The sequence below is a fragment of the Candidatus Nitrosocosmicus agrestis genome, assembly GCF_008389435.1.
Taxonomy (GTDB): domain Archaea; phylum Thermoproteota; class Nitrososphaeria; order Nitrososphaerales; family Nitrososphaeraceae; genus Nitrosocosmicus; species Nitrosocosmicus agrestis.
The window spans coordinates 1-57,671 of record NZ_VUYS01000008.1; the positions used below are offsets into that span (position 1 = coordinate 1).

Annotated in this window: 50 protein-coding genes and 1 pseudogene (1 of these 51 running past the window's edge); 23 read left to right on the forward strand and 28 right to left on the reverse strand. The window is 34.1% G+C overall.

The annotated features are described in order from the left end of the window. Positions 1 to 590: 590 nt before the first annotated feature. A complete protein-coding gene (locus F1Z66_RS06370) occupies positions 591 to 797 on the forward strand; it encodes a dodecin family protein (protein ID WP_149862778.1) in 207 nt (68 codons plus the stop codon). A 51-nt stretch (positions 798 to 848) separates the two neighbouring features. Here F1Z66_RS06370 and F1Z66_RS06375 read toward each other — a convergent pair whose 3' ends face one another. Continuing rightward, positions 849 to 1,223, reverse strand: a complete 375-nt coding sequence (locus tag F1Z66_RS06375) for a response regulator (RefSeq protein WP_149862779.1) — start codon at positions 1,221 to 1,223, stop codon at positions 849 to 851. Between the two features lie 233 nt (positions 1,224 to 1,456). Continuing rightward, a complete protein-coding gene (locus F1Z66_RS06380) occupies positions 1,457 to 2,503 on the reverse strand; it encodes a hypothetical protein (protein WP_159357691.1) in 1,047 nt (348 codons plus the stop codon). A gap of 202 nt (positions 2,504 to 2,705) precedes the next feature. On the opposite strand from F1Z66_RS06380, the gene F1Z66_RS06385 reads away from it, so the two are divergent. Further along, positions 2,706 to 4,121 (forward strand): sensor histidine kinase, encoded by a 1,416-nt coding sequence (locus tag F1Z66_RS06385; RefSeq protein ID WP_149862781.1) that lies wholly within the window; start codon positions 2,706 to 2,708, stop codon positions 4,119 to 4,121. Between the two features lie 84 nt (positions 4,122 to 4,205). Further along, positions 4,206 to 5,063 carry a ParA family protein gene (locus tag F1Z66_RS06390; protein ID WP_159357692.1) on the forward strand — a complete coding sequence of 286 codons (858 nt, stop codon included), beginning with the start codon at positions 4,206 to 4,208 and terminating at the stop codon, positions 5,061 to 5,063. On the opposite strand, the gene F1Z66_RS06395 is transcribed toward F1Z66_RS06390, so the two are convergent. Together F1Z66_RS06395 and F1Z66_RS15315 are read right to left on the reverse strand one after the other, a co-directional pair. Continuing rightward, positions 5,057 to 6,427 carry a hypothetical protein gene (locus F1Z66_RS06395; protein WP_149862783.1) on the reverse strand — a complete coding sequence of 457 codons (1,371 nt, stop codon included), beginning with the start codon at positions 6,425 to 6,427 and terminating at the stop codon, positions 5,057 to 5,059. The genes F1Z66_RS06390 and F1Z66_RS06395 overlap by 7 nt on opposite strands. Before the next feature lie 633 nt (positions 6,428 to 7,060). After that, positions 7,061 to 7,234, reverse strand: a complete 174-nt coding sequence (locus F1Z66_RS15315; protein ID WP_154670496.1) for a hypothetical protein — start codon at positions 7,232 to 7,234, stop codon at positions 7,061 to 7,063. 951 nt (positions 7,235 to 8,185) lie between these two features. Between F1Z66_RS15315 and F1Z66_RS06400 the strand changes: the two genes are divergently transcribed. From F1Z66_RS06400 to F1Z66_RS16225, 3 genes are all read left to right on the forward strand, one after another. Beyond that, positions 8,186 to 10,027, forward strand: coding sequence for a tetratricopeptide repeat protein (locus F1Z66_RS06400; RefSeq protein ID WP_438502940.1), 1,842 nt, complete (start codon positions 8,186 to 8,188; stop codon positions 10,025 to 10,027). A 207-nt stretch (positions 10,028 to 10,234) separates the two neighbouring features. Next, positions 10,235 to 10,633: a hypothetical protein gene (locus F1Z66_RS06405; protein ID WP_149862785.1), complete on the forward strand. Its 399-nt coding sequence runs from the start codon at positions 10,235 to 10,237 to the stop codon at positions 10,631 to 10,633. Positions 10,634 to 10,804: 171 nt separating this feature from the next. Further along, complete coding sequence (locus F1Z66_RS16225; protein WP_255437895.1) at positions 10,805 to 10,927, forward strand: hypothetical protein; 123 nt, start codon at positions 10,805 to 10,807, stop codon at positions 10,925 to 10,927. A gap of 208 nt (positions 10,928 to 11,135) precedes the next feature. Here the strand turns inward: F1Z66_RS16225 and F1Z66_RS06410 are convergent, their stop codons facing one another. Further along, positions 11,136 to 11,453 carry a hypothetical protein gene (locus tag F1Z66_RS06410; RefSeq protein WP_195907494.1) on the reverse strand — a complete coding sequence of 106 codons (318 nt, stop codon included), beginning with the start codon at positions 11,451 to 11,453 and terminating at the stop codon, positions 11,136 to 11,138. Positions 11,454 to 11,788: 335 nt separating this feature from the next. Further along, complete coding sequence (locus tag F1Z66_RS06415; protein WP_149862787.1) at positions 11,789 to 12,166, reverse strand: hypothetical protein; 378 nt, start codon at positions 12,164 to 12,166, stop codon at positions 11,789 to 11,791. 188 nt (positions 12,167 to 12,354) lie between these two features. On the opposite strand from F1Z66_RS06415, the gene F1Z66_RS06420 reads away from it, so the two are divergent. Further along, complete coding sequence (locus F1Z66_RS06420; RefSeq protein ID WP_149862788.1) at positions 12,355 to 13,806, forward strand: amidase; 1,452 nt, start codon at positions 12,355 to 12,357, stop codon at positions 13,804 to 13,806. A gap of 97 nt (positions 13,807 to 13,903) precedes the next feature. Further along, on the forward strand, positions 13,904 to 14,749 hold the full coding sequence (locus F1Z66_RS06425) for a creatininase family protein (RefSeq protein WP_149862789.1): 846 nt from the start codon (positions 13,904 to 13,906) through the stop codon (positions 14,747 to 14,749). A 98-nt stretch (positions 14,750 to 14,847) separates the two neighbouring features. On the opposite strand, the gene wrbA is transcribed toward F1Z66_RS06425, so the two are convergent. Beyond that, positions 14,848 to 15,480: an NAD(P)H:quinone oxidoreductase gene (gene wrbA, locus F1Z66_RS06430; RefSeq protein WP_149862790.1), complete on the reverse strand. Its 633-nt coding sequence runs from the start codon at positions 15,478 to 15,480 to the stop codon at positions 14,848 to 14,850. Between the two features lie 139 nt (positions 15,481 to 15,619). Between wrbA and F1Z66_RS06435 the strand changes: the two genes are divergently transcribed. From F1Z66_RS06435 to F1Z66_RS06455, 5 genes are all read left to right on the forward strand, one after another. Continuing rightward, positions 15,620 to 15,937, forward strand: coding sequence for a hypothetical protein (locus F1Z66_RS06435; protein ID WP_149862791.1), 318 nt, complete (start codon positions 15,620 to 15,622; stop codon positions 15,935 to 15,937). Between the two features lie 396 nt (positions 15,938 to 16,333). Continuing rightward, positions 16,334 to 16,978 (forward strand): trimeric intracellular cation channel family protein, encoded by a 645-nt coding sequence (locus tag F1Z66_RS06440; RefSeq protein WP_149862792.1) that lies wholly within the window; start codon positions 16,334 to 16,336, stop codon positions 16,976 to 16,978. Positions 16,979 to 17,199: 221 nt separating this feature from the next. Then, positions 17,200 to 18,696, forward strand: a complete 1,497-nt coding sequence (locus tag F1Z66_RS06445) for an NAD-dependent succinate-semialdehyde dehydrogenase (protein WP_201448504.1) — start codon at positions 17,200 to 17,202, stop codon at positions 18,694 to 18,696. 223 nt (positions 18,697 to 18,919) lie between these two features. Further along, entirely contained in the window at positions 18,920 to 19,924 is a 1,005-nt protein-coding gene (locus F1Z66_RS06450; RefSeq protein ID WP_159357339.1) for an LLM class flavin-dependent oxidoreductase, read from the forward strand. A gap of 244 nt (positions 19,925 to 20,168) precedes the next feature. Continuing rightward, a complete protein-coding gene (locus F1Z66_RS06455) occupies positions 20,169 to 21,152 on the forward strand; it encodes a hypothetical protein (RefSeq protein WP_149862794.1) in 984 nt (327 codons plus the stop codon). Positions 21,153 to 21,383: 231 nt separating this feature from the next. Here F1Z66_RS06455 and F1Z66_RS06460 read toward each other — a convergent pair whose 3' ends face one another. Both F1Z66_RS06460 and F1Z66_RS06465 read right to left on the reverse strand, forming a co-directional pair. Then, the gene (locus tag F1Z66_RS06460) at positions 21,384 to 22,703 is read right to left on the reverse strand and encodes a hypothetical protein (protein WP_149862795.1); all 1,320 of its coding nucleotides are present in this window, start codon (positions 22,701 to 22,703) and stop codon (positions 21,384 to 21,386) included. Between the two features lie 382 nt (positions 22,704 to 23,085). Continuing rightward, positions 23,086 to 24,897: a hypothetical protein gene (locus F1Z66_RS06465; protein WP_149862796.1), complete on the reverse strand. Its 1,812-nt coding sequence runs from the start codon at positions 24,895 to 24,897 to the stop codon at positions 23,086 to 23,088. 441 nt (positions 24,898 to 25,338) lie between these two features. Between F1Z66_RS06465 and msrA the strand changes: the two genes are divergently transcribed. The 3 genes from msrA (at position 25,339) to F1Z66_RS06480 (ending at position 27,739) form a co-directional block, all read left to right on the forward strand. Further along, positions 25,339 to 25,926 carry a peptide-methionine (S)-S-oxide reductase MsrA gene (gene msrA, locus F1Z66_RS06470; protein WP_149862797.1) on the forward strand — a complete coding sequence of 196 codons (588 nt, stop codon included), beginning with the start codon at positions 25,339 to 25,341 and terminating at the stop codon, positions 25,924 to 25,926. Positions 25,927 to 26,417: 491 nt separating this feature from the next. Further along, positions 26,418 to 27,179 (forward strand): SIR2 family NAD-dependent protein deacylase, encoded by a 762-nt coding sequence (locus F1Z66_RS06475; RefSeq protein WP_201448502.1) that lies wholly within the window; start codon positions 26,418 to 26,420, stop codon positions 27,177 to 27,179. 119 nt (positions 27,180 to 27,298) lie between these two features. After that, the gene (locus tag F1Z66_RS06480) at positions 27,299 to 27,739 is read left to right on the forward strand and encodes an ASCH domain-containing protein (protein WP_159357337.1); all 441 of its coding nucleotides are present in this window, start codon (positions 27,299 to 27,301) and stop codon (positions 27,737 to 27,739) included. A gap of 39 nt (positions 27,740 to 27,778) precedes the next feature. On the opposite strand, the gene F1Z66_RS06485 is transcribed toward F1Z66_RS06480, so the two are convergent. After that, positions 27,779 to 30,103, reverse strand: coding sequence for an aconitate hydratase (locus F1Z66_RS06485; RefSeq protein WP_149862799.1), 2,325 nt, complete (start codon positions 30,101 to 30,103; stop codon positions 27,779 to 27,781). A 223-nt stretch (positions 30,104 to 30,326) separates the two neighbouring features. Here F1Z66_RS06485 and F1Z66_RS06490 point away from each other — a divergent pair, with 223 nt between their 5' ends. Continuing rightward, positions 30,327 to 30,866: a universal stress protein gene (locus F1Z66_RS06490; RefSeq protein ID WP_149862800.1), complete on the forward strand. Its 540-nt coding sequence runs from the start codon at positions 30,327 to 30,329 to the stop codon at positions 30,864 to 30,866. 90 nt (positions 30,867 to 30,956) lie between these two features. On the opposite strand, the gene topA is transcribed toward F1Z66_RS06490, so the two are convergent. From topA to F1Z66_RS06505, 3 genes are all read right to left on the reverse strand, one after another. After that, a complete protein-coding gene (gene topA, locus F1Z66_RS06495; RefSeq protein WP_159357342.1) occupies positions 30,957 to 33,416 on the reverse strand; it encodes a DNA topoisomerase I in 2,460 nt (819 codons plus the stop codon). A gap of 346 nt (positions 33,417 to 33,762) precedes the next feature. After that, positions 33,763 to 34,344, reverse strand: a complete 582-nt coding sequence (locus F1Z66_RS06500; RefSeq protein ID WP_149862802.1) for a hypothetical protein — start codon at positions 34,342 to 34,344, stop codon at positions 33,763 to 33,765. Between the two features lie 2,244 nt (positions 34,345 to 36,588). Then, on the reverse strand, positions 36,589 to 37,269 hold the full coding sequence (locus F1Z66_RS06505) for a hypothetical protein (protein ID WP_149862803.1): 681 nt from the start codon (positions 37,267 to 37,269) through the stop codon (positions 36,589 to 36,591). A gap of 131 nt (positions 37,270 to 37,400) precedes the next feature. On the opposite strand from F1Z66_RS06505, the gene F1Z66_RS06510 reads away from it, so the two are divergent. Both F1Z66_RS06510 and F1Z66_RS06515 read left to right on the forward strand, forming a co-directional pair. Next, the gene (locus F1Z66_RS06510) at positions 37,401 to 38,693 is read left to right on the forward strand and encodes an MFS transporter (RefSeq protein ID WP_149862804.1); all 1,293 of its coding nucleotides are present in this window, start codon (positions 37,401 to 37,403) and stop codon (positions 38,691 to 38,693) included. A gap of 70 nt (positions 38,694 to 38,763) precedes the next feature. After that, positions 38,764 to 39,339: a hypothetical protein gene (locus F1Z66_RS06515; RefSeq protein WP_149862805.1), complete on the forward strand. Its 576-nt coding sequence runs from the start codon at positions 38,764 to 38,766 to the stop codon at positions 39,337 to 39,339. 46 nt (positions 39,340 to 39,385) lie between these two features. On the opposite strand, the gene F1Z66_RS06520 is transcribed toward F1Z66_RS06515, so the two are convergent. The 8 genes from F1Z66_RS06520 to F1Z66_RS06545 all read right to left on the reverse strand — a co-directional run bounded on the left by F1Z66_RS06520 (position 39,386) and on the right by F1Z66_RS06545 (position 44,418). Further along, the gene (locus tag F1Z66_RS06520) at positions 39,386 to 40,759 is read right to left on the reverse strand and encodes a hypothetical protein (protein ID WP_149862806.1); all 1,374 of its coding nucleotides are present in this window, start codon (positions 40,757 to 40,759) and stop codon (positions 39,386 to 39,388) included. Positions 40,760 to 41,270: 511 nt separating this feature from the next. Beyond that, the gene (locus F1Z66_RS06525) at positions 41,271 to 41,675 is read right to left on the reverse strand and encodes a hypothetical protein (RefSeq protein ID WP_149862807.1); all 405 of its coding nucleotides are present in this window, start codon (positions 41,673 to 41,675) and stop codon (positions 41,271 to 41,273) included. Positions 41,676 to 42,293: 618 nt separating this feature from the next. Further along, a complete protein-coding gene (locus F1Z66_RS15320; RefSeq protein ID WP_154670497.1) occupies positions 42,294 to 42,434 on the reverse strand; it encodes a hypothetical protein in 141 nt (46 codons plus the stop codon). A 138-nt stretch (positions 42,435 to 42,572) separates the two neighbouring features. After that, positions 42,573 to 42,758 carry a hypothetical protein gene (locus F1Z66_RS06530; RefSeq protein WP_149862808.1) on the reverse strand — a complete coding sequence of 62 codons (186 nt, stop codon included), beginning with the start codon at positions 42,756 to 42,758 and terminating at the stop codon, positions 42,573 to 42,575. A 24-nt stretch (positions 42,759 to 42,782) separates the two neighbouring features. Next, the gene (locus tag F1Z66_RS06535) at positions 42,783 to 43,208 is read right to left on the reverse strand and encodes a DNA/RNA non-specific endonuclease (protein ID WP_159357336.1); all 426 of its coding nucleotides are present in this window, start codon (positions 43,206 to 43,208) and stop codon (positions 42,783 to 42,785) included. Then, complete coding sequence (locus F1Z66_RS06540) at positions 43,115 to 43,513, reverse strand: hypothetical protein (RefSeq protein ID WP_149862810.1); 399 nt, start codon at positions 43,511 to 43,513, stop codon at positions 43,115 to 43,117. Before F1Z66_RS06540 ends, F1Z66_RS06535 begins: the two co-directional genes overlap by 94 nt. A 163-nt stretch (positions 43,514 to 43,676) precedes the next feature. Continuing rightward, positions 43,677 to 43,853: a hypothetical protein gene (locus tag F1Z66_RS15325; RefSeq protein ID WP_154670498.1), complete on the reverse strand. Its 177-nt coding sequence runs from the start codon at positions 43,851 to 43,853 to the stop codon at positions 43,677 to 43,679. Positions 43,854 to 44,265: 412 nt separating this feature from the next. Further along, the gene (locus tag F1Z66_RS06545) at positions 44,266 to 44,418 is read right to left on the reverse strand and encodes a hypothetical protein (protein ID WP_159357335.1); all 153 of its coding nucleotides are present in this window, start codon (positions 44,416 to 44,418) and stop codon (positions 44,266 to 44,268) included. Positions 44,419 to 44,518: 100 nt separating this feature from the next. Here F1Z66_RS06545 and F1Z66_RS15815 point away from each other — a divergent pair, with 100 nt between their 5' ends. Beyond that, positions 44,519 to 44,677 (forward strand): hypothetical protein, encoded by a 159-nt coding sequence (locus F1Z66_RS15815; RefSeq protein ID WP_159357334.1) that lies wholly within the window; start codon positions 44,519 to 44,521, stop codon positions 44,675 to 44,677. 367 nt (positions 44,678 to 45,044) lie between these two features. On the opposite strand, the gene F1Z66_RS06555 is transcribed toward F1Z66_RS15815, so the two are convergent. Further along, complete coding sequence (locus tag F1Z66_RS06555; RefSeq protein ID WP_149862813.1) at positions 45,045 to 45,266, reverse strand: hypothetical protein; 222 nt, start codon at positions 45,264 to 45,266, stop codon at positions 45,045 to 45,047. Positions 45,267 to 45,812: 546 nt separating this feature from the next. On the opposite strand from F1Z66_RS06555, the gene F1Z66_RS06560 reads away from it, so the two are divergent. Then, on the forward strand, positions 45,813 to 46,019 hold the full coding sequence (locus tag F1Z66_RS06560) for a hypothetical protein (protein WP_149862814.1): 207 nt from the start codon (positions 45,813 to 45,815) through the stop codon (positions 46,017 to 46,019). Between the two features lie 153 nt (positions 46,020 to 46,172). Here the strand turns inward: F1Z66_RS06560 and F1Z66_RS06565 are convergent, their stop codons facing one another. The 5 genes and pseudogenes from F1Z66_RS06565 to F1Z66_RS06585 form a co-directional block, all read right to left on the reverse strand. Then, positions 46,173 to 48,956 (reverse strand): M1 family metallopeptidase, encoded by a 2,784-nt coding sequence (locus tag F1Z66_RS06565; protein WP_149862815.1) that lies wholly within the window; start codon positions 48,954 to 48,956, stop codon positions 46,173 to 46,175. A gap of 572 nt (positions 48,957 to 49,528) precedes the next feature. Continuing rightward, positions 49,529 to 50,371, reverse strand: a complete 843-nt coding sequence (locus F1Z66_RS06570; protein ID WP_149862816.1) for a hypothetical protein — start codon at positions 50,369 to 50,371, stop codon at positions 49,529 to 49,531. A 653-nt stretch (positions 50,372 to 51,024) separates the two neighbouring features. Beyond that, positions 51,025 to 52,722 carry a ZIP family metal transporter gene (locus F1Z66_RS06575; protein ID WP_201448500.1) on the reverse strand — a complete coding sequence of 566 codons (1,698 nt, stop codon included), beginning with the start codon at positions 52,720 to 52,722 and terminating at the stop codon, positions 51,025 to 51,027. A 364-nt stretch (positions 52,723 to 53,086) separates the two neighbouring features. After that, positions 53,087 to 54,061, reverse strand: a pseudogene (locus tag F1Z66_RS06580) (multicopper oxidase domain-containing protein); the annotation flags it as partial. Between the two features lie 304 nt (positions 54,062 to 54,365). Next, positions 54,366 to 55,298, reverse strand: coding sequence for a hypothetical protein (locus F1Z66_RS06585; protein WP_149862817.1), 933 nt, complete (start codon positions 55,296 to 55,298; stop codon positions 54,366 to 54,368). A 235-nt stretch (positions 55,299 to 55,533) separates the two neighbouring features. Between F1Z66_RS06585 and F1Z66_RS06590 the strand changes: the two genes are divergently transcribed. Next, the gene (locus F1Z66_RS06590) at positions 55,534 to 56,208 is read left to right on the forward strand and encodes a helix-turn-helix transcriptional regulator (protein WP_149862818.1); all 675 of its coding nucleotides are present in this window, start codon (positions 55,534 to 55,536) and stop codon (positions 56,206 to 56,208) included. Between the two features lie 98 nt (positions 56,209 to 56,306). Continuing rightward, the gene (locus F1Z66_RS06595) at positions 56,307 to 56,948 is read left to right on the forward strand and encodes an NADPH-dependent FMN reductase (protein WP_149862819.1); all 642 of its coding nucleotides are present in this window, start codon (positions 56,307 to 56,309) and stop codon (positions 56,946 to 56,948) included. A gap of 161 nt (positions 56,949 to 57,109) precedes the next feature. On the opposite strand, the gene F1Z66_RS06600 is transcribed toward F1Z66_RS06595, so the two are convergent. Next, positions 57,110 to 57,671, reverse strand: the 3' portion of a protein-coding gene (locus tag F1Z66_RS06600) for a bile acid:sodium symporter family protein (RefSeq protein WP_149862820.1). It continues 404 nt past the right edge of the window; 562 of the gene's 966 nt are visible here — the last part of the coding sequence; its start codon lies off the right edge, out of view; its stop codon occupies positions 57,110 to 57,112.

Below are 57,671 nucleotides of genomic sequence, written 5' to 3' on the forward strand. Positions count from 1 at the left end.
CAAACCGTCAAAATATAGATTAACAGCAAATACGATATCTTCCATAGAAGTTCTATGTCTTATTTGGTAAATCATGAATAGTAAGTGCAAATCAAAGCTATGGATTTTTCGTTAACTTTACAGAGCCCTCATGACCTTATAAAGGTCGGAAATCTGCTTAGGAAAGTAGAAAGGTATAAAATCATAGAGCAATGGCAGTTTTAATAAGTCCTTCAATAAATATAAACCAAGCAATGAAAAAATCAATCCTAACTTTCTAATTTGTTAATCATTTTTTATCATGCCATACCTCTTGTAAATAAATCAATCTTACAAAATTTTTTATCTTGATCGTTTAATGTATTTAGGATGAAAGTGGCACTGTAAAATCTATGATGATATAATCTAATTTAATCTAATTTAATCTAATCTTAATTCACTCCAAAGCTCCTTTTTTGTGACTATTAAGTAGTAATAGGGCAGTGTACTGTATAAAGAGAGAATAAGGAATAATGGACTGTTATCTATTTTTAATCTCTTGTAAGCTGTAGATTAAAACAATAAACAAATTCTTGTATCACATTTTTATATAATTAATAACATGATAAGGTATGGTTTATAAATATATTGAAATAGTGGGAACTTCTTCGCAAGGAATCGATGATGCCGTAAATAATGCCTTCAAAGAAGCATCAAAAACCGTAAAAAATATTCAATGGGGTGAATTGGGTAGAGTCACATTTAGATTGGATGATAATCAGAAAATTGAATATCAAGCAGAGATTAAAATTGGGTTCAAAGTAGAAGGTACGGATTAGAATAACAACTCCTATTTCTTCTGCTGAAATAATTAGTTTAAATGCCTCTATCTATTTTGTTTGTTTCAACCTATCTTCCACTATTTCTAAAAAGCTATCCTTATTTATTGGCTTTCTAATTATGCAATTAAAGCTCAAATCTGAATATGATTTAATTATTGATTGATAGTACTCTTCAAATGCCGTTGCAAGACAAATTCTTATCTTGCTATCCATTTTCCTAATCCTGCTTGCGAGTTCAAATCCATTAATCCTTGGCATTCTAATATCCGTAATTAGCAGATCATAAATTCCAGGTTCAAATTCTTCAAGTAGGGATCCAGGATCATTGAAAATATTAACTTGGTGTCCTTGATCTTCCAAACATATTTTGAAAAACAGAGCCGTACCAACATCATCATCAATTACTACAATATTACTGCCCATTATAGGATGATTTATTATTGTGATACCAATTAAAATATTTTTACATCATTGTTATTGTTCTGCGAATTATTTTTTAATTAAGAAGATATTTAAATAAAACTTGAATAGTTAACCGTGCTTAATTTCTTCTTTTTATATACTGTTCAATTCATGGAAATGCTGATTTGAACAGCTTAATCAATTAAATAATGTTGCTCTTCTGTTACTAATGCTACCACAGCGGTACCTTGACCTTATGGATTTTGAGTGTCTTTCAAATATTTTTTAATAAGCCTTAATAGAGTTTCAGTAATAGAAAGTTTGAGATGTTGCTCAAGCCAATTCCAATCACCAATTGGATTTACTTCGAGGAAATAAACTACACCAGAACTATTGACTATGAAGTCTAAACTTGATATACTCAATCCTAATACTCGATTCATTTTTAGACACATTCTTCTGAACTTCTTGTCTATCTCTAAATGTTGAAATCTCAGATCCTTTTCTTGAATCTTGTGTAAATCTGAATATTCGTTTTTGTCTTTATTAGTTGTGATCTTTACCGGGAATAGTTTATTGCCAACGATTGTTATTCTAATCTCTTCCTGATTTGGTATTTGTTCTTGGAAAATAAGGGGTGCAAACTTTAGTTGATCAAATTTAGATACCATATCTGGGTTAACATTGGTAGTTAGAAATCTATGTGAAACCTGCTTGGATATGATTTCGTGATGGTGGAGGACTTTAACAATGGTGTTGTTAGCATGGGATTCTAAAAATGTCTGCCCAGATTCAGAAACATTTGTAATCGATGTTTCAGGGACATTGAAACCTAATTGCTTTGCTATCAGGAGTTGGTTAAGTCTGTTTTCAGCCTCAAATGTATTAATTGGGTGATTGATCCATGTACATTTGAGAATTGTTTGCAAGTAATTAAAAAGTTGATACCACTGCTGCTGAAAATAAAGTTGGTAAACGCCTGTGTAATATTCCAAAAACTTCAAGTCAAAATACCTGAATAAGACTAGTTTGATATTTTTGCAGTCAAAAACCCTTTTTCCTAGTTTGAATATAAATTTGTTAGTCTCTCCGATACTAAATTCTACTCCAAATTTTAATGGTATATCTTCTTCTGTAATTTTTACATATTCGATACCATTCTTAAGCAATTGAATTCCTAATAAATCTGATTCGATGTCCATTTTCTTGGTTAAAATTAAAACATCTGGAGAAGAAATTTTGTTACTATCGTCGGTTATATTAAGTCTTTCCAATAGGTCCAATGGATCGGTATTATTCATGAGTATTTTCTTGTAATTTATCTTTTCAAGAAAATTGAACATGAATGGCGTTTTGTGCACATTTTAATATATATGTAAAATATAAAAATTTTGAGCATTATTATTTAGGAAGAGGTTGGTGGAACGTAGTAGCAATTACTCATGATTTTCATAAAAGACATAATTAGGAATCTTTTCTATATACTAGTTGAGAAAAGCTAGTATGAATACAATTTGCCATCTTTGCGGCCAATCAATCCGTAAGCCTGATGAATTGCGTATAGATTTGACCAAAGAAGGTGTTGAAAGGGTGCATCATAAGCATTGTTCTCAAGTTTACAATAGACTGTTGTCTATATATGGCGATAATTTTGATGACTTGGCGCTAGATCGTGTTAAATGGGGTTCTGGCACCAAATCAGGAGATCTGATAGAATTATCCTTGCATGATATTAGAAATTCAAATTTTAATCATTCTGAAATTGTCACTTCGTTGGAAGTATTTAAAAAATCTTTGGTTGAACGATCAATTCAATCCAAAGATGAGATTATTTTGTTATTCTCAAACGAACACATGTTAGAGATTTTCGATGATCTTCTGGAAGAAATTTTCTTAACAAAAAATTGGGTAGCCATACACGGTGGAATTAAAATACGTTTACTTGGAATCCGCGTACCCCGTCTTGTGAACCTGATCAAGAATTTGCACGCCAATCATTTACCTAACTTGGAAATTAACTTTCTAAGTGATAGTAGTAATGCCTGCTTTCTGGCGGTATTTGATCACAATACAACTTTTTTTTATGAACTCATCGACTCTCTAGATACGACGGGGAACTATTCATATTCGGGTATCATTTCAACCAAAGAGTCAGTAGTTTGGCACGCTACAGCAGCATTTGAAACCCTTTGGAAACAGTCAATTCTAGAGGAAAAAGTAAAAAGTTTATCGATAAAGTTAAAGAACAATAGTATTCCAAATAATAACTTTGTAAGAATTCTTGCACATGAATTAAAAACTCCAATTCAACCCATTTTAGGATTTTCAGATCTGATCCAAAACAATAGTAGATTGGACGAGCGACAAAAAAATGATTTGTTAAAAATAATTACTAGAAATGCTAGGAAACTCGATATTATGACCAATAATATTTTAGATTATGCAAGAATGGAAAATAACAATTTTAGGTTAAATTACGAATGGTTTGATATTATAAATGTACTGGAGGAATTAATTAGCGACTATAGTATCCAAATTAATAAGAAGAAAATACAAATTAAATTGTCTTTTATTAAAAGTCCTAACTTGATAAACGCAGATAAAGTTAGGATTATTGAGGTATTCGATAACTTATTAAGTAATGCTATCAAGTTTACCGAGAATGGGGAGATAACGATTTCTGTAGAGACCATTGATAAATCGGTCAGAATTAGCGTTAAGGATTCCGGTATCGGAATAAAGGAGGAAAACCTAGACCAGATATTTTCAAAGTTTTTCACAACAGATAAGTTAGGAACCGGACTCGGACTTTATATATCCAAAATTATCGTACTTAAACATTCGGGGTCAATTAGTGCTCAAAATAATGATGGATCCCAAGGCAGTACCTTTACTGTAACTCTGCCAAATTCGTCCTGATTGGGTTTTATGATTTTACCTTTCTAAATCCCAAATTAAATTTCTTTCCAAAAGTATTTTAGATGATTTATTAAAGTACATTTATTGGGAAAATGCATTTCTTTCCACTCTTACAAAGGGGGGACGGGAAAAACTACGATTGCTGCAAATTTTTCTTATTTGTTAGCTTCCAAAGGATACACTGTGTACCTCCTTGATCTGGATTTTTATGCACCAAGTTTATATTCATATTTTAATTATGAACCAAAATATTGGATAAATGATTATCTTAGAAATAAAGCAAAGCTTGATGAAGTAATGGTAAATTCTAATGATATTTTAAACCATAAACTTGAGGGAACCCTCATGCTGGGCTTTGCAAAAGGGGGGAAAGAAGATATTTATCAATTGGAAGGTAGTTTACTAAATGATAGAGAGCAACAGGTTAAACAATTTAGAAATTTTATTGCAATGAGAGAGGAATTATTGGTTACAAATGATGCTGATTTTATCATAATGGACACTAGCCCAGGGATTAGATATTGGTCTATTAACTCTATTGTCATTTCTGATGTTATATTATTAACTTTGAAGATGGGTGATTTGGATTTACAAGGAACGCTCAAGATGATAAGGGAAATCTATGGATCCCTAGTTGAACATGGTACTATTTGTAAACTCTTGCTAAATAGAGTATCTGGATATTGCGTCCCTCCAAGCAATATCAAAACAGAACCTGGATTAATGGGAGCGACTGATTCTTTTTTTAGAATGAAAATCGATAAAGAGATAGGTAAATTATTTAATAAATCCATAGATGTCGATACTCTTCTTGAGATACCATGTTATTGTGATATCCAATTCAAAGAGAAGGAGTTTTTGACATCTTATGAATATCCATCTCATCCATTTACTGGAAAAATTAAGAATTTAGTTTCAACATTGGAAAATGCTGACTATTGAGTTTCTTGTTTATCTTTTTTCTTAAAAATGCTGATAGCTTCATCTAAATAGCTTTTCAAGTCTTCTTCCGATTCCATAGTTTCGGAGTTGTCCTTTTGATGTAATTCTTCCGAGTATTTTTTGGTCATGTTTAATATTCTATCTTTCATGCTATCCATCATTTGTGAATGAGCAAGATTTCCCATTATTTCGAGTTCCTTATATGCTGAATTTTTTATGTATTTTTTAACTTTGATGTCGTTAGAAATCGCTATTATTGAATAATATATACCAACATAAAACAGTAGTGAGGCAAAGGGAAGAAAAGCAATACTGGGTATCCCAAAAGGTGGTAATGCTGCACCTACTATAGTTCCATTAGCTGTTATGAATAGTAGGACTATTCCGTAAGATGCCATTTTCAAATACCTTGATATGTTGGGAGATAAACTAAGGAGATTTGCAACTGATTTAAAACCCATTCCATATAAAAGACCACATAATGCGATTGAGAATAATACGATAAAGATTTGAAGAATGAAAATTAAAGTTTCATCAAAGTTTTGAGTTTCTGTTAATGAGTACAGTTCATCGTAGTGATATATGAATACGAAATAAAACAGTATCAATGGAAGTGTGATCAGGGTGTAAAACCTAATTTTTCCTATCTTCTTGATGTGATAGTGAAGTAGCAAGTAATTACTTAACCAGAAAAAAGCAAAATAAATCATGAGGGTATAAGATTGAATATTTATTACATTTTCTTTGAAGAAACAATACCATGAAGATGCATCGCACTCAAAATTAAATACTACTGGTGTGGTAATGTCTATCTCCCATGATTTTTCAGAAAGTAAAGTGGAAAATAACAAAATGGACACTAAGTTATTCACGAAAAGGAAAAAAATTGAAAGCCCAAAGATAAACGAGAATTTATTCCTATTCTCGCCGAACCATTTGAAAAGCTTGTAACTTACGAAGATGCTCATTAACACGGTTGATCCATAGCTTACTATTACAATAGATGTTAGATTTATGGTGAAATATTTACTACTTACTAACATATCGACTAGTAAAACGGCTGATAAAATGTAAATCACTACTTGCATTATTCGGAGCCAGTTCTTATATCTGCTAAAAATCGATTTTTTCTCCTTAAGGATTGAGAAGATGTTGTTTAAAATTATAAATCCTCCGACCAAACTTGAACCAAAGAGGAATAGAAATAAGCCGATGCCACTAGGGGATTGAATAAAGTCTACCGTCACATCAGTTATAGAACTTACATAGGCGTCAATGAATACTATGACTATGAAAGAAATTATGGATATTAATACAATATTTGAATTATTATACAAATAATCTAGCTTATTTGCAAACGCCACTAAATAGCCTGAATCTGTCTACTATTTGAAGATTTAACTCTTAATCCAATTTTTTGGATAATTGTGGTAGAATTTGTCCCTATCACAATTGCGTTTCGATACCATATAAATCCATTTGTGACCTTTTAAAGTTTCAGATTGTTAAATAGTATCAAACTATAGATTTAATTATATCGAACATTTTAGCTGTTAAACTGTATTATACTTTTATTCCTACTTACTACAATTCCCGATCCAAAATAATTCTAAAACTATCTTTTATAATTAACTTGTAATTTCGTCTATTCGCCAGTAAAACCTATTGTCATTCCCTAGACAAGAACCAACCTTGACCAATAAATACCATTTATAAGGAAGATCTTAACATAAAAAGACAAAATATGGTAACTAATACCTGCTTAATATTTGAAGGTATTTTGGACCATAAATTCCCAACAATCGTTTATAAAATAAGTAACAATCACTACGATCTATATTAAAGAGTTGACCATTAATTTTAACCATGTGTAAATCACTTTCACAGATTCTGCCACATATTATGCATTTTTGTTCTTTTGTGACGCATGTGTTCATATGCATACACCCTCCTTGGTTATTCTCCTCCGAAGTTGGTATATCAGGTGTTGTTAGCATTTATCTTGCTTTTAGTGGGTAAAAGCCGCCGAAGCCACTTCTGTTGTAGGTTGATACAAATTTCTTTATCTCATTGATTTGTTCTGTTGATAGTCCACTATTTTGGATATCATATGTCTGATTATCAATTTCATTGTGTAAAATGTTAGCAATTTCTTTTGTTATTTTATTCATATTATTAAAACGTCATTTTAAGACTTATGAGTTACTATATTAGTAACAAAATTCAAGAATCATTTAGTGATCCTAATAAAATTTGATCATTCAAGATCTACTCTAACTTTCAAGTACCATTTTAATGGTTATCATCATCATGATTATAATATCATGATCTATATATGATATAAATTTTTAACACAGTTAACATCAAAGAACCAAAGATCTGCTTTTCCATTAAATTAGTCGCTGGTTAGTTTAAAGAAATTTTTTTTGGCGATGTTTTTTGTAGGAAATTTCTTTAATTTGTGAAAGAAATACAAAACTATGCAAATAAAAATATAATTGTAACACCTAAGGCTACTTTAATTAACGAGTCAATATTTCACATATTAATTAAATTTAAAATATGAAAAAAAATTTAAAAATCAAATGCTTTATTAAATTTATTTCAATTTTATCAATATGATTTATTATTATATACAAGAAAAGGAGTTTAAGATCCATATATGAATTATATTAATTGATAAGGAAAAGTAGAAAAAATCTATCTTTTTTAAATTGTAATTTAATAGTTATATAAATTGACTATAAAAGTTAAATAACTCAAATGGGTATAAATTATGACAATATTTGAGTGGAATTAACAAAAATCACAAAACCCAATTATTGAATAATGGGGACGATACTAATAGTAATAAATCAAATAGCAATTTTGCAGATGACTCTATCGATGATACTCTGATTTACCGGTCCCCACAAGGGAACAAATTTAATATAGAGGATTCTAATTTAAGGAAGGCATTAAATGATATTACAAAGTTATTAAGTGAAAAGATATTTCAGTCCTCAATTGATCGCAATCACAAAGATTCTATAGAGAAGCAATTAGAGGAATTGGCTAACCTAATGTCATTGTTATCTGTTCCCCCGGATTCTTTTGAAAAGACTGATGAACCAAAGGTATCTATGAGTGAGAAAGATTCCTTGTCACCTGTTCAAGCATCAATCCCCGTACAAGAATCTGAAAAAACGGAAATCAACCCACAATATGCAGATGCTTACAACAACAAAGGATTGTCTCTTTACTACCTTGGAAACAACCAGGAAGCCATAGCCTGCTATGACAAGGCGATAGAAATCAACCCTGAATATGACCTTGCATACTACAATAAAGGAATAGTTTTATCCGTTACAGGTAATAACCAGGAAGCCATAGCCTGCTATGACAAGGCGATAGAAATCAACCCACAATATGCAGATGCTTACAACAACAAAGGATTGTCTCTTTACTACCTTGGAAACAACCAGGAAGCCATAGCCTGCTATGACAAGGCGATAGAAATCAACCCTGAATATGACCTTGCATACTACAATAAAGGAATAGTTTTATCCGTTACAGGTAATAACCAGGAAGCCATAGCCTGCTATGACAAGGCGATAGAAATCAACCCACAATATGCAGATGCTTACAACAACAAAGGATTGTCTCTTTACTACCTTGGAAACAACCAGGAAGCCATAGCCTGCTATGACAAGGCGATAGAAATCAACCCNATAGCCTGCTATGACAAGGCGATAGAAATCAACCCACAATATGCAGATGCTTACAACAACAAAGGATTGTCTCTTTACTACCTTGGAAACAACCAGGAAGCCATAGCCTGCTATGACAAGGCGATAGAAATCAACCCACAATATGCAGATGCTTACAACAACAAAGGGCTTTCACTCTATTATATCGGAAACCAGGAAGCCATAGCCTGCTATGACAAGGCGATAGAAATCAACCCTGAATATGACCTTGCATACTACAATAAAGGAATAGTTTTATCCGTTACAGGTAATAACCAGGAAGCCATAGCCTGCTATGACAAGGCGGTAGAAATCAACCCACAATATGCAGATGCTTACAACAACAAAGGATTGTCTCTTTACTACCTTGGAAACAACCAGGAAGCCATAGCCTGCTATGACAAGGCGATAGAAATCAACCCTGAATATGCAGATGCCTTCTACAACAAAGGTATGGCCCTCTCTGCTTTATCCAAGTTCGCCGAGGCTACAACATCATTTGAAAAGGCGATAGAAATCAACCCCTACTTTGCAGATGCCTTCTACAACAAAGGTATGGCCCTCTCTGCTTTATCCAAGTTCGCCGATGCTATGCTATCATTTGAAAAGGCGATAGAAATCAACCCCTACTTTGCAGATGCCTTCTACAACAAAGGTATGGCCCTCTCTGCTTTATCCAAGTTCGCCGAGGCTACAACATCATTTGAAAAGGCGATAGAAATCAACCCCTACTTTGCAGATGCCTTCTACAACAAAGGTATGGCCCTCTCTGCTTTATCCAAGTTCGCCGATGCTATGCTATCATTTGATAAAGCGTTGGAGATTGATTCTGAATATGTTAAAGCTTTAAACGGTAAATCTTGGATCCTGGCATATCATTTCCCATCCAGGATGGATGAGGCGTTAGAAATCATAAAACGGGCTATGGGTATAGACCCGACTGATATTGATGTTCTTTACACATATGGATATATCCTGGAGAATATGGGTTCGTACAATGAATCTGTCTCAATCTATAGGCACATTCTCAAGCAAGATCCTTTGATTCCTGAAGTATGGTACCGCTGTTTTATATCAAAAAAACAAACTGCAGATGCCGACCTTCCACACTCTGACTTTTATTTGGATCAAGCAATAGATCTTGATTCAAACTATGCAACACTTTCGAAAATGGATGGGCAAAGAAGATCCCATGAGAAGAACTCACATTTTTCAATTCCGTTTTTAGGATTATGAAAAACCACTGAGAGAAATCATTCATTTGTATTTGTTTTCAAGCAGGCTATGATTTAGATCCTCAATTTTATTTAAGGAATTAGATTTTATTATTATCGAAGTGATTGGAACATTCAAGATTTAGAATTAATTACTAAAAATTTATTTTGGCATATATTTTTGTAATAAGATAAATAACATCCTGTCATTGATATGTATTGAATGCCATTGGACTTGTTTAGTCAGGATTCCGCAAAAGTTCACTGTGATCGCATAATACAATTAGATGATAGTATTAGGTTTGCCGGGATTGCTAATTCTATGGGAACCTTGATAGCTTCATCCTATCGAATGCAGCTCCAACCTTTATTGAATGACGATGAAACCAAGCTTTACGCGATGCAGGCTGTATTGCGGGCAGAACTTAGAGAAGATTTTCAAAAAAATATGGGTACATTAATTTATTCTGTAGGCAAGTATGACAAATTACTTCGAGCCACCATCCCATTGATAGGATTTGATTACAAAAAATTTTATCTTCTTTTGTCATTGGATGTCGAATCGGACGCCTTCTCGATACTTGAAAACAAAGTAGTGTTATACCTTAAGAATGAGTTTCCAAAGTGATGAGTTTACAGGACCTAGGAATCGAACTTTATTGATGTGTAATTCTTTTATAGTATGTTGTAAAATTTTTGTATTTACAATCTAAAAATGCCTAATTTTATAAGGCATGTTATGTCTAATATTGTATGAGACAAAGATTTTCAATGGGAACTAGATGCGAATGTATGTGTCATGGTAAAGCAGACATCTCAGAATATTGTGGTTATTGTTCTTCCTCACACCGTAGGCCAAACAATGGTGGAAGATTTAGAGGTTAATGATATAAAACCTGTCCACTGTAATCCCGAGCCCTAAAGATTAGTTGTTTTTATATAAATTTAGTAAATTATTCTGAATTTAAATAATATCTGAGCTACTGGATAGCTTGTTTTTAAAGATTTTATGGTAGTATATTGATATGCTACGAGTTATAGATAAAAGGCTAATGGAAAACAAAAAATATAATTTTTCTTCTTACTTTATTTCAAAAACAAAATCAATTAATATTGTTGTCTTTTTAAAATCAGATTTCTTTCCAATGTTTTTCTAAATCGCCGAGTCTGCTCATGGCATCGAGATTACTTCTTAATTCACAATAACAATCTTCGCTTCTAATTTTGGAAAATACTTGGATAACCTGATCATTTGTGACTCCATGTTTTATGTCATAATGAATGTTTCTGATAATGTTTGAAAGGCTGCCATATTTTTTGTGTTTCCTGATCTCCCATTTTGATGCGTCACTTGGTAGACCTTTAACATATTTTAGCACTGTCTTTTCCATATTTTCTATATGCCAACTTTTTAAAGGAAAATTATTCTGGGTCAAAAAACCATCCAATATATATTCCACAAGGAAGTATATAACATTGCAGTAAGGTCTTTATATAGACAGTTGATATTGTGCATCTTCTGTTTGTGATTTAGATGGCTTTTTAGTCATTTTCAAACCTTTAAACTGCTATTATAAGAATTAATTTCATAGGTATGTAATGAGAGATCAGAATTACTGACAGAACTATAAATCCTTTTATCAGATCGTATCTATTGAAGATGCCTGAAATATACAAATTTCTAAATTTGATTGAAGGAACACTTTATTTGTTTAATTAGCTTTGATTTGAATTGATAATTTAAAGATTTTAACTAAAAAAAAGAGAATAACTCACTGTGTGATTATTCTGTTGAATTGGCGTCAGTGCTTTGAGAAGTTCCTACTAAACCTGAGCTTTCAGGAGAGAATGCTGCGCCAGCAGAACCTTCTTGGAGTTCTGTCAATGCTGGAAATGAACAATCACCGTTTTGTTGTGCATTTAAGTTAAAGCTGTTACCGGTCAAAGCATTAAACTCTGGTGAAACTGATTGTGCTCCAGATGCACCTGCTTGGTCTTGGCCTGTTTCTTGCTCGCCTTCACTGTTTGGTTGTTGACCTAATGCACTGTTTCCTGTACAATCTCCTAATCCTCCGAGTGTTGCGGAAGCATTTGGGGCGTATACAGATACTATGCCTGCTAGAAGGATTGCAGAAATTATTCCTGTAATGAATTTATTCATCAGGGTGAAGACTCGAATATGCTATTTACAACTTTTTAAAATTTATTACCGATTACTGTTATTGAGAAATCCTAAGTATGTTTTTTAACATATTTTCTTTATTCATATCTATGGACTATAGATATGTGGACTTTGACGGATTAATCTACATGTATCTTTTAATAGTTATGATGCCTTGTCCTGTATAGGTGACAAATAAACGGGATTTAATCAGTGGAGCACCTTCAATTCATAATTTATCTACATTAATTAAAGATAGAAAGTTTTCTCCATACGACCTTATGACTGACTGTATTGATAGGATTAAAAAACTCGATCCTTTGTTTAGATCTTTTATCTCTATAATTCCTGAGGATGTTTTGTTGGATAAGGCAAAAAAAATTGAAAAATCAATCCTAAATGGTAATTACATTGGACCATTACATGGAATCCCTTATTCAGTAAAGGACATTGTACATGCAAAGGGACTCAAATGTACAGCTGGCTCTATGATTTATGTAAACCGTATGTCTAAGAAAAGTGCGATATTAGTTAGACGACTAGACAATCAAGGTGCAATTATGATTGGAACTAATAATCTAAATGAATTTGCCTCTGGCATAACCGGCAAGAATTCTGTGTTTGGAGATTCTAAGAATCCTTACGACCCTTCTCGAATCTCTGGAGGTTCAAGTGGTGGTTCAGCAGTAGCCGTTTCAACGGGTATGGTGGCTTTTGCTATAGGTACAGATACTGGTGGTTCAGTACGAGTTCCATCTGCGTTATGCGGTGTTGTTGGATTTAAACCTGCATACCAATCTGTATCTATGGACGGTATTATTCCTCTGGCTCCGTCATTAGATCATATAGGAATAATTACCCGTACTGTAGCCGACTCTTTTTTAATTTATGATATAATAAGTAAAAGGAATACATATAGTGCAAGTACAGTATTGAAAGGAAATAATCACGATCATCGCCCTCAAGAAGATGATGATGTTAATAATGTTCCTATAATAGGTTACCCTAAAGATTATTTTGTTGATAATTTGGATGAGAGTGTTCGAACAAATTTTGAAAAGTTTTTAGTAACGTTGCAGTATGGAGGATTTCCGACCAGAAAAATTCATTTTAAAAATTCGTACAATTATTATCCCAGCTGGAAAACTATTAGATTGTATGAAGCTGCCAAGGTTCACACCAAGGATCTACAAGAAGATTCAGGACAGCTATCTCAAAATGTAAAGAATATGCTTATTGAGGGTAATAGAATTAGTGAAAGTGATTATCAAGATGCAAAGTCAGTAATTCGAAATATAAAAAAAGATTTTGATCTGGTTTTTGAGAAACAATGTGAGCTCCTTGTCCTACCTACCGTGCCAATCGTTGCACCTAAGCTAAGACAAATATTTTATATTAACAAGAAAGGGGGAGAAGATGGTGACAGATCATTAACAAGAGATCTATTGTTAAGAAACACTATGATATTTAACAGTATTGGATTTCCTGCAATTAGCATGCCTCTCAACAGATCTAGCAAAGATAATCCTTTTGATCTTCCAGTGGGATTACAATTTGTCTCTGCTCCTTCAAATCAGAAAATTCTAAGAATAGCAGGTGAAAAATTTGAAAAACTTCTTTGGCAAATTTCCAAAGCATGAGAGCTGTTTAAAACTGTATTTAAATATTTAATAAAAAAAGGGAAGATGAAAAGAGGAGAATCTCTCAAGGGAATAATTCTGCATAAAAAGTGAATAAATGTTTATAGTTGGTCTGGATTTTCTGAAGGATATGAAGAGTACTTCAAAAAAGTATTTGCTAGAGAAAATGAATGCTGTAGAAGTAAAAAAAACTATGAATTCAGATTCAATAGTTTTTGTAATTCTCGGTTCGTGTGAAAACCATGGAGATCATCTACCATTTGGTTCGGATTCATTATTTCCATTGAACTTGGCACAATTGATGATCGACGACATTGTCAAAATTCATCCAGAAAAAGAACATCAATTCATTATTCTACCTCCTATCCCGTACGGTGTAAGTATTCATCATATTGATTTTCAAATGACTATTAACTTGCAAGGCTCTACTATGATTTCAATAGTAGAAGATGTTCTTACTTGCCTTGCTGACAATGGTGTAAGGCGTGTAATAATTCTAAATGGTCATGATGGTAATATAGCTCCTGCTGAGTCGGCTGCAAGAAATGTAAAACATAAGTTTCCTGAAATGGTAATATCATGTTTAGAGTCTTGGTGGACGATGGTGGGCACAAAAGATAGTAAAATCTTTGATGTATGGAGTGGTTTGGGACACGGTGGGGAGGCAGAAACCTCTGCAATGATGAGTGTATGTCCGGATTTGGTAGATCTGAGTCTAGCTCCCGAACAAACTATTCCTAACCTTCCTGGTGAGGATGTTAGGATTTATTGGAAGTTTAACGAGCTTACCAAAACCGGAGCCACTGGAGCACCAAAAACTGCTACAGTACAAAAAGGAAACGAAATCATTAAGATTCTTACCAAAGTGATTTTAGAGTTCATAGAAAAAATGGATACAAATAACTGGAAATACGGTATTTCCGTTCAAAGCCATAATACATAAAAAAGGCTCCTTTATTGGTTAGGACAGGGCAAAAAAATAGGTATCTAGAAAACCTATAAATCATAAGTTGATTCTTTTTACAATAATTTTAAAAAGAGTCAAGCGGCATTAATTTTCTGAGAAATTTGAGCCACTCTCTTTCCTAGAGCCCTGGCAACTTTGATATCCTCATCATTAATTGCCTTGTTGGCCATCGGACCTACTATTCGGCTGGGACCATAAGGGCTTCCACTTTGAGTCAGTTCAGGAACTGAGTAAGGTACGCCTACAATTATCATTCCATGATGAAACATGGGAAACATCATGGAAATAGCTGTTGTTTCCTGCCCGCCGTGTACTGAAGCTGCTCCTGTGAACACTGCTCCAATTTTTCCTATTAACGAGCCTTCCATCCAAAGCTTGCTGGTTCGGTCCCAAAGTGCTTTTAGAGGAGCAGCCATATTCCCAAATCTTGTTGGTGATCCAAATATAATGGCATCATACATTGGCATCTCCTGAATTATAGTATCTATCTCACTAGTTGGATATCGATCATTCATATCTTCAACCACCTTTGACCATTCTGGATTCTGTGACACTACATCCATAGGCACATCATCGGCAATTCTCCGTAAGGTCGCACTAACATGAGATATCTCTTTAGCCCCATAAGCAATCTCTTCTGCCATTTTAACCGTATTACCATATCTAGAGTAAAATAGAATGAGGATTTTCGTGGTTCTGTCAGACATTGTTGTTATTCGTTTATTAATATTATTATTTTCTTATTTAAAGGGTCATCTATTTGAAGATTCGGTTACTCGTTACTTTGATTAGTTTAAGGGAATCAATAAACTTTATTTCATCTTATTGTGTAGATAAAAATGTAATTTGGGAATTATTAGTTTTTTAATTGGTCTTGCAATTTCTACAATCTTGATTTACCTTGTTACTAGATTGCTTGGGGAAAAAGAAGGATTTAAGATTGCCCTTTTGGCAGCCTTTTTGGGTTCTATAATGTTTGGAGTAATTGCTTTTATTTTTGGAAATGGCATAATCGCAGCAGCGATAGGTGGAATTATCTGGTTAATTGCCCTAAAATGGCTGTATAATACTGGTTGGTTAAAGGCTATCCTAATAGCGGTGGTTCTTTGGATTGTAGTATCTATAGTAGGAGTATTTTTGCCTATTTTTCCAAATCCATTCTAAACGTTCAGCAACAAACGTTGTATTATTTTCCCACTTTTTTTTAGTTAATTTAGGTGAATAGAAAGCGAAATAAATTCAGTTAATTTGTAACCGCTTTCATATTATAGATCTATTATTTTCTTAATGGATTATAGTCACCAAGACTAATTCGTTTAAAGTCATTATGTGTAGTAGACTCCTCTAATGATTATCTTATTCGGGTGCTCTTACCTTATCTTGTTATCATGATTTGGATCAATTTGTTTAATATCCTAAAGTCATGCTTTCTTTTTCTATGTAATTGACGCAAAAAATAGGCATTGTAATCCAAATAGGCATTGTAATCCAAATAGGCATTGTAATCAAACCTCCTTCAAACAAAGAATCTCAAATATAGCAAAGTGCTATAGAGTAATCATGAATGATATTCAGTTGGCCCTGAATTTTTATTATCCTACTCTCATTCTTTTTTTAGATTATTTTGGGACTGTTGCCTTTGCTGTGACTGGAGCATTCAAAGCGATTGAACACAAGGCAGATTTAGTAGGGGTTGTGGTTCTGTCTGTCATAACTGGTTTGTCAGGAGGCGTAGTTAGAGATTTACTGTTTGGAAGAATTCCACCTTTAGCTTTGACTGATCCTATTTATTTTGTAATCGCAGTAGTTACAGGCTTTTTTGTGTTTTTTACCTATCATAGAATAAAAAAACATCTAGATACATTCTTAAAATGTGATGCAGTTGGTCTTGGTGTTTTTACCGTTATTGGTGCAACTACTGCATATTCTATCTTTGGACAGAATTTCTTGTTAATTATGTTTGGAGGGTTGATCACTGCAACGGGAGGAGGAATTTTAAGAGACATTATAGTTAGAGAAATGCCGCTTGTATTCGCAAGGGAATTATATGCAACTGCAAGTTTTGTTGGCGTCGTTATTTTTTTTGTGTTGTTCATAACTGTAGATCCTATAATTGCTGCTTTGGCTGGGATATTAACTGCAACCTGTCTAAGACTGTTGGCTATGAAATATGGCTGGAATCTACCAAAGGCACGGCCTTCTTAATCGTTTGTTCTTTAGTTGAGACACATGGATTAGATATTTGTTATTTTAAGAATATTTGCATTATGATTGACAAAGAAATTTAAAAAAGTACATGTCTCCATGTAGTTTGGCACACAACAGTCCTTTGTTTTCTATTGGTCTCCCTCTCCTCCCTCTCCTCCCTCTCCTTATCTCTCAAACTTAAATATGGTGCGTCATCTATTGGAGGTAGGAAGACTCTTTTGAATTCTGATAAAATTAGTAGTTTAGATATTTCTAAAGTTAAAGCACCATCTAAAAGTCATAATACTATTACTACAATCAATCCTTCTACTGAACAGGTAATTAAGGAATACACTCTCATAACCAAAGATGAAATTGCAGACTTGGCACGCAAATCCAAAAAAGCATTCAAAGATTGGAGGAAGGATTATCGTCGAAGAACAGGGTTTATGTACGCATTTGCAAGTGAGCTTAAAAAGCATAAAGAGCATCTTGCTAGGGTTGCGACCACAGAGATGGGAAAAACCATCAAGGAAGCACGCTCGGAAATAGACAAATGTGCTTGGGCAGTTGAATACTTTGCTGATAATGGGGTGGTTTTTTTACACGATGAAGTTATTAACACTGACGCAAGAAAGTCAATTGTAACCTTTGAGCCACTGGGTGTAATCGCTAGCTTGATGCCTTGGAACTTTCCATATTGGCAAGCACTCCGATTTGCCGCTCCATCTTTAATAGCTGGTAATACGGTGATCTTAAAACCATCAAGCGTTACTATGCAGTGTGGATTAGAAATAGAAAAAATGTTTGAAAAAGTTGGATTGCCCGATTATGTTTTTAAGACCGTAATTGCTTCTGGCACCGAAGCAGAGTATCTTATTGATTCTGAAGATGTGAGTGCCGTTACATTCACTGGCAGTGTTCCTGTTGGTGCAAAAGTTGCTCAACACGCAACATCCCGACTCAAAAAAATTGTGCTAGAATTGGGTGGGAGTGATCCATTTATAGTCTGTGAAGACGCCGACATAGAAAAGGCCTCAAGTGGTGCTGTAAAGGGGAGATTTATTAACTGCGGTCAAAGTTGCATCGCTTCTAAGAGGTTTATAGTTGTAAAAAATGTTGCCAATGAGTTTCTTGAAAAATTTATTGAAAAGACTGAAAAACTCAAAATTGGCAATCCATTATCTGACGATACTGATATAGGACCACTTGTAAATCAATCAGCAATCGAGAGTATAGACGAGATGGTCAAGCGATCAATTAAGGAAGGCGCAGAAGTTGCAACTGGAGGACAAAGAATAGGTGGAGGGGAAGAAGATGGGAAGCGCGATAATGGTAGTGGCAAGAATAAAGGTTACTTTTACAAACCCACAATATTAAAGAAAGTTACACCAAACATGGAAGTTGCCACGGAAGAAACGTTTGGACCCATTGCTCCAGTTATTGTGGCAGAGGATGAACAGCAAGCATTAGAAATAGCAAACAATACCAAATTTGGGTTGGGAGCAAGTGTATGGACTCAGAACCTGAACAAAGCTGAAAAGTATTCTAAATTACTACAGGCTGGGATAGTAACGGTTAATAATGTAGTTGTATCGGATCCAAGGGTACCTTTTGGAGGTATCAAAAATAGTGGGTTTGGTAGGGAACTTTCAAAACATGGAATGTTTGAATTTGTAAATATAAAGTCCATAAGGTTCTACGATGAGCTTATTCATCAGCACTATGTTGAATAACCCTTCCTCTCATTGTTTAGAATCTAAGAAGTCAATCCAACTTTCTATTCTTCCTCGGATAGTTATAGGTTAATGGAAAGGGGAGTGTGAGGGAAATACCTTTACAATCGACCAATTATATGATAAGGGTAAGCAGGACCTTTCCTACCTCGCACTCATAATCAAAAACTGTCCATAAACAAATTTAGATAGAACATTGCTTTTTTTGTTAGGTCTGTCAAACTTGAAAGAAGTAAAGTACTGTTTGGAAGTATGGGGCACAGATTACCAAAAAATTAAGGGAACTTGTTTGACTGCAGAAAGATTGGGGTATTATGGTTTCTATTATGGTGAATCGCTAACTGATATTGATCTGGATTGTTGGACTGTTCTGGCTAGTCTGATACCTTTAACAGAAACCATAAAATTAGGTCCTGTTATTACCTATATACTTCCTCAATATCGAAGCATACCATTGTTGGCAAAACAATGTATATCCTTCCAAGATATTTCTAATGGAAGACTAGAATTTAGGACCGGAAGCGGAGCTTCGCTAAAATATTCATATCCATGGTGGAATCCTTACGGGATAAAATATCATGGCACTCTAGATAGAATCCGAATATTCAGCGAAGGAATTGATCTTTTAAGTAGATATTTTGGCAAACCGGTTACAAGTAATCGGTTTTTAATATCAGATTCTGATAATTCGGAGAACAAGGGTTCATTAACGAATACGGTCAATTTTGATGGTGAGTTTTTTAAAGCATACAATGCTCAAATGAAACTACCCAAAAAGGATATTCCAATTACCATAGCTGCTCAAAATTCAAAGATGATTCAAATTGCAGCAAGATATGCTGCTACTTGGGAGATCTCTTACATAGAACCTCATGAATTTGAAATCAAAAATCAAGAGTTCAATGGTTTATTACTTGTATCGGAAATGAAAGAAATGAATAATGCTCAAAATTATTCTAGGGTGCCCAATATAACAAAATCAGTAGAGCTAGATGTAATAATTGCTGAAACCTCCAAGGAATTGGAAGTCAAGAAAAAAATATTTGAAATTGAAAGAGGTATCGATACTTTCAATGCAATAACGCAGAAGGCCTTAATTGGAACGCCTGACACTGTTCGAGCAAGAATTGAGGAATACAAACGAAGCGGAGTAACACAATTTCTTCTTGCTTTTTTGGATCCTCATGATCTTGATGCAATTGAACTGTTTATGGACTGTGTTAAATAAACTTGGTCGAATTCTAAATTTATTTTTGAGGATAAAAAATTTTTTTTGGTTGCTAGTGTAACTGAACTTTGGTTTGATGGGTGATGATTTTAACCACCTGCCTGAATATAGAATTCAATGCCACCTGCCGTCTATCTTAGCACTATCACCATCACCACTATCACCAGCAGCTTTACAGAACGGGATGAAACCTCCCAAATAGCAAAGAATTTTTACTTGCAGCATATGGATTATTTGTACAATAATGAGTTTTACAAAATTAAAGAATAAAAGATTAAAAAAACCGCATGCTTTATTGGGTTTGGTATTCGTAGTAGGACTGATATCAATTTTATCGGTGACAATAACGCCATACTCCTTTGCTCAAACCGGTTCAACTCTAGGTAATACTTCTAACGCTCAAGCAGCAAATACTAGTAGTATCAATACTACGAGTGGAAATAATCAAAATAGTGCCAACAACAATACAAATGAAAGTTTGATAATTGGGACAACTATACCAAACAAAGAATTATTGCAATCCAACTTTGCGACGGCAGAAAATGCAAGCTCGGTAGACTTGGCAAATAATAATAATAGCAATTTAACAAATGCTTCTTTTGGACAAATTAACCAGAATGTGTCTCTTTCATCATATTCTAAATTTGTAAATGACATCAATAGCTTAATTCTTTCAAAAGAATCTTCTATAAATGCCGGACACACATCCTCTGATAATTTAACTAGTTCAAATTCCAACTTTGGAAATTCAGTAGCCAACTCTGAAGCTAATTCAATTCGGACAAAGCTATTATCACTGCATGAAATTGTACTGCAAAATACGTCAATGTCTGCTCCCGCACCTGTACGACATCCCGGACAACCACCACACGAGGTTGTTTTTGCATTACCTTTAAGAAATGACGGGAAAATTTGGACAGGGACGGTAACTTTTACTGCAAGCAAGCCAATTGAGGTTGAGGTGCTGCATAATTATTCACCATTGGTTGCTCCTGATTCTGTCCACAGAGCACCCTATAACGCTGTATTACCAGGGAATAATAGTATAGCCATAACCCACCTCAGACACCTTGTGGATGTACCTTTTGAAATAAATGGGACGGGGATAAGCTCTGGGACATTGGACTTTGCGGGGAATGCTCTTGTGTTTCATAAAACAACAGGTGAGCCCTTCACAGTTACTTATACACTCGATGCAATAGCTAAAAAACTAACATCTCTAAAATAGTACTTTTTTTATCCTTTTTCTTAAAAAAGTCAATCTTTATTTATTATACAATACTTTGTCAAAATCGAAAATGTTATCTTTTTTCGAACTGTAAAGAGGTCCGAGTCTATTTCTGATTTTTTTATTTATTTTATAATTTTTTTGAATAGCTGTAGATCGAATTATGATACTCATCCTATCCATTCAAAGCGAATCAAATCAAAATAAGAGAATTTTGAAGGACGAAATAAGTTATTGCTTGTTTGGGTCAATTATCAGAGATTCCAAAGAAGCAAGTCGTGTTTCAATGTTGTCAGATCTAACATAGGTAAAACCAGACCCTTGTAGAATCGTTTCTAAGAATGCTTGCTTGTCTTTAATTCCTTCAAGATCTCTTAATTTTGAAACATCTTTTAGTGTCCAATACAAAATCTCTTTTCCTGTCCCCGGATCTATAAAAGCCTGAACTACTCTTTTATTTTGATCTGTGAGGTATGTTTTTACCTTCAATGTTACATTTGTCGTGTTTATCAAATCATTCAAGTAAAAGTCCTTGCTTTTATTGTCGTTTGAATGAAAAATAAAGTCTGGACCTGCCAAGGCCTTAATTTCATTCATTGTAATTTTGGTATATCTCCCATCGTCTCTAAAGTCCATGATGTATGGATTGCTGTCGTTAGATACATCAAAAACTACTCCTATTCCTCTGCGCTGGTCGTCTTCATCGGAAGAATGAAAACCTGTGTTAAACATTATTTCGATGTAAGTTTCGTTATCATACTTTCCCTCCGGCTCTTTGAAATATCCTAAAATGTTGCCTTTCCATACTATCATTTGGTTCTTTGCAGCATCCATGTCTAGGGTACCATCTGCGTTTTCCCTTTCTATTTCAATTCTTGGTGAATTTATTTTACTATTGTGACTTTGAGTATGCTTACCGAGATCTAGATTAACACCTATCATTTTGTCTGGATTGAGAGGATCGACAATATGATAAGAATATTGTTTGTTAAATTTGGTATCAACTATCAGCATGCCGTTTTCATCAAAAATCTCATTGTCTAAGACGTCTTCATCTCTTTGAAATGTATAATTGCCATTCTCGCCATCATCATCCTCTTGTTCTGTGGCATTTTCTGCTCTACACATTATTTCGGTAGTTTGGTTCTCGTCTGAGGAGCAGTCATATGGATATGCTACTTTAAGAGTAGGGCATATTTGGTTTATGGTCTTGTTTGATAAATTCGTTGCAGACAAGACAGATGCGTTGGAGTTATGTGTGTTATTGGAAGTATCATTTGCGCCATTGATTTCTGCTGAATTGGTGTTATTATTATTCGATTCAACAGGACCGGTTCCGTAAAATTCTGTACAGTTTGAAATATCTGTAGTATTTACTAGCACAAAATTTTTGTCTTTAAGATTATTTATTGTTTGAGCAGTTGCGAAGTTGGAATATTCCATAGTTACTGATATGTTGATAACAAGTAATAAAACGAAAATCGTTGAAATAGTAATCACTGATGGGATAAAGAAAATAATTCCAGGCTGCTCAGTATTTCTCTTTATCAATTTTTTTATTTTATATGATTACCAATCTTATATAAATGAATATTCCAATTTGCTGATAACATTTATATTATAAAATCAATATCAAACATTGGCAATAATTTTTATTTTATACAATTTTATAAATACTTTTCAAATTGGACTTTTAGATACTCTATTTGGTATTTACTAATGTGCAACTTTATTGAATTATGTGATCATAATTCTAGCTAACTAACTAGTACTATATGATATGATGAATCGTCATTATTTTAATGTTGCAAAAAATCTCGGTGATTATAAATTTCTTTTTAACAAAAATTTTTCAATTTTTTTAGTAATAAAAATTCTGATTTTGATTACTATGGTTTTGACAATAATTGCAATTTATGAGCGTTAATTGTTGTTATTCTCCCTTCTTTTTAATATCTTTATGATTTGATCCACCAAAATTGGTGAACACCACAAAAATAATTGGTTTGGGAATTATTCTTTCGTTGATTTCTTTTATCAATTTAACTGATTCATATAGATTCAAGACTAATGTGTTTAAATTGTTTACAATATTTATGTATGCCGAGGTCAATTGATCCTTTTTGTGGAGCAATTCACTTTTTTGTGTATTTAATTGCTCTAATTCGGAAATTCGTTTCTTGATCTCGATATTTATATTTTTTAGACTGGATACCTTGCTAACGAATTGATACCAATAGCTGGTTTTATTCTTTGAGTTGGTAGCATTAATATTTTGAAAGGGTTTTTGAAAAGGATCTGACAAAAAATCAGAATTTTGGAATTCTAGTACGAGATGGTTCATTCCAATGATATCTTCGTTGGTTACACCGCTTAACTGAAGACGAAGTAGAGTGAGTGAGACTATTCCCTGTAACTTCAAGTAATACTCATATTCTGGAACTTCCTTTTCCAATTTTTCCTTTTTCTCTTTGAGGTCGTTAACCTCCTTTTCAAGACCTAATTTGTCATCGTAGTGATCCTCAACATCTTTGAGGAATTTCCGAATGGAGGTTTTGACATCAAACCCGTTTGCCAAAGATGATTCATAAATGATGTTGGTTAGTTGCTTGAGTTCTTTAAGACCTATTCCTAATTTATGGAGTTCAGTGTAAGTATTGATGGTTTGTATATAGTAATTTGCACGATCTTCTAAGCTTAAGCTTTCTAATTCTAAACGATTTTTTATCTTTTCCTTTTGAACAACTTGGCTTTGAAGGATTTCTTTTTCTGTCAGCAGTGATTCAATTTCTTCATACTTCTTGATTATTCGAGTTACGTCAAAGTCAAAATTCTTAAAGTCACTTATGATATTTACCATATTATCTATGTATTCTGATAAAACTATTTGCTGTTTTTGATACAATTCTATTTTAAGGGACTTGTACCAGGCAAAGTATGAAAAGACTTGATTCTTGTTCCGTATTGCTTCATCAAGTTCATTCTTTATAGAATTTTTTTTAGATGATAAAGTTTCAATATCTGTCTTCAGCGATTTTTTGATATCGTCTAAATGCTTGATGTAATTCTTCTTTTGTTCTATAAATAAGGTTACATTGGAAACAAATGGTATCGATTCTTCAGTTTCATCATCGTCATATGCTTCTTCTTCCTTACTGATGTCAAATGTTTTTCCGATTCCATGATTTGGATCATTATTTAAATTGTCAGCCGCTTTATTTTTGTCAGTATATGAAAAAAAATCAAACATGTCCACCATCCACTTTATAATGGTGTCTGGTTTGATGTTATTAGCCCTACACTCATCGTAGAGGTCGGAAATGAAATCTTCAATTGAGTATTTCTTAGTTTTGTTTTCCTTTTCCTTTTCTGCTTCTTCCTTCCTATTGTCTATTCCTTTTTTCATATCCGGATAAGATTTACCGTCATCGAAATTGTCTGTGATATCATTGAATGCTGGGTCTATTTCCTCCTGGTAAAAAATATCATCCTCTTCCATATCTATCCATTCTTCAAATTCGTCTTTGATTTTGAATGCTCTCAATAGCTGATACGTCCGAAAACCCTTTACACAATCTTGTATGCTTATGCCTGATTTTCTGACCTCAGTAAGGAAGAATTTGATCTCTTCTACATAACTGGCGTTTACTTTCTTAAGATAATCATTTACAACATTAAATACTGTTGTCTTTGAAACACCCACTTCATCTGCTATTTTAGAATATGATATACTCTCAAAATCCATGCGAATAATCTTTGATTTAATTTGTGGAGTAACCTTGACCATTTTGCTAAATCAAGAAATGCTAGCCGTTCAATTTTATAAATAAATAGTTCATTTGGTTGTTCATTTCGTTCAATTTTTTATAAATTTAAGCAATAGAGGTTGCTCACGAAATAAATCAAGGATTACAATGAATTCATTTGTTAATTGTTGGGGTAAGAAATTGCAGGGTACAAGACTGACAAGGGATCGGGAAAAAGGAAAATCATGTACGGAATGATGGATTTGAAACAATAACTGTTTCTTGAGACAAAAAAATCAAAAAAATCCCACAAGGTTAATTCTGTCAATTGCTACTCTTTTATTTATTCGAATATTCATATACGGTGTCTGTCAAAAAAGATTCTTTACAGGATAGGAATTGAGCATAAACCTAATAGTGTGAATTGCTGAAACAGAATTATGGCTGATAAACCGGTCGAAGATGGTAAAAGTGCTAATGGTTTTGAGAAAATAGTGTTGGCCAGTGGATGTTTTTGGTGTACCGAAGCCATATTTAAGCGGGTTGAAGGGGTAAAGTCTGTAATACCAGGATATTCAGGTGGACATGTTAAAAATCCAACTTATAATGAGGTATGCACTGGGGACACCGGTCACGCAGAAGTTATTCAGTTAGAATTTGATCCAAAAGTCATATCTTTGGAAAAAATCTTGGAAATATTTTGGTATACTCACGATCCAACGACTCTAAATAGACAGGGGAATGATGTGGGCACGCAATATAGATCTGCAGTGTTTTATAATTCTAAACAACAGCAAGAAATTGTTTCCAAGGTTAAAGAAAGGATCAGCACAAGCGGATATTATTCTAAACCAATTGTAACTGAAATATTGCCGTTTAGCAATTTCTATCCTGCTGAAGAATACCATGTAGATTATTACGACAATAATAGATCAGTTCCATACTGCAGTTATGTAATTGACCCAAAAGTTCAAAAATTGCTGAAAAAATTTCCTGAAGATCTAAAGAAACAATATATTCATAGTTAACCCACTGTTTCTTCTACCATCTTTCTTTTGTCTGTCATGTTAATCCGTAAAAAGGGTCCGTCTTTTTTTTGAAAGTAGTTTGTATTGTGAGACTCTCCACACCACCTTCACATCACTAAATGCCATCATTTTTTTTGATGGATAAAAGGGATGCAAAATGAACTTGATAGAAATGAGATAGTGTGGTCTAGTTGAACTAATGCAATTTAATTCTGGTGCTGATGAGAGCATTTTCAATCTGGAACGGAGAACAATACTGCAAACCTGGTAATGTCCATAAAGAATTACAAGAGTAGGCAAGTCAGGCAATGATATTCTAATAAACATCCCGGAGCCAGCTTCATATTTTTTAAATTGAGTAAAGTCTCTAAATGATAATTACAATGCAGTAGTTTTTTTAAAAATATCTATCAACAATCAAAATATCGATTGAATATCATTTTTTTGTCAAATGTATTTAATATCAAATTATATGCTAAGTACTTGATTTAATGATGTCAAACAATGAACATTCTGAGATAATTTCACATGTCCGTAGTTTGGTAAAAGATGCAAAGAAAATTGTGTTTTTTACAGGAGCTGGAATCTCAAGAGAAAGCGGAATTCCAACATTCAGAGGTGAAGAAGGGTTGTGGAAAAAGTACGATCCTACAAAATTGGCATCATTTTCAGGTTTTATCTCTGAACCCGAATTGGTCTGGGAATTTTTTTATTCAAGGCAGCGGTTGATTTGCCAGGCAAATTACAATGAAGGGCATAAAGCTATCGCAGTGCTTGAGGCTAATAGACCGGGTGTGTGTAGTGTCCTAACACAAAATATCGATCGCTTGCATCAGCGAGCTGGGTCTAAAGATGTTGTAGAACTCCACGGAAATATCTTTGGTGTAATTTGCATGGAATGCGGATTTGAAGAACGGCTGGACCATTTAGATTTTTTTACTCGCTTTAGTGAATCTAGTATACCCAAATGTTCCATATGCGACAACATCATGAAGCCCTCTGTTGTGTTATTTGAAGAGTCGCTTCCTGCAAATGAATGGCAAAAAGCAATGTATCTGTCAGGAAACTGTGATTTGATGTTTATAGTCGGCTCTTCTCTTAACGTATCACCAGCAAACACACTGCCATATTACGCTTTGAGAAATAAAGCCACTCTGATAGAGGTAAATCCTAACGAAACCGAAATGACATACTTGATGAATTATTCCTTTAGGGGAAGTGCGGCTGAATATCTCCCTATATTGTTGACGTGACTCATAAGACGGGAGGAAACCTATTTGTTATTATGTTATTTTGTTGGCGTTAAGCCAATTCCAAATATGCTGTTTGAATTAAATTATCATAAATAAGGTATGTAGGATATAACACCCAATTGAAGTGTATTTCTCTCAATCAACCATATGCATATTTACTTGCGTCTGGAGTCAAATCCATTGAGATCAGGAAATGGAATACCAAATTTAGAGGTGAGTTTTTAATACATGCTTCAAAATCAGTAAATACCGATGCTATGTCTGTTTATCCTATTGAGGCTACTGATCTGGTCAAGGGAGCGATAATTGGCAAAGCTTACCTATACGGTATAAAAAAATATAGTAATAGAGATGATTTTATCCACGACTTTAACAAGCACTTTTCCGTAGACAAAACAAACCATGAATCATCTTTCAAAAGATATGGATTTTTGATACATAATTCAATGCTTTTTGAAAAAAGTATACCATATCCAGGAAAGCTTGGTTTTTTTGATGTAAATCCTGGCTTATTGAATAATAATAATCTAAAAGAAAGTATCTGGTATTTTGATCTGTAATTAATTTTGGTATTAGACTAGACAAAAAAGAAAGATGGATTATGCTTTGTTTTTAAGAATGTTTAATGCAGAACCAGCTTTGAACCACTCTAACTGTGCATCATTATAAGAATGAACTAACTTTATATTCTCCTCTGAACCGTCTTGATGTGAAAGCACTGCTGTTACCACGCTTTTAGGACGGATATTGTGCAAATCTATAATACTAACGCTGTCATTCTCTCTGATTTTGTCGTAATCGGAGGGATCAACAAAAGTTAATGCAAGGATCCCTTGTTTTTTGAGATTGGTTTCATGAATCCTTGCAAAACTTTTTGCTATAACAGCTGCACATCCTAAGTATCGTGGCGTCATTGCTGCATGCTCTCTGCTGCTTCCTTCGCCATAGTTTTTGTCTCCAATTATTATCCATTTCATTCCATTTTGCTTGTACTCCCTTGCAACATGTGCGAAAGTTTCCACATTATTATCAAGCAAATTAAGTCCTTTACCTACCTCGCTGTCTCTAAATGAGTTAACGGCACCTAGAAGCAAGTTATCGCTTAATCTATCTAGATGTCCTCTGTACATTAACCAAGGACCAGCTGGAGAGATGTGATCGGTCGTACACTTTCCCTTTACTTTTGCTAGTATTGGAAGTTTTTCAAAATCTTTGCCGTCCCATTTTGAAAATGGTTGTAGTGCTTGTAATCTTTGACTGTTTTTATCTATATCTACGGTAACACTATTGGGATCCTCAGATGGTGGTACATAGATGTTGGCAGTATCTTTAAAGCCTGAGGGGGGAACCTCTGGGGCTATTTTAGGAGGTTGGAGTCTAAACTTGGTACCGTCTTTGGCTTCTAGTTCATCTTTTAGTGGATTAAATGAAAGTCGCCCTCCTAGTGCTAAAGCGATGACCACTTCGGGACTTCCGATAAAATTCATTGTCTCTCTTCTTCCATCGTTTCTCCCTGGAAAATTCCTGTTATAGGAAGTTACTATTGTATTTGGCTCACCCTTTTTAATTTCGGGTCTGCTCCATTGTCCGATGCATGGTCCGCAGGCATTTGCTAAAACGTTAGCTCCGATTTCTCGCAACAGTTGGATCTGTCCATCTCTTTCTATTGTCTCTCTTATCATTTCTGAACCCGGGGTTACTTGCAATGGAGATCTTGTTTTGATTCCTTTTTCCAATGCTTGCTTTGCTATGTCTGCGGCCCTAGACATATCCTCATATGAAGAGTTGGTACAGCTACCTATTAGGGAGACTGAAATGGTGTCTAGATAGTTATTTTGTTGTACATCTTGTGCCATTTGAGAAATTGGTCTTGCTAGGTCTGGAGTATGTGGGCCCACAATATAAGGTTCTAGCTCATCAAGGTTGATTTCAATAAGCTGATCAAAATACTTTGATGCATTCTGGCGATCCTTTGCTATTTCTTCTTCTATTGTAGGGTCCTGAGTGAGCATGTCTTTATTTTTATTGGCTAGTTCTGCTATATAAGACCGTCCAGTTGAATTTAAATATGATTCCATCTTGTCATCGTATGAGAAAACCGAGCAGGTGGCCCCAATTTCTGCTCCCATGTTAGTTATGGTAGCTTTACCCGTGCAACTGACATTTCTAGCTCCTGGTCCAAAATACTCTATTATAGCGTTTGTACCGCCGGAAACTGTGAGTTTTGATGCAACATAGAGGATGATATCTTTTGGGGAAGTCCAGCCGTTTAACTTGCCTGTCAGGTACACACCTATTCTTTTTGGATACAGTACCTCCCACGGTAGGCCTGCCATGACTTCGGCAGCGTCAAGTCCGCCTACACCTATAGCAAGCATACCTAGTCCTCCTGCATTGGGTGTGTGTGAATCTGTTCCAATCATTAAACCTCCTGGAAATGCATAGTTTTCTAAAACTACTTGGTGAATAATTCCTGCGCCAGGCTTCCAAAAGCCCAAGCCATATTTTCTGGAAGCAGATTCTAAGAATTTGTAGACTTCATTGTTCTCATAAATTGCTGCCTTTGTGTCAGGTTCACTGCCTACTCGGGCTTGAATCAGATGATCGCAATGCACTGTTGCAGGGACCTTTACATGTTTTATACCTGATTGCATAAACTGCAAAAGGGTAGTCTGACCTGTAACATCCTGTAAAGCAACTCGGTCTGGGTTTAGAAGGATATATCCATTTCCTGCGGTGAGGCCGTTAAACTCTGTTAGGTCGGTGGATTCATTTAAATGACCTATAAGGATTTTTTCGCTGAGAGTAAGTGGTTTATTTGTAATTTGTCTATATTTTGAAATGTTTTTTCCAAGTTTGTCATAAGTGCTAGAAACCAATTCTGCTGATGTGGTTTTTCCTCTTGTGGCAATTTGGCTGCTCATGAATACAATATGGATTCGTCTAGCCAATATTTATCGCTAATGCAGGTTTACTTTCTTTTAATCAGAAATGCCATGCTAATCTTGCAGATTAGCACCTTTGCTGTGTAAAGAATGAACTCTAAATTTGGAGAAATAACAAGTGAAAATTTTCGTTACATCTCATAATTGGAAAGGACCAAACAGATGATTAAAATTACATTCTAACCAAGAAAAAATAACCGATATGTTTTCAAAGATCTTGGTCGCCTTTGATGGATCTCAACCATCATTAGATGCTGTTGAAAAAGCTATGGAAATTGGTAAAAAATACAATTCATCTTTAATTATATTACACGTACTTGATAGTTACAAATATCCATATTTGCTTTCATCGGTTGTTCTTGCTCCGACATTTGGAGCCGATAAATTTGAAAAAGAGCGAAAAAAATTCGATGATTTGATGAATTCTCTCAAGGAAAAATATGTATCAAATGATACAGAAAGCGTAGAACGGAGTGATGAAAAACAAAATCTGGAAAACGACTCTTCCTCTACACCAGACCAGGTAGATAATACTGATGTTGGTAAAGGTATGTTTGAGACTGCTATTGTTGAAGCAGAAACATCTACTTCATCTACTATAGTCGACTATGCGGAGGAAAAGAATGTGGATTTATTGGTAATTGGAAGCAGAGGTAGAACTGGCATAAAGAAAATGCTGCTTGGAAGTATAGCCAATGAGGTAGTCAAATACGCACACTGTCCTGTTTTGGTAGTTAGATAGAGAAAAATTAAAACATTTTTGAGTAATTTGTTATTATTCTTATTTAGTCGACATCGACTTAGACATCTGTAATATGAATTACAAAGAATTTTATTTTTTATTCGATTTTAAGGGGCACTGTGGGTTCATACAGAACTGCCATTGATATTTTTTACCTTGATTAATGCCATTGGCTGATATGATGGGCCAATTGCACTCTTTGCAGGAGTTTCCTGTACCCTTAATCATGCCCTTCAGGGGCAATGGAGCTGTAGCCATACATTTATCCTTAGAGTAGCTTGTGCAACCTGCAAATCTTTTTTTAGTTTTCAAAGCCTTTTTGATGACTAAATCGCCTTTTTTACAAATCGGACATTTTCCAAGTGGCTTGGTGGTGATATTTTTTTTTAGAACTGGAGTGTTGGACCTGTCCAATTCTAGTGATTGTGAAAGCTCAAAAGCAATTTTATCTTGGTTTTTGGTAAATGACTCAATAGCTTGCTTTACTTGGTCACGTGCTTGATTAATGACTATCTCGCTACTTTTTTGACCCGCTTCTATTTGTTCCAATTGTTCTTCCATCTTTCTTGTTAGACTTGTAGATACTATGCTGGGAACGTATTTTTGCATTGAGACTACTAATGCTACTCCCATTTCTGTAGGTCGGATGCCGGCTGAGCCCTTGATATTGATAAACAGATCTTTTTTTTCTGGGTTCGTACCTATTTTTACAACCAAATCATCCTGTTTCTCCACCTTGTTGTTCTTACGAGTAGTATAAATTTGCGATATATGAGATGATTTGTTGTTACTTTCCAATAAAGTATTGGGTCTATAATCATAAATGTAATTTCTCTTGTATAGGGTGTTTATTATTTCGGATCGTGTTGCCTTGGTCCCTATTTTCTCTCTTTCCATTTTTTGTAGTAGGGTTGATTGGTTGTACCTCGGAGGGGGTTGTGTAGCCTTTTGGATCGATTCAATCTTTATTAATTTTAAAATATTATTTTTTTTCAAAAATGACAATGTTTCCTTCTTCACAAAGGTAGGTAAATCTAAATAAGGCTGGTAATATTTTATCCATCCTTCTGTAAGTATTTTTTTTTCTTCAGCCTTAAAGACATGTTTATTCTTGACGGTGATGGTTACCCAAATCTGATTGTAAAAAGCCTCTTGTCCAAATGTTGAAAAAAACCTTCTCGTAATGAGGTCAAGAAGTTTTTGCTCCGAAGCATCTAGGGACCTTTTGGCTTTTTCTCCAGTTGGATATATAGCCGGATGAGCTGGGTCTTCTTGTTTTCCCTCGTTAGGAGATAAATGTTTTAGTGAAAGTAGCCTTGAGCATATGTCTGGATAGGATAGGATTGCATCATTTCCAGTACTTTTTTCAAAAGTTACACTATTTACAAATATCCCATTCTTTGATATATTAGAAATAATTTTGTTATAATTTATTGTAGGGGGAAGCTTTTGACTAGATGTTCTGGGATAAGAGATGAGTGCATCAAGGTACAGTTTCTCTGCTATGGAAAGGGTGTAACTTGGAGTAAATTTGAATACTCTATAGGCTTCTTTTTGGAGATCCCCTAGATTAAAAGGATATGGTGGTTTGATTGATGTTTTGGTTATTTTTACCTCTGTTACCTTGCCAAGCTGATTCTTACATTCTGCAATTATTTGAAGGACACTTTTTTCTAATTCAATCTTTTGGGGGAAATGGGATGTATGGATTATTGTGTCATCTTTTTGAAAATCTGCATTTATGTTCCAATAAGGAGTCGATATATGATCTGAAATTTCTTTCTCTCTTTCTACTACAAAGGCAAGAGTTGGGCCTTGAACTCTTCCTATTGAAAGTTGAATGAATTTCTTGACGTTGTTATTTTTAGCAGATCGTTTTTTTAAGGAATTCGTTAAAGCTCTTGAAAGGTTTATTCCATAAATGAAATCTATCGTGTGTCGGGATATACCTGCTTCTTTTAAATTGTTGTTGGGTGGTAACAGGTTTTTAAATGAATTTATTATTTCTTCATCAGTAAGTGAGGAAAATTTGGCTCTTTTTGATCTGGAGTATTTATTATGGCAGGCATAATGGAGGATATTGTATCCTATTACTTCACCTTCTTGGTCATAATCACATGCATGGATGAACTCTGTTGCATATTTGGATACAAATTCCAATTCTTTTAGGACTCTTCCCACCTTGAATTGTAGGGATTTGGTTTTAGAATCATTCGAACGTATAGAAGACAGTGGTTTCCAGATCGGATCGAATATGGGTGATGACTTGTCCTTGTTGTATGAACCTTCAAGCCTATACAAGTGCCCAAGAGCGTAACCGATAACATACATTTTACCTTTTTTAGTAACTATCGTATCAAATATTGAGGATTTTGACATCTGAATCTCGGATGAAGATGTTGCATTTCTTTGAATTTGCGCCTTTGCCTCAGGAATTGATCCTACAGTGACTTTCTCTGAGAAACTATAGGATCTTAATGCCTGGGAGACCCTCTTAGCCGATGATGATTTCTCGCATATTATTAGACTTAGGTTAGATATGTTATAAATCTAGGTCGGGAGATAAATTAATCCTTCCTTGCAATGTAATCCTGACATTAAAATACTTTGTCTAATTTACACTAATTAGGATGACCATTGTCCCTATTAAATTAGTCAGTAAGAAAAAGCTTTGATCTATTTTCAAATTTGATCTATAGAAGATATTCTCCAACATTAATAGAAATAATCGAGTTGGAATCCCATCCACAGGATAAATAGATTAATTAATATTAGAATTATAATTTTTTTAATCTGTTACTAGATCAAAAAAATCAAATTGTAGATACCTTTTACTCTGCATTACTTGGACGGCCGAGAGAAGATGTAGTTTAAGCTTAGTAACATGCTTACTCGTTTAGTCCCATTTCCATACCTTGGTGAATCCCTTGCCCAAAGGATCTACGGTCTTCTTATAAATACCGAATATGTTGTTAATATTCATAGTACTGTTAGTAGATGTGGCATTACTAGAACTAGATCCACTTTCTTTTGAATCTTGGAATGGAATATCGAACATCATTACTCCATTGTCAGTAAAACTTCCATCAGGATTATAGTAACCTTTGGATTCTGTCTTGTATGTAAATACCTGCCCATTTTCATTCAATATAATGGCTTGACCCTGGGAATAAACTGCTCCATCTGCACCCATTTTATCTACAATGGTTCCTATGGTCTGCGTTGTTGACCTGTTCATAGTACTATTCCCTACATATGAGACTTCAACAGTCGGCACAGGATCTATGCTAAGGACTCGAGTGTTTGTTGATTTTGTAGTTTCTGTATAGATGGGTGGACCCAAAGTTTGATTTGATTGGTTCTTGATTAAATAAGGATTCAATGACGAAAAATTGCCCTGGGCATATGCAATTGATACATCATGTGGTGTTACTAAAAAAGCGAGGGGTATAAGTGTTATCACTCCTAGAGAAACCAATAACCAACCTGCTCCTGAGATTGACTGATATATTTCACATAAATTCATATCAAGAAAATTGGAATTGAAAAATATAAATATTTAGTTGTGGAGTCTGAGTATTTTTACATTTTGGTTTACTGATGCTTAACATATATGTGATTCTAAATCTATATTTATACAATATGTACACTTCTAATCCAAATTTGAATTGAAATAGACGTTATCATAAATCAGGTCAAGCTTATACTCGTTATTTGTAAGCGGGTTATTCCTTCACTCATACATATTCTAAAATTATATGTGCTTGCTTTCGCTTCCTTTCTTACCAACCCATCCATTTCTTTTCTTGCGTAATAAATAATCATATTAATCAGTTGATAAGTTTTTTTTACATAAAAAAATATGAACTTATTATTTCACTTCCTTTGCGTCATATAATAGTTAATTTTTAATATTCTTACAATCATCGGGCTTAGGTCTTTATATCCCAAAAGTCAGTCGAATTCTCACTTGAGATATTGTTACTACTTCAAGATGATTGTACTCTAACATCTTACCCGAGAGTAGAACGACATTTACTATTGCCAAATAATTTTTATTTTTGACTGCAAGTTCTAGCATAAAATATTTACATTTTAAGCAATATCTTTTCTTCACTTTTAGAATAATCTAGTTAGCGTTCTAAATTGCCATACCCAATATGGTCTGAAATGAATCACTTCTCTCGTCGGGTTACTTTAGTTCCATCATATATTCTATTATGATTCTAATATCAGGTAATATCTAATGTAATTTACTGAGTGCGGTTACAATATTTGAAATTTTAAAGATCACTATAAGCAAGCATATGGTATATCAATCGGGATGCTTGATGGATCTCATGCTTCAAACCTTTCAATAAAACCAATTTTTTAAAACCAATCATTTAAATTTCGTCACAATTTAAAATCAAACCACTGCAGACCAATCCCTTATTAAAATTATGATTCACATGCTTTCTCTAGGTCATATTTGTCATAATAAATTATATGAATCTTGATAGTCTTGGTCTATACACTTTGAAACTTCTTGTTTGATAGTCGATCACATTGATTATTTTTTTTATATCTTTACTTGCGGTTAGCAGCACATTAATTTCTCGGATGATGATTATCTAAATTGAATCTAATTTTTCAGTCGGTGATTAAGATCAAACATTTGATTTTCATTCGATGCAATATTAGACCCGATTTTTCTTCAGAATCTTAAAGTTTAAATCGACTTATACTATATTTTAAGCAAATTTTTTCAATTTGTTTACTTAAACTCTAATGCCGACTCTAATAATAGGAGTAATAATAGTATATCTTTGATTATACCATAAATATCTTATAGACTGACGGAAAAATCCAAAATGAAATGTATAAGTTTGATTCCACATGATGTTCAGAACCAGTTTATAGTTTATCTTACTCTTAAGAATGAGTGGGCCCTATAGAAATAGACCTTTATTATCTCATTAGGAGACAATTTAAATCAGCAACTGTTGAAATTTCGTGAAACCTATTCATAAAAAAGTTTATTCCTTTTCCGTGTTACTTTTTCTATAGGTCTAATTAAATCATATTAGTTTTCACATTATTGTTGATGGTTATTTGACGGAATGAAAGAGATTCATTGATATTGTCTATGCCCAAATAATGGATGGACATGAAATCGTGGATGCCTGCTTTTTCATGTAAAGGTACATTGAAAAAGTAATAGTTAGTGTAAATATATTTTTTACAACTGGACTAATGCATTGTTATTTGCTTCAAAATATTTGCATTGACTTCAAACATACAGTATAAGAACTGATTGGTACCTCTGAGTATTTCAACTATAAAAACTCGACATGCAACAAATATTTCTTTCAGCCAGGGGTAAAATCAACTTTTTTTATAGTCTGCTATCATGAATCAATAAGACTCTCCTTCAGGCGTAAAATTGTTATATGCTATTTGCTCGCAATGAGCAAGCCCGAATTTACTTTTAGTAAATAATATCTCAGTATAGGCATACATCGTATATGTTAGCATTATGCAAGTTGCTAGTATTGATTACTGCTATTCAGATGTGATAAAATTATGTTTAGGCAATTTAAACTATGGCACCAAATGATCAAATGTGGTATAATTCATACTAGAAGAGACGCTCGCAATAATACCTGGGTATATCGATGATGAACACAAGGCGAATTTCACAACATTACTATGTAGTAAAATATACTGCTTTTTTGTAGGGTTACTTTACATTCAAAGTATATGTAGCTGCCCATGGTTTGACCGAAACGCCTTCGGCCAGAACACCGGAAAATTGGATGATATATTTACCTGATGTTAATGGTTCTGTAATTACATAAGTATTATCTGATGCCGCCTTGAAATGACCTTCAGGGGCATACCAAATTGCATCTTTCGGAAATTCAACGTCAAATATTCCTGTGGATGTCCTATATTTTTTAAGTTGATCAAATGAATATGCTTTTCCATCCAAAGAAAGTCTCATATCTACTACCCGGTCTTGGTCGGATTTTGCTAAGTACACTAACCTTTGATCATCACATGGGTCTTGTTTACACGGATCCTCCGCATTGGACTGCTCCATTGAGCTGATCATTATTAATACATTTTTTCCATGGGGTATTTGACAATTCTCGTTGCCACTGCCAGTCAAGAAAAATACGGGAGAGGTGGAATTTACCTGACCTGTCTCGCAAGGAATGTCTGGACCCTTGTCAGGATTAATGGGTTCAGGAATAGATAATAACCATTGCCAGTATTTAACTCCCCACTCAGCATAGGGTATACCATGAGGGTAACTGTCCGGCGGAAATATTTCAACGGCAAATATCTCTTGATGAAAATTAATTATATATAATCCTATTAATATTGAAAGAAAACCAACAGTTAAAGTTAAATTCATTTACTTTCATCTCGCATATACGGATACAAAAAGATTATGATGTGGGAACCGCAATGGTACGGCTATTAGGGCCATATAAGCCTCGGTATTTAAACAAACGATATATTTTCATCATTATTATTGTACTCTTCTTGACTATTATAGTAGATACCTCATTCGTAAAAGTCTATGATATAGTAGCTAAATCTGCAATAAGCTATGACATAAAGTATGTAATATTTTCAACAAATACTGCAACCAGCTTGATTGCTCAAATAATTATGCTTTTTTACTTAAACAAGTTCTATCGAGAAGAGCGATTTAAGAATCTGTCGGCTAATTTCAAGAAATATTCCTATTTGGCAATGTTTGTAGTTCTGCTCAATTCTGCTCTACTAAGCTATACATCAGCGCAACTTTTCCAACAACATTTATACAGTAAATACATACTGGTTTATTCAATAATATTATGTTATATTTCTTCAGGTATTTTTCTCGCTGTCTTGGGGGCAAAGTTTCTTTCTTGGTATAGGCGAAATCATAGTTACTTGATTTTATTATACTTTGTGTCTGTAGCCTTAATTGTATTTAACATATTGACTTCTATGTTAATCACTATCGTAAAGTTGGAGGACAAATCTGATCAAATCAGGGAATATATTGGAATCACAAGTTTTCCTGATTCTCCTAAATATAATGTATTGGAATTAATAAATAAAATATCTCTTATTATGACCTTTGTCAGCCTTTGGATTACAACGTTTGTCTTAGTTACATCATATCGAAAAAAATCTCTTCGAAATTTCTTATTCTTAATGATCTTAATTCTTCCGCTTTCCTATTTCTTCATAAATTTTGTCATTCAGTATTATGTATTTGATGTGTTTAATTATTTCCATATGGTCAGTCCGGTAGTGATTTCTATAGTATTAGTAGCAGTGTTTAGTTTAAGTAATCCTATTGGAGGCATCACATTTGGAATATTGTTCTGGAGAACATCCAAGGCAATAAGTTATGAAAAGGATATAGTTGGATTTGTCCTTATCTCTGGATATGGAATAATGATGATTTTTATGTCTAACCAGGTAACTTCTCTTTCAATTACTCCATACCCTCCTTTTGGATTAACTACTATTTCCTTACTTCCATTATCTTCTTATTTAATGCTAGTGGGAATATACAATGCGACTAAATTAGTTTCCTCTAATAGAGAACTTAGACGATCAATTATTAGAATTGCTAAAGAATCAACAATATTAAATCAAATGGGTGAGGCTGAAAATCAAAAGGAGGTAGAATTTGTCATATCAAAAATTCATGAAGACTCGATTGTAACTAATTTAGAGACGGATATCAAACATGGGGCTGATTTAGACGAAAATGAATTGAGAAAATATATTGAAGAGGTTGTTAAAGAACTGCATACTGAGAACCCTAATGCATAACCTATAAATTGAATAAGAATTAGTCAATTAAATATTTAAACTTTAAATATTTCTGACTGATTGTAAAAGTATGCCAGATTGTTTAAACAATCCAAATACATACAGAATCATAGATCATTTGCAAATCATTGAAAATTCCGGAATTATTCATGGAATCTTCGAACGCTATAAAGGTGATCCAGCCTACGATGGTATATGTTATTTTAGATATAACATAAATGATGTGGATGTAGGGCCTGGACATAATCCAACTTCGGAACTTAATACTTATTTTGTGAATGTTGTAGAGGATCCGGACTGTCTTATTGTTCCTAGTAGCCGATACGGGGGTGGACGATTAAGAATCCTTCAATTAGATGTATCTGTGGATGTCAATATATTGTATATACCTGAAAACATAAAAAAAGTTGATAACGAATGTATATTTTATGGCATAATCAACAGTACTGGATCTTACACATCATGTCCGTCTACTCCAGTAAATGTCCAAGGCAAAGTTAAAAAAATATTTACATTTTTCAAAACTGAAAATACTACATCTGGAGTTATAAATGTTCACCCATTGAGAATTTATCATCTTGAGAGATGTGAATCTGATGATAACATAAAATGTACTGTTGATAACGAAGGACATTGGAATCGCTAAACCGATTCTGTACTTCACTTTATCATTTAAAATTTGAAATATAATTTTATATTTGTTTTTGTAATACTGTAACCATATTATCCATATACCAAATTGGTTTGGTATCGTTTGTTACTTTATATAGTTCCTTCAATTCATTAGTTTGGTTAATGGCGTTTTTCAACTGACTTGTTACTAATAAATTAGTCATATTGTTATAGGTATCATTCAGAATTGCATTAGTTAGCTGATAATTCTGCACTTCAGTTGGGTTTGAAAAATTGTAATATATTGGATTTACTGGATATGCAAGATCTTTAATGGATTCCCAAAGCAAGATACGATGTCCTATCAAATCTTCCGTTGTAAACTCCTTTTGTCCTGCTCCTGAATGTGTTGAACCTGTGCCATTTGAAACATCACCGAATGTTAGACTAGCCCAATCATTATATCCTGCTAAATTTTCGCCACTTGATCTTAAACAACCCTCTGAAGGTATGTTATTGATGTCTGCATGTACTCCTAGGTCTGTGGTTGTATCGTCACGTGACCAATCTACGGGGATACCTGTAAATGTAAATTTAATTGGAGGTGGACCATATGCAGATATCATATTTGGGGGAGTGCTCATTCCTAACCCTTCTACCTCATTCAAATTATTTTCATTCAATAATGGTAATACCGATCTCGAATAGTCTAGCGTTCGGTTCCCTAGTAGGCTTGACATCTGGTATGCATAATTCATTACACTCAGATAGTTTGGTTTACAGTTAATATCGTTCCAGCCTCCATGATCGAGACCTAAGTTATGTCCTAATTCATGCATAAAGGTCCCTGATTGTTGATCTATACTTCCTACATTGTGACCTGTTGCAGGATCGGATCCCCATTTTGAGGCCCCTAAAGTTACCATAAACTCCTTGCCGGGCATATTGGGACTTTCACCAGATGATGTACTGTAGGGTTGAGTGTGACCAAATATGGCATAATGAGTAGCAATTTCTCTTGCGTTTATTACGTTATCTCGATTTGCATCCGCTCTTTCAACAACATTTCCCAAATGCAATCCCTTGTATTCATAAAGATCGTCCGAATTCATATTATCTTCATGGGGGAGTTGTTCATCTATGTTAATGTGTAAATTGATTCCATTATTACCATCAGGATTGACAGAAGGGGAATTAGCAAAAGATGTTATCACTTCGTCTAATGCGGCTTGATTGGGTCTATGATTTTCCATAAAATCAACTTCCACAAATATATCTTTGTGCGACGGATCGGATCCCATGGCCGGTAGGTCCAAATCGATGTTTCCATCATTATTGATATCAAGACCGTTAATTTCCCATGAATTCAATAATCCGTCGCCATCGTCATCCCCGCCAATAAGGAATTCTGTACTATTTGATTTCGGGTTTGCTTGGACTGAGTTGTAATTCATTAATAAAATACCACAAATTAAGTAGTACATTAATATCATAAATATGATTTTGGATTTCATATAACATTTCCTGCATATTCGGCAATATATAAATATTTTAGAATAAAATATGGCTCTTAGGTGTCCGATAAATCTACAGCTTGAGGATATCCTATTTCAATTATGGTTAACAAGAGAAACAGAATACCTTCAGCGTTCATTGATAATGGTTTGCATTTGTACTTTCTTGGTTTACCTTAAGAAATGTTGTCAAGGAATTGCCATATCTTCATATAGATAAGAAATGTCACACTTCAGAATGGAAGCGGATTCAGAAATACGATGCCAGAAAGATACTCTCTAGAAGGAAAGCGATTTCAGAATACATATACGATGAAACATTGTTCAAGGTTAGTTCAATATATATCTGGAATAGGGTTGCAATCAATCATAAGAAGTATGTTTCTTGCAGCTGATCTATCTTTCTCTTTCTCTTATTATTACACTCATAATTTAAATCATATGATGGGAATTAACATAACTTCTGCACCTGCGGTATGCTGTTCCCTGATGGATCAACTGTTGTTTTATAACTACCAAAGACATCATTGAATTTATGGATAAAGCTATTACTGACACTGCTTGTTCCTTTAAGAATGCTGTGGCTATTTGTGCTTTCAAATGGAGATTCAAAAATTATAACGCTGCTATCTGAGAAACTTCCATCAGGATCATGATGAAGAATAGATTCTGATTCATGAGTTAAGATGTTGCCGGATGCAAATAAAATTATGACTTTGACCTTGAAATGTAACACCACATTTTCATCCAATGTGCCTATTATTGTTCCAAATGTTTGAGTTGAAGGGCCTTCTATAGTACTGTTTCCAGTATAAGTTACTTCAACAATGGATAGCGATTTATATCTAATATACACAAGCTAATGGATTTTTACATTTTCGACATAAAAAGATCCCCATTCAAATCTGAACTTACTTTGTCATAAATATGTTGTAATTTATCTTTTCCTAGTGATTGTGACTCTATTTAAACATATGAATTAGCATTGGTATCGTATAAACCAAAAATGCTAAATAATGAAATTGGAACACCAGACAGGGGAAATATCGCAATACTTTTCCCATCTAAATAACATCCAATTTATTTTCCTTTGCAGAATTAATTAGCAATAAAAATATGACTGTACTACAATAAAGTATTATTACATTGCACTAATTGCAAATCTACAGTTCATTGTTGTATAGAGTTCTTTTCTCGCAATTAGGTCTACTAATCCCTACGTCTAGCTAAAAATGATAAACGTGTTAGAATTGTTTGATCAAAGTGTCTCTTAAACCAGGGTTTGAGACATCTAGGTGTATACATTAGAGTTAAAATTTTTCTGTGGGTATGATGTCGTACAATAACTATTAATTAAAATGATTTTGGAATGTTTTGAGAATTTATTACTATTTGAAGCTGTTAATGTCTATTCTATCTCCTTAAGTGAATAAATTGGACTCCTTTGTGACTTTGATATTTTATTCAATCTAAGTTAATTACCAAAATAATCTGCATCCTTAATTTTTGAACTAAATTCAAATTCACATCTTGATTCTATTTCTGATAATCCTACTTGGTACACTTTAAATTCATCAAGCTGAAAAGCTTCTATTTGATCGAGATTTTGAGTCAATAAAAATCCTTTAGCCTAAGGATACTATTTTCCACAAATATAACTACCTCCCAGAATTCCATAGGGATTTTTACATCCCTATAGACCTTATCATCCTCATAAAATACTGGTCCGCCAAATATGCTAATCTTTAAATCGTCACATCCCCTTCATCAAAAACAACGTCCTCAAGTTTACCCCAAATTCCCCCCTTTTGCAGATTGATTGAATTTGTCCATCTGTGGAGTTATATTTGTGAAGTAGGAAGAGTCTTTTTACCTTTTTGGCCTCCGCGATTGGGCCCCAAATTAGATCTGCTCTTCTAGCAATATGATCTCTATCCAAATCATTACCTCGGTATAGTTCATCTCAATCTTGATATTCTGAAGGGATTCGTGGATCCTCGATAAAAGGGATTCCACTTCTACTAAGTTTTTTTAGTAGATTACCAGCCACATTCCATCCTGCCCAAATTGGAAACTTCCTTACTTTATTCAGCGTAAGTGAAAAATAGGTGTAGTCAATTATTTCAGAGCCGTTCAATATGAATGCCGATTGTGCATTATTTTCTGATAAAGTGGGATGGTCTATGTCTACTTTAAGAAAATTGATATCAAATCCGATCGGTCTTGCGAGTTTAAAATGAGAAGGTCTTGTAAGAGATATTTCAAGTTTCTCAAATACTGATTGAGGATAACAAGCTATTGCATATTCTGCGGGATTTCCAGACGCTTCCCTTGCGAAAAGTATTCCTGCCATAACGTCTGTGGGCCTTCCCTCACTTGACTTAAACACCTATACAGATCCTGAATCTCTCTCATACTAATCCCGCCATTTTCTGGTGGGTTTGCAGGGTCAATCTCTATTTCAAACCCGCCAATTACTTTTTTACCTATTGATCCACTATAATCTATTTTTGCTATGGTGTGGATTCTTGTCACCTCACCATGAGTAACACCAGTTGTTCGCCCTCTTTTAATAACATTGTCTCCAAGCTCTGTTTCTCCCAATTTTTCTACAGAGGCTCCTAACTCCATTATCAAATTATTAAACTCACGATTCTCAATCGAAGAAATAGCACGATTACCTGCCTGTCCCAAATGGGATCTTGCTAACTTTCCAATTTTCTTTAGGTGAGAACGGTTATCATCTTATGGTCCAGGTTGTACCATGTCATCTATAACAACCCCATTTGCACCATGAAACACATGTCAATCACTCAAAATACGTGGTATTCCTGTTGCTTTATCATAACAAAACATCCTATGGTACCGACTGTGCCCTTAACATTGGATATACTGATTCCGGCATCATCGGGTCCAGATGGATCTTCCTATCGTTTGATATTATCTCTTGAATTAATTTGAATTCTACTTTGAATTTCCTTTGTAAAACATCTGCTAGTACTTCTACTCCATCTATTTCAATTGTTTTTGGCATTGGTGTAGAGCCTAACTTGCCAACATTTTCTGGTTGAGCTTTAGTTTCAACGGTAAAATGGATGGATATCTCTTCGGTCCTTTCCCCATTTTCTAGTTTGAAGCTATTCTTATTGATGAAATCTTTGGATCTTTTAGATATCTGCTCCTCTTGTTCAAATGAACTCTCAATTTATCCATCGAAATCGTCTTTTTATTCAAACTTACTTTTTTCTTAGCAGAAATTTTGTTATCATTTACTCTTTTACTTTTCCCTGCCATATTCAGTAGTTCAGAGTGAAATACTTACGCTCTTGCTAAATATTGGGAATTTAAGAAAATAACATAAAATAATTCTTTAACGATTAAAGGATAAATTATATTTCCATTTCCGTTAAACTTTGACATTTTTTCCTTCCTGTTAATTTTCTTTTCTATATCCGCCATCCTATAATTCCTGTAGCAATGGTGGTAAGAATGGTCCATGTGCCAGTCAGAGGGTTGAACCAGTCAGTCAACCATGTTTGTACTGTCTCTGAGATCGGAATGGGATCCGCAATAGTCAAAACTATTGGGAACCTTTTCATTAAGTTTTCACTGTTTGTTTTCAATATTGGGTTTTCATGTTTTTGTGGATTCACTATGGGACTATAGAATGTTGAATTTAGAAAACTTATATTTGCTATTATGAAAAACGTTTTTGTCCCAGGATTGATGATTCCCTCCAAGTTTGATGTTAAAGTTATGCTAGTGAATCCATATGGAGGAACCGGGATGACTCTATTTTCTAATGTAAAATTTATTCACTTGGGAACATTTTCCACACTCAGTTCTACCACAGGTTGAATCCAGGTAGTTGAATTCACTAATATTTCGATACTTTTTTTATTCCCTGGAATCAGTTGGAGGACTTCAGGCTTGGTGGAAACTGTGAATCCTGGAGGGGGAATATACACCCATCTTACCGCATCTAACAATTAATAGTCGTTAGTTAAGGAATATGCATAAAAAATAGATGATACTTATTGGGACAAAACATGGCTTTGAGGTCTAAATCAAGTGTGATAGAACTACTTTTTCTGTCATAGAAACCTTGATGATAGTAATCGATATCAGAGATGTTTCTTGTATGACCTTCAGCTGAAAACTCGTTAAATGATCTATTCCACTTTTTTGGAGTATCATTCCATTTTATTTCCACCTGATAATCTGTTCATTGGTACCCATTGTCATTGTTAAAATCCAAGTTTACTAGTATTCGGTAGTAGACCTGTCCTGTGTTTGAAAGCCCATCTGCTTTGAATAAATCTGAAATTGAATCAAGCCAAAAAATGGAGTTTAGGTGTCTTCCATCTGAAATATAATTGACGGATTTAATGTCTGTGAATGATGGACCTTTGATACTTTGTTCGAAATTGGTATCTCCAGTAACCATGTCTACCCAATCGAATTTACCGCCCCTATTCTCCTAACCTTGAAAATTTGGAGAATATTGAGAAAAGACATTATCACTAAAGGAAAAACCCAGAGCTATTAATATGGTTAAAACTAAACATGATAACAGCAAATAATTCGGGTGTAAAACCATATGAAGTGGGTATTTCATAATTACTTGAATACAATTGCTATTTAATTTGTTTTATTGGATTTAGGATATTTTTGCATATGATCTGAACTACATTCCTTTAAATAAATATCTCGACTAATATAGTGCTTGATCACTATGGCTAACTTCGATATTTTCTACTCGCGGCCTTCATATTCGATATGACTTTGGGTTTATTTACTTCTACGCAGGTTGGAATGTCATTCTTAAATCCTGATATTGAAAATCTACAATCACTTCCTAACACCACATCGGTATCTAATCTGACAGAGTAGGTGTACAATTAAATCGTTTCAAAAAAACTGACAAATTTTTTATTTTTTTGAATAAATTTATTCTAGAATACCATTGATGTGCAGACGATAAAGTCATGCAATGTTGATATCTGATGTCATTATTCTTCAAGTAATGTATGATCTCAACATAAAAATAGAATTTCAAATTTTTCATGAGGACGACCTGGAGCAAAAGCTCAAAAAATTAGAAACGCAGATTAAAGAAGAACTTAAGAATTTTATGAATCAATTGGAATTTGGAAATGGAAAGGTAAATGAGTTCACAATAACTAAAAAAAGATTTTAGCATTGATTCGAAATAGAAACTAATAGAGAGTGATGATCACTTTCTTTCTACCTTCTGTATAATATCTTTATAACCGATCAATCCCTTATAGATCTCTAGGTCCATAAAATCAACTGGACCAATTAGAAGAGACAGTTCATTTTGCTCCAAAATCTATTTTTTTTCTTTATGATTTTCGTCCTTGTCTATCATTAATGGTTTTTTTGACCAATCTCCTATCCACTCCTTTATTGAATTAGCACATACTTCTGCCTGCCTTCTAACAAATCCGTCTATATCTGATTTGGCAATTTCCATCAAGGCCTCTAAAGTACCAAGAGTGGGAGCATCTGGTAAATCCAAAAACTTCGCGTTATCATCAGATAAGGCTTTGCAAGCATTTATCTTGATTCTTCTTCTATCACTTCTTAAAAGTTCTTTGAGTTTATCCAGTACTTTGATTTGAACCTGCTGCACATTCACGCTATTTTGATGCGTCTTGCTTCTCAAGAATTTTCCTAAACAGGTAATAGCTTTAGAAATAACAAAATAATCTTTAGATTCTTTTGTGCTTTCTAATAGAATCTTGATACATTTTAAATAAATTTCCTCATCTTTTTCTTCATTGAATTCTCTTATGCCTTCCAAAGCCCCGGTGGCAAAAACGCTTTGGAATGTATTTGAGGTCTCTACTATATCCATTAGTTGGGATATTATTTTCTTTTTTGTTTTGATAGGTACATGTGATGATTTAGCACTTTTTCCTATTGCTGTTGCGGCAGCCGACATTACAAAAATATTTTCACCTGTATCAGACACCAATAGTTCTTCTAGTAAATTGATTGATTCTGGTCTCTCAAAGTTGCCTATATTTTTGACAATTGCTCTTTTCACTTCCGGACGTAACCTTTGATACACCGATGTGTCTCTAAAAATTGATAACAGTGCCTGATATGCCATATTCGATTTATCAAAGTCATTTTTGTCGTAAAAAGATCCTAAAGTATTTGCAGCCTCGACACTCACTCCATAAAACGAGTCGTTGTATAACGTTTCTTTCAAAGCAAAAACGGTTTCTTCAGAGTATAAATCTCTCAAGAGTCTTGTTGCGTCTATCCTTTCTATTACTGTCTCACCATTTTTCACTTGAGAAGAAACTAGATCTTTAATTTTAAAATCGGTAGATTCATTTAAAACCTTGACACTTTTGATTTTCTTTAAGATTTTAAAACTGGGGTCTATAGAAATTGAACTGAATGTTGCTTCGGCCGGAAATTCAATTTTGGCTTCTGTATCAGTGCCATCCACTTCTATTATGTGCTGTTTCTGATTATTGCTTCCTTTTTCATCAGTATACCTGATTAAAAACTCTAAAGGAAATTTATAATGCAGTCTGTTATTCTCGTTTTCTATCCTGTCAGTTTTTTGGATAACCTTTATTTTTAGAGTCTTTACTTTAGATTCACTATTTTTATAATGATCCTCTAATTCCAATCCATATTCTACTGCTATTTCAGGATGACCAGATTTGAATACCCATTGATCGAAAAAAGAATGCAATTCAGCTCCAGCGACTTGTTCAAACACTTTCAATAAATCAAGTGTTTCAGCAGATCCCTGTTGATAGGTTTGTAAGTATTTTTTAACACTTTCTCTGAAATCTGTTTCGCCCAACTGCCTTCTAATCATGTGAACAATAATACTTGCCTTTTCATAGGAATGAGCATCAAAAAGGTCATCAGGATGTTTGTACAAATTTGTTACTATTGGTCTAATGTATTCATCTTCTGCCTCTTCAAAATAGATATCGGCATATTTGATGAGGTTAAAGTGAAATTCATCTTTTCCTCTTGATTTCTCCCAATATAGCAGTTCACAGTATGTAGCAAACCCTTCATTTAGCCAGATATGAGGCCAGTCTTTACAGGTAACCAGATTACCGAACCATTGATGTGCTAATTCGTGTATTATCAGTAATATGTCATTATGATAGTCTACAACTAAGCTATCATCATGAAAAACATTCCTTGTGATAGTAGTACAGCTTGTATTTTCCATTCCTCCAAATTCAAAGTTATCCACCGCAGTCTGAGCATATTTCTGGAAAGGATATGGAATTTCAAAGTAGTCTTCCAAAAATGAAATCATGCTAGGAGTTTCGACAAAAGTAAGCATTGGATCAAAATTTTTCTTAGTGTCTAAAGGCCAACAATAAGAAAGAGGCACTTTGTTATATTTAGACTCCATCACAGTAAATTTGCCAATTACAACTGAAACTAAATAAGCTGCCAGTGGGATTTTTTGAGAGTATTTCCATATTATTTTACCGTTTTCCTCTTTTTTTGATTCCAGTAAACCATTTGCAATTGCCAGATATTCGTTTGATGTTGTTATTTCCATTTCTAACGTAAACTTCATTTGAGGTGAATCCACGCAAGGAAACCAATAGCGTGCCTCTGTAGCCTCACCTTGCGTCCATGCTTGATATACCGCATTAAGCTCGTCAATATTGTTCTTGGATATGAAATGAAATCCATTTCTGGGGGTGACTATTTTCTCCTCCTCCAAAGTCTTGACATATCCTGCCGAATATATGATTGAAAGATCGATTAACTCTCCTTCTTTTATAAAGTCAGAAAAATCTATAACCAGTTTGCCTATTGATTGTTCTGCAAATCTTGAGATTCTATGGGTGGATGATTCAACCTTAATTATTTTTAATTCATAAATGTCTAAAACAATACTCGATATCCTTCGCAATGATATCATTTTGATGTTCTGTAAGCAATCGCGGAGTAACATATTGGAAAAGTCCGGATTAATTTTTAGTGTCATATGCTCAATTTTGAATGAATATATGTTTGAATAATGAAATTTACTTCCTGGTAGATTGAATTGTTTTATTGATCCAGACTTTGGTAGATCATCACTATTTTGTTTAACATAACTATATTTCATTTTTTTAAATGTCTAAATTCTCTGTCATCTCTAATCCAAGATAAGTCTATTGAAATGCACGGTCAAATTATGCCACATTTTTAGATTAAGATAGCGGTGCCGAAATAGATTGTTGAATTGAAAACCGTTTTCTCTCTGTCGTTATAGATTCAATTTACAAGGCACAGAAAATGATGAGATCTCTGAAAATTTATTTGTATCTTCGCGGCATGACTAAAGCAAGATATGTAGAACTAAATAAATTATTACAAAAAAATATTTCAAAAAAAGTGTGTTTTCCTGGGTCTCCAAGTAAACAGAAACTAATCATATCTATAAATATGATTAAAATTTTAACCTCTAGAGAAATTTAGACCTTGGTATCCTCATTTGCTTTTTCAGAAATTAATTGATAGAAGGTTTCTTGGAAAGATTAACCTGTGAGATGAGTTGTTAACCCTTCTTCAATAATATTTTTATTATTATTTTGATAGATTTTTTTATTCTAGGAATCTAATAAACAGGCAGGCACAAAGGTGTAAATTAATCTAGTAAATGACTAAAAAAAGAAACAGGGAAGGCAATAATTAAGTCTAGTTACTTTCACCCATACTCTTATTTTCATTACCCGTGAATTGATTTCTGAATTCGGAACCTATTCTTTTCGCTACAACCCTGTGGCTATCTAAATACTGTTGCAAAAACTCTATTGAAGTCTTGGCGGCTAGATGCATTTGGTCGCTTGCTTCTTTTTTCTTCATGTCTTCTTCAGAGTTACCATAGGGTCGCCAAAAATTAACTTGGTTCCAAAAATTCATAAAAATCATCTCTATTTTAAGTATATTTGATACCCCAAGTTGGACTCTTCTAGTGGGATCGTATAAAAAGTAAATACCGCATGTTAATACACCTACAATTCCAAATATTATTGCAGATGTAACTGAAACTGAACTACCAAACAGTCCAATTCCACTTAGAAAAGCAAAAGCAAAAAATACTATTCCAGTGACAAAAATTCCGTAGCCGATATAGGTAATTTTTTTTAAAACCTTTCTAGAGTCTTCAATACTTTGTTTAAAAATTGAAAAAACATAATCGTTAATCCTCTCTGGGGATTCACCTTCTTTGTTGATCTGTTCTGATTTATTTTTCACCCTATTTTGTACTTGACTCTTTTTATCTGAGTCATTTTCACTAATTGAAATTTGAGGGCCATTTTCTTTCTTAGGTTCTACTGTTTCAATTTTCTTTTCTGAACCCTTCTCAATTTTGTATTTTTCAAAGTCTCTAAGAAGGTGTTCTGCTTTGATCCTTTCTCTAACGTCAGCAATATCTAATTCATCGGCTTGATTGTCAAAATCGCCCAACCACTTCCTCCTAAAATTATCGTCAAAAATTGCCCGCCCAAGTGCCTTTTCCAGATTCTCACTAGCCACTCCAAATTCTCCTTTCTGTAGAAAGTGAATCTATCTTTATAACTCTAATGAAATGTTTTAGACATCAATTACTGCTGACTTTGATAATTGTAAATGCAATCTGCAGTAATTGGGTCGGGTAGAAGATTTGTTATTAGTGATTGACAATAAAATATTGTAGTTTTAATGTCAAATTTTAGAATGAAATACATACAGTCAATCAAGACTGATATCCAAATTCACCTGTTATATCATATCAATTATTGGCATGCTGAATAATTAATTACCCCATAATTTAGTCGTAATTTTTTTAGGTTCACTATCGCCCAACTCTATTGGTTTTGATTCCTGTAATGATCAAAATTTTTTTTGTATAGTATAAGACATTCCAATTAACTTCTAACGTCAATAATAATAAAATAATAATAATAATAATAATGGTGTTTATTTTTACCATGTTTTAGAGCTGTACAGGACTGTATAGACTTAACCTTGATAACTAAACTTTAAAACACCTTTCTATTTTTATTTTAATATATTATCCTCCACACTCCAGGAATTTTCCCTCAAGAACCGGCTATGATTTATGAACCATAATTTTAGAGAGGTGATATTGAAATATTTGTCACAAAATAGAAAGGGGACAGTATCTAAACAGAATATTTGATATTTCTCTATACAAATAAACCTGTAAGATACATGATGAGCATACCCGCAATGAATCCAATGACAATTGAGATGCCAGATTTTGGTTCCTCTGGTTCTACCACGGGCGTTGATTTGACTATTTGCCTGTTATTATCTGATTTGTTATAATTAACAGTTACAGTTTGCTCACTTTCATTTTGCCTAAAGGACTTTAACATCCACATTACCAATGAATAAACTACCTGAAATATTGCTCCTGCTCCGATAGACAAGAAAATAACTGATGCCATTGGAGAATATACAAACCCTCCAATCCAAGTTCCAAGTACAGTGGGAACACCAGCTATCAGTCCCATTATTAGTAGTCTCTTTATCATTAATCTTCCTGTTTTAGCCAACGGTGCTACAATTGCCAAACCTTCTGTTGTGTTATGAATAGTAAAACCAATTATTAGAAAAGTACTCAAAGCAATCTCACCCAATAATACCGCAGCTCCGATAGCAAGCCCTTCACCAAAATTGTGGAACCCAATCCCTATTGCTACCATTAAAGAAATGGCCAAAGGTTTGATAATTTCTTTATTTTTGATTTGCTGGAGTGACTGAGAAGAATCACTCGTATTGTTATTTATTTCAGTTCTTTTAATTGTGTGCTTTTGTTTATCAGTAGATTTATCTAAATTGGCTATTGACTGCTGGGATGGTGGTAGATATGATTTCCCTTGAATTTTTTTTGAAGCCTTTTCTGAGTCAGGTATATTCACAGATATTAGGGAACTTTTGTACTCGGCCCTTTTAACAAAATATTCAGACATAAAGTATAATCCTAAGAATGTGGAAATTACAATGACCGGTACCAATATTTGACCATTGAATACTTTAGCTAAATTACCTGCTGCTATTTCATTGCTTTCTAAAATGGCGTCAATTCCTAGAAATACCAGCAGACCTGCGGTCAGGCTAAGGAAAAAGTTATACTGGTTCTTTGTGATTTTTCTCATAAAAGGATACCAAGCCAACCCAATGAGAATTGGTACCACTCCTACAAATATTCCCAAAATTGCAAATATGATTATTTGGTTTGAATTGGGGACAGGTGCTGGAGCCGCCGCTTCAACCGTATTACTAAACCTTGTTCCATCCGATGTGGTAATCCCTACTTCATATGGTTCTGCAGTATTCCACAGGAAAGGAATTATAACTTTGGCTTCGCCAAGTCGAGGAATGACCTGTGATGGTTCAATCGCTGCAGATTGAATTCTGTCATTAACATCGGCCTGAGAGATTGTAACTTCTTCTGGGCCGGTGTTTCGGATAAAGGCTACAATTTGGTTTTCATGAAATTCTATCTTCTCGATAGTGACCTCGGGGAGCGGTGTACCGCTTGTAATTAAATTCTGGCCGTATGGACTGGTAAGAAAATATATCATCCCCGATAAAACTAGTAATGGTATCACTGCCAAACCAATGGAAAACAATTTGCTTCTTTTTTTACTGCCCGCTTTTTTGTTCATCATTTTAGTTCCAGGTTTGGTTTCGGATTCATTGTTGGATTCAGTCTGACTAAAATCATCTTTGTAATCATCATTCCCATCGTTTTCTGACATGGTTATTTTTTTTGAAATTGGTATCTTGTTATTAACAAACTCCAGTTTGTCGTTGGGAGGAATATTACTATTATTAGTCATCTCTGACTTTTTCTCTTCTTTATTATTCTCTTTCATTTTCTCTTTCCTTATCCTACTTGTTGGTTTTTTTATTGCACTATTTTTGCCCTGTTTCTACAACTTGTCTTGGAGTACTATCTAGATTTTTAGAACCATTACTAAGAGATTGCAAAGTAGATAAACTACTTTGGTTTTCAAATGCGTTTTCTCCAACGGCAGTATTTGACCTTATTTCATATGCAGAAGAATTTGTGATTACATAGTCGTTAACATGGGAGTTATTTTCATGGTTTATTTGAATTTGATTATTATTGCCTTGGAAAAGTGTAGCATTGTTTCTAATATTGCTACTGGATGATGTGTTATCAAATTTTATGGTTGGATTGGCGTCCATTTGTTTAATATCCTTGTTGTCCAATACATCCGAAACGTGGAAAATACCCATCCAGCCCTTTTCTGAAAATTCTGTCTTATGGGCATGGAACATGTAATTTCCAGGGAATTTATATTTGAATTCTAATATACCTCTTTCTCCCTGGCTCATAGTTACCATGTCATTAAGCTCAACAGGTATCTTGCTTGTTCCTGCTGGGAAGTAATTAAACATGTTTGCATGTAAATGAAAGTTATTAATTGGGTCAAATTCCAGCATGTTCACCAAATAAATTCTAACAAGTTCGTTCTTTTGAACTTGTATCGGGTTGTGCATGTAATAATAGGGTATTCCGTTAACTGTGTAAAAGTTATTTTCTGCATCAAAATCCGTATCATAACCATTCATTACCATTACCATCTCATCCGCTGGAGGTCTTGGGACCTTTGGGTCTATTATCATCACTCCGTATAATCCATGGGCAATGTGTTCTTCCAATGGAGTCATATGACAGTGGTATGGATAGACACCATAAGGCTCAGCAGTAAACTCGTAGGTAAATTTGCCCTTGGGACCTATCATGTCAAATACTCCGTCCATTTCTGCGGGATGTATGCCGTGTGTGTGCAGGGAATGAGGTTTTGAGCCATTATTAATAAAATTGATTTTAATCTTATCACCTTCACTAGCCCTAATCGTGGGTCCAGGAATGGTTCCATTAAACGTCCATACATTGTAAAAGACACCTGGAGATACTTCTTTTATTTCTGAATCTGACGCAATAATGGTAAACTCTCTCATTGTGGTGCCGTTTGGCAGTACTGTCACATGTCCGTAATTAAATTCTCGAAGATACTTCATCGGGTCTATAACAGCATTTTTGGAATCACCGGGTATTGTAATCGGATCAAGTACGTCTCCACTTGTACGAAATACTGGATAACCTGGTGTATGAGTTCCAATCAAATTGGTTCTGGGATTGGCGTCCTTAGCCTGAGTGTTTATCGCAGCGTTAAAAGGCATTATGTTATACCATGACGATACTATTACAACAACAGTAATAATTGAAATAACTACGATAATAGGCCAAATAAGTGACCTTTTAAGTTGCACAATCTATATTACTTAACCAAATTAATAAATGTTAGCCTAGGTTAAATTATTGAGAATCGACTATCTTTTTGCATTAATCTCTTTTTGGAAAATTTTTTGGTTTTTTGTATTAATAATTAATATGAAAAAAGAAAGGTCTTTTATATTCTGATTTAGGTATACAACAAATTCGCACTAGAATCAGCCTAATTCTCTTTGAATTCTACTCAAAATACTATGGTGCCTCAATCTCTCTTATACTCAGATCCTTAAAATCAAAAGCGAGATTGTCGGCTCTAAAAGTAGCAATGGGGCCACCATTGGTGATAATGTAATCTTTGCTCTTGCCACAATTAGCGCTATTAAATTCCTTGTCTGAACCGTTTGCAAACCATCCCCCGGTGTCTACCACTTCATTTACCTTTCTCCACTGATTTGTGTTATTATCATCAATGTAAGTTTCCATCTTAACACCTGTATCATTGTTGATGTTGTACATAGCTACTTTAAACCCAATCCACCTGCCTAGCAGTGGATCTTGTGTGGCTATTGCTGAGCCTTTAGAGTCTGTATATCCTCCGGTATGCCAGATCTCTTTTTTCCATAATGCTTCTCTGTTTAATACCTGTAATCCACCATTTAAGGCAGTTCCATCACAAGGGTTATTGCTGCTGTGCTCTCCTCCCCTCGCTCTAAAGGTAATCTCTGGAATGACTGAGTTTTCGTTTTCACTTCCCTCGCCTCCAGCACCAGAGCCCTGATTAGACTGATATATTGATCTTATCTTGATATATCCTGTCATCTCTATGTTCTTCCAAGGCTGCTGACCGTCTGGAGTTACAACGTTCATTCTCACTTGGGTATTATTTATCAACCAAGCTTTGTTATCTAACGCGCTTCTGAGGATAGGTACATTTGAACTAATGGAAAAAGAGTCATCTTCCTTGGGATTTTGCATATTTACAAACCACTCTCTACCATTCTCTTTGGTAGGGTAAATTTCGTTGACACCAAAAATATCTGTGCCTTCAGGTGTCACGACCTGTTGAGGCTGTGAAGGCGGCGCATTTTGTTGAATTAGTGAAAATTGAAAATAATAATAAACCAAAATAATTGTTATGATAGTCAAACCAATAACAACTGCCAATTGAGGTTTTGTTATGTTCAACTTAATATGCAATTCTTAAATGCCATTTTTAAACCTTCATTGAAATGGCGGAATTTCAATGCCTAAAGCAATAGCACAAAAATAAATTCACTTTTTTTTCTTTAAAATTTAATTTTTTTGTTATTAATTTGTCATACTTTATCATGTTATAAGCTTAATGAAAGTTATAGCTTTTAGTTAATAAACTCTAAAGTTTATAAATTATATATATATTAAGCATACCTCTTTACATTGCTTGTCAAAAACATATCATGATACGTCTGAAAACCAACTAAGAAAGTCAGATCCCAAAAGGAAAATACTTTACTATCTTAAAATTATGGGTAAAGCTGGGCTAGTAGATATATCAAAGATGCTGAAGATTTCTAGAATGGGTGCCCATAAACACTTGGCCGAGCTACAGGATAGGGGACTGGTTGAAAGCACGCAAGTCAATAAGGGGGTAGGGCGACCTATCATGGTTTATTCGTTGACCGATAATTCTAGGACAATTTTTCCCAAAGCCTATGGGGAAATTGCCTCTCACGCTTTGGATTATTTGTCAAAAAAATTAGGCAATGAGGCAGTAGAGGAAGTCCTCCGGACTAGGCAACGTGAGCTTTTTGACAAGTATTACGATCGTCTCAAGGATCTAAAATTTAATCTTAGAGTAAAAGAACTAGCTAAAATTAGAGATGAAGAGGGCTATATGGCCGAATCCAAGCGAGAACGTCTGAATGATTCTTTTGTACTGTTAGAATACAATTGTCCAATTATTCAGATAGCTGAAAAGCACTGGGAAGCTTGTACTATCGAAACTGATCTCTTTGAAAAAGTACTTGACGCTAAAATAGAAACCACACACCGTGCAGCAAAGGGTGATTCGGTTTGCCGATTTCATATTAGAAAAAATCTGACTGGTTTTTCGTAATTATTGTTGCTATTCACATTATACCATCATATCATTTTATAATTTATATAATTTGTAAACTATTATATTTATAAATTATAAATGATATCTATATACTTGTGAGTAGCAGTACATACAAGACATTCAATTCAAATGATAAAACTAGCTTTGCACTCCTTAGAGTATTGGGTGTTGGGTCGAGTATGAGAAAAGAGTCATTTGGGACCGAGACTTTGAGAATAGTCTTAGGTAAAGTCAAAGAAAACGGTGCTGAGACAAGATTGTTAAACCTCTTTGAAACACCATTGCCGATATATTCTTCATCGATAAATTCAGATAATCGGTTGATACGCCAAGTAAGCGACTTGGTAAATTGGGCCGACGCTTTCATACTTTCCACCCCTGATTATCATGGTTCAATGTCTGGATCATTGAAGAACTTTTTGGATTATTTTTGGTCTGAATTTGCTGGAAAAACTTTCGGATATATTTGTTCTTCACACGAGAAAGGACTAACTGTAATGGATCAGATTCGAACAGCGATAAGACAATGTTACGGATGGAGCTTGCCATACGGTCTATCAATTAACTCCGGAATAGACTTTGATGATCATAGAAAAATAGTAAATAAACAACTTGTTGGACGGATCAATAGTTTTGCAAGGGATTTGGTAGTATATGGTAAATTAATAAACACTCAGTTTAGAAACGATCTTAACTCCAAAGTTGAGAACTCATTTGCATACCACTATCGAAAATAAAAAGATTCTTTGGAACTTTTTTTTCCATAATTTAACATTGTTGTTGTCACCGTGTTGGCATTTCATTTTATCAAAGTAATTGAATCTTGTCTGAATAATTTTTTTTCTAATTCTTTTTAAATCAAACCATAAAAAAATGTTCTAAATTACAAGACAAACTTTTACATCACCTTGTGAAAATTTGATTTAGGTGGTATAATTTTTTTTAGGATTAGAATGCCCGCGTAGTATGGGACATTAAAAAATGCTGCTAGGGATGCAATTTCAGCTCCAAAAAAATGATGGGCAAACACAACGATAAGTATGTTGTTAATATAAGCCATAGAAATAATTGATGCCATGATTCCATCCTGTCTAAAACCTAACACTTTTCCTATTCCGAATCCTGCCAAAGCAAAAAAACCAAATAACCCAAATGTTAGCATGATGTTTTCAAAAGTTAAAACCGGGTTGGAGAAAAAATAACTCGAGTAAGTTGCAAATATAGATAGATTTATCAAAAAAATAAAAATAAGAGAATATATCTGCGAATTATTGCTAATATAATTGGCCATCCTAACCGTATATTTTTTTATTAACTGGCTTAGGAGAAGTGGGGTAATTAGTGCTACCATCAATAAGAATATCATGTCAAATATAGGGATTGCAAACTTGTCTTTAAAAAACAAAAATACAAACAATGGTAGAGTAAAGGGCACTACCAAAGAACTTGAGATTATCAAA

Bases quoted from the DNA above. Each gene is read 5' to 3' on its own strand.
- F1Z66_RS16225 (WP_255437895.1), top strand. From the start codon at position 10,805: ATGGTAAAGCAGACATCTCAGAATATTGTGGTTATTGTTCTTCCTCAC.
- F1Z66_RS06425 (WP_149862789.1), top strand. From the start codon at position 13,904: ATGTTTATAGTTGGTCTGGATTTTCTGAAGGATATGAAGAGTACTTCA.
- F1Z66_RS06475 (WP_201448502.1), top strand. From the start codon at position 26,418: ATGATGTCAAACAATGAACATTCTGAGATAATTTCACATGTCCGTAGT.
- F1Z66_RS06520 (WP_149862806.1), bottom strand. From the start codon at position 40,759: ATGAATTACAACTCAGTCCAAGCAAACCCGAAATCAAATAGTACAGAA.
- F1Z66_RS06515 (WP_149862805.1), top strand. From the start codon at position 38,764: ATGCCAGATTGTTTAAACAATCCAAATACATACAGAATCATAGATCAT.
- F1Z66_RS06375 (WP_149862779.1), bottom strand. From the start codon at position 1,223: ATGGGCAGTAATATTGTAGTAATTGATGATGATGTTGGTACGGCTCTG.
- F1Z66_RS06415 (WP_149862787.1), bottom strand. From the start codon at position 12,166: ATGAATAAATTCATTACAGGAATAATTTCTGCAATCCTTCTAGCAGGC.
- F1Z66_RS06565 (WP_149862815.1), bottom strand. From the start codon at position 48,956: ATGAAATATAGTTATGTTAAACAAAATAGTGATGATCTACCAAAGTCT.
- F1Z66_RS06485 (WP_149862799.1), bottom strand. From the start codon at position 30,103: ATGAGCAGCCAAATTGCCACAAGAGGAAAAACCACATCAGCAGAATTG.
- F1Z66_RS06465 (WP_149862796.1), bottom strand. From the start codon at position 24,897: ATGGATTTTGAGAGTATATCATATTCTAAAATAGCAGATGAAGTGGGT.
- F1Z66_RS06440 (WP_149862792.1), top strand. From the start codon at position 16,334: ATGAATGATATTCAGTTGGCCCTGAATTTTTATTATCCTACTCTCATT.
- F1Z66_RS06490 (WP_149862800.1), top strand. From the start codon at position 30,327: ATGTTTTCAAAGATCTTGGTCGCCTTTGATGGATCTCAACCATCATTA.
- F1Z66_RS06370 (WP_149862778.1), top strand. From the start codon at position 591: ATGGTTTATAAATATATTGAAATAGTGGGAACTTCTTCGCAAGGAATC.
- F1Z66_RS06505 (WP_149862803.1), bottom strand. From the start codon at position 37,269: ATGAATTTAACTTTAACTGTTGGTTTTCTTTCAATATTAATAGGATTA.
- F1Z66_RS06455 (WP_149862794.1), top strand. From the start codon at position 20,169: ATGAGTTTTACAAAATTAAAGAATAAAAGATTAAAAAAACCGCATGCT.
- F1Z66_RS06545 (WP_159357335.1), bottom strand. From the start codon at position 44,418: ATGAAAAGGTTCCCAATAGTTTTGACTATTGCGGATCCCATTCCGATC.
- F1Z66_RS06380 (WP_159357691.1), bottom strand. From the start codon at position 2,503: ATGAATAATACCGATCCATTGGACCTATTGGAAAGACTTAATATAACC.
- F1Z66_RS15815 (WP_159357334.1), top strand. From the start codon at position 44,519: ATGAAAAACGTTTTTGTCCCAGGATTGATGATTCCCTCCAAGTTTGAT.
- wrbA (WP_149862790.1), bottom strand. From the start codon at position 15,480: ATGTCTGACAGAACCACGAAAATCCTCATTCTATTTTACTCTAGATAT.
- msrA (WP_149862797.1), top strand. From the start codon at position 25,339: ATGGCTGATAAACCGGTCGAAGATGGTAAAAGTGCTAATGGTTTTGAG.
- F1Z66_RS15325 (WP_154670498.1), bottom strand. From the start codon at position 43,853: ATGCCAAAAACAATTGAAATAGATGGAGTAGAAGTACTAGCAGATGTT.
- F1Z66_RS06575 (WP_201448500.1), bottom strand. From the start codon at position 52,722: ATGAAAGAGAATAATAAAGAAGAGAAAAAGTCAGAGATGACTAATAAT.
- F1Z66_RS06555 (WP_149862813.1), bottom strand. From the start codon at position 45,266: ATGGTTACTGGAGATACCAATTTCGAACAAAGTATCAAAGGTCCATCA.
- F1Z66_RS15315 (WP_154670496.1), bottom strand. From the start codon at position 7,234: ATGAATAAAATAACAAAAGAAATTGCTAACATTTTACACAATGAAATT.
- F1Z66_RS06560 (WP_149862814.1), top strand. From the start codon at position 45,813: ATGTTGATATCTGATGTCATTATTCTTCAAGTAATGTATGATCTCAAC.
- F1Z66_RS06385 (WP_149862781.1), top strand. From the start codon at position 2,706: ATGAATACAATTTGCCATCTTTGCGGCCAATCAATCCGTAAGCCTGAT.